The sequence below is a fragment of the Janibacter sp. DB-40 genome (assembly GCF_029510815.1).
Taxonomy (GTDB): Bacteria; Actinomycetota; Actinomycetes; order Actinomycetales; family Dermatophilaceae; genus Janibacter.
In genome coordinates this window covers 1,359,599-1,417,269 of sequence record NZ_CP120360.1, presented here as the reverse complement: position 1 = coordinate 1,417,269, position 57,671 = coordinate 1,359,599, and the positions used below count along the sequence as shown (strand labels likewise).

Below are 57,671 nucleotides of genomic sequence, written 5' to 3'. Positions count from 1 at the left end.
TGCTTGCTGGCCGACGACTTCGTGGCCGAGGCCCTCCTGGCGCCGCGCTCGGACCGCTGCTGCGCAGGGGCCTGCTCACGGGCAGGCTCCTCCTCGGCGGACTGCTCCTCGTCCTCGGCCGGGGCCTCCTCCTCGGAGGCGTCCTGGGGCTCCTCCTCCGCAGGCTCCTCCTCCGATGGCTCCTCGTCCTGGGGCTCCTCGTCCTGGGGCTCTTCAGGGGCCTCTTCCTCGGAGGTGTCCTCGGCGGACTCGTCCCCTGCCGACTCCTCGTCGGCAGCGTCCTCGGACTCGCCCCCTTCGTCCTCCTCCACGAGCTCGCCCTTGATGTCCTCGACCTCCTCGACCAGACCGCGAAGGGAGTCGGAGCGGTCCTTGAGCGTGTCGGAGAGGGTGTTCATCCGGTTGGTGAGGATCGCGGTGGCCGCGGCCTGCGCGGCCTGGAAGAGCTCTCCGGTGATCTCACCCTTCAGCTCGGCCAACTTCGGGTTGGTCTCGATCATGGTGGCCAGCTGCTTCGCCAGCTCCTTGGGGTCGGTGCTCACCTGCTTGCCGATCAGCATGCTGGCCAGGCTGAACGCCAGCTTCATCTTCTTGCCGCGCCCGAGCAGGTAGCCGGCAGTGACACCAGCGATAATTCGCGCTTCAGCACTCATGCGGTGCCTCCTGAGCTTCGTTGCGATGTTGTGACCAACCTGTCATACCCAAGACGTCGATGGGCAAAACCGCGCGTGATGGTCTGGCTGGATCCGCGGGTGGAGTCGACTGAAGGAGGCGTGGATCGTCGTGGATGTCAATGTGGTGCTGACGCTCTTTGCCGGGGCGTTGCTGGTCTTCGCCGCGTTCTCGACCGTGCTGCAACGGGTCAGCCTGCCGGGTCCGCTGCTCTGCCTGCTCTTCGGGCTGCTGGTCGGGCCGCACGCCCTGAGCCTGCTGGACCCTCATGCGCTGGGGGTCTCGACCTCCGGCCTGCTGGAGCAGGTCGCCCGGATCACCCTGGCCGTGGGACTGGCTGGTGTCGCTCTGCGCCTGCCGCACGGGTACTGGCGGGCCAGTGTGCGCTGGCTCGTGCTCATCATCGGGGTGGGGATGGCGATGATGTTGCTCGTCGCCACCGCGGCGCTGTGGTGGGGTCTGGGCGTCTCGTTCCTGCTGGCGCTGCTGCTCGGCGCCGTCGTGACACCGACCGATCCGGTGGTCACCACACCCATCGTCACCGGCTCCCTGGCGGCCGAGAAGGTGCCCGAGCGGGTCCGTCACGACCTCTCGGCCGAGAGCGGCATCAACGACGGGCTGGCCTATCTCTTCGTCATGCTTCCAGTGCTCCTGATGACCTCTCCCGGGCGGGCCTGGCACGACCTGCTCACCCGGGTCCTGCTGGTCGAGGTGCTCGGTGCCGTGGCGCTGGGCCTCGTGGCCGGGTACCTGCTGGGCCGGGTCTTCGTGCTGGTGCAGGAGCGGGGGTGGATGGAGGAGAGCTCGTACCTGGCCTTCATCGTGCCCCTGGCATTGCTGCTGCTGGGTGCCGGCAAGCTCATCGGCACCGACGGACTCCTCGTGGTCTTCGTCGGTGTGGCGGTCTTCGGGCAGGTCATCCCGCAGCGTGACGAAGCCGAGGAGGACAAGATCCATGACGCCGTCGCCCGCCTGTTCCTCCTGCCGGTCTTCCTGCTGCTCGGCACCGCACTGCCCGTGCAGGAGTGGGCCTCGTTGGGGTGGGCCGCCCCGGCGGTGATCGCGGTCGCCGTCATCGCGCGACGGATGGCCACCGTGTGGTCCCTGCGGCCACTGCTGAAGACCGTCCACGACCGTAGCGAGACGGCCTTCTTGAGCTGGTTCGCACCCGTCGGCGTCTCGGCGTTGTTCTACGCCACGCTGGCCGAGCGACACACCGGGAACCAGGAGATCTTCGTCCACGCCAGCCTGGCCATCACGGTCTCCGTACTCGTGCACGGGCTCACGGCAGCCCCCTTCAGTGGGTGGCTGCACGCTCGCCGGATGCGACTAGCCGCGCCCGGGCGAACGACTCGGTAGACAACTGTCAGGACCACCACTGGGCAGGGGCCCCGGCGGAGCCATTCCGCCGTCTCGTGCCTCAGGATCGCCCTAGAGTGCATGGCATGGCTTCCTCGACAGCACAGGACGACACCATCGGATCGTCCCGGCGGGTCCTGGTCACGGGGGCGACCGGCTACGTCGGGTCCCACCTCGTACCGGCGCTCCTCGACGCGGGACACACCGTCCTCGCCGCCAGCCGGTCGGGCACCAGCGCCTTCCCCTGGGACGGGGACGTCGAGACCCGCGAGTTCGACGTCGAGGACGAGGAGCTGATCGATCGCGCGGTCGAGGGGGTCGACGTCGTCATCTACCTGATCCACTCCATGGCCTCCTCGGACTTCGAGCGCCGGGACCGCGAGGCCGCGACGCGGGTCGCCGCGGCGTGCGAGCGGGCCGGGGTGGACCGCATCGTCTACCTCTCCGGCCTCGTCCCCGACGGCGAGCTGTCCCCGCACCTGCGCTCCCGGCACGAGGTGGAGCAGATCTTCCTGGAGTCCGCGGTCCCGACGGTCGTGCTGCGGGCCTCGATGATCATCGGTGCCGGCTCCACCTCCTACGAGCTGCTGCGCAGGCTCAGCGAGCGGTTGCCGATCTTCACCCCGGTCCCGTCGTGGATGCGCAGCCTGATCCAGCCGATCGCGATCGAGGACGTCACGCGCATAATGCAGCGCGCGGTGGCCTCCCCCGAGACGATCAACCGGGCCTTCGACGTCGGCGGCGAGGACGTCCTGACCTACTTCGAGCTGCTGCAGCTCTTCGCCCGGGTCGCCGGCCTGCTCCGCGTCCAGGTCAGCGTGCCCGGTCTGCCCCAGGAGGTCGTGGGTGAGTCCAGCGCGATCATCTCGGGGATGCCGCGCAACGAGGTCAACAACCTCATCGAGAGCCTGCGTCACGACATGGTGTGCGAGGACTACGACGTCCGCGACGCGCTGCTGGAGCCCGACTACGACTACCTGCCGATCGGCGATGGGCTGCGCCGGGCGCTGGGCCAGGAGGACGAGTCGAGAACGCCGTGAGGAAGTGGTCCCGGAAGGCGTCCATCCGCCACACCGGTGACTGCTCGCCCGGCACCAGCCCGGGCGTCCAACCCCACTGCGAGATCCGCTCCAGCACCGCCGGATCGGCAGCGACGAGCGAGGCCGGCACGTCGTGGCCCGGGTCCTCCCCCGCGACCTGGCGCCACGGCTGGTGGTCGCCCACGAGCAGCACGACGAGGTCGGGGTGCTCGGCAGCGAAGGAGACGACCGACTGCAGCGAGTACCCGACCGACGCGGCGTACCGCGAGCGCACGTCGTCGGCGCCATCGCCGGCGCACCCCGGCATGCACGCGTAGACCGACCCGTCGCCCACCTCGGCCCACGGCACGAAGGGGGTGGGTGCGGCCACGGGTTGTGGCTGGTGACGAGGTCGACCTGCGCCATCACCGGTGCCCCGCCGCCCGACAGCACCTCCCGGTGGAGCCACGACAGCGTGTACTGGTCCGGCACCTCGCCCCACCCCAGCACCGGCCCCCGGTAACCCAGGTCCTCCGCTGCGTGCAGCCGGTCGAAGCCGTAGAACGCTTTCCCCTGCGGCCATGCCTCCTCCACCGCCGGCTGCACGAAGCCGGTCCGCCACCCCGCCTGCGAGAACGCCCGGGTCAGCGTCAGCCGCTGCGCCGACAGCAGCTGCTCGTGCCGTCGGTCGTCGTCCACCCACAGCCCCGACTGCAGTGTCGCGTGCGCCAGCCACGACCCGGCGCCGAAGGTCGGCGACGTCAGCCACCCGCTCCGCGCCTCGACCCCCACCTCGGCCAAGGACTGCTCGCCGGCCGTGAGGACGGGGGCGACCCCCTTCGCCAGCTCGGGGTCGGTCAGCGCCGCCGCGCCGTAGCTCTCGACGAAGACGATCAGCACGTCCTTGCCCGCCAGCCCGTCAAGGAGCCCCGACCGCCCCGCCCACGGGTCATCCGCGATAGCCGAGCCGAAGACCGACGGGTCGCGGTGGTCGGCGTAACCACCGGCGACGTGCTCGCGCACCAGCCCGGCGGTGCTCGTCGACGCGACCGGCCCGCCGCCCACCTGCACGCCCGTGAGCGCGCAGGCACCCCAGACGAGAGCGCCCACGAGCAGCGCCGCGAGCGACGGTGTGCGGTGGCCAGCGACCACCCGCGACAGCCGCAGCACGGCCGGCACGAGGAGCGCGACGACGAGCACGGTCACCAGCACGAGCGCGACCACAGCGGCGACCGCCCAGCCGCGCCCCACCCAGTCGGTGAGCACCGCGTACCCGCGCTCGAGGTTCGCGAGGTCGTGGAGCGCGTGGAAGCGCCGGTCCAGCACCGCGGAGAAGCCGATGTCCAGCGACTTCACGACGACGACCAGCGCGAGCACTCCCCCGATCACGAGCGCCACCGCCCGCCGGGCCGCTGGCGGCACCACCAGCAGTGCCGCCAGCACCACGAGCACCCCGAGCGGCAGGCGGACGAGGGAGGCCCAGGACAGCGACGCCAGCGACGACGGCAGCACCAGAGCACCCCAGACGAGGGCAGCGGCCAGCACGCCCCAGACCGTCGCTCGGACCTGACCCGATCTGTCCCGAACCATGGTGCCTCCGTGGTCCTACGATAGGGAGGTCAGCGGCAGCGCCGTCGCTGGAGGAGGTGGCCGACCGTGAGTGCCCGGGCCCACGACGCGCGCGCCTACTGGGTCCTCGAGCCCGGTCGCGGCGAGATCCGCTCCGAGCCGCTCCCGGCCCCCGGTCCCGACGAGGTGCTCGTGCGGGCGCTCTGCTCGGGGATCAGCCGCGGCACCGAGGCGCTCGTCCTGCGCGGGGAGGTCCCGCCGGACCAGTACGAGGTGATGCGGGCACCGTTGCAGCAGGGGGACTTCCCCGGCCCGGTCAAGTACGGCTACCTCTCCGTCGGCGTCGTCGAGGACGGGCCCGCGCACCTGCTCGACCGGGTCGTCTTCAGCCTGCACCCGCACCAGACCCGCTACGTCGTCCCGGCCGACGCGGTCGTGCCCGTCCCCGACGACGTGCCCCCGCGGCGGGCGGTGCTCACCGGTGCCGTCGAGACCGCGGTCAACGGCCTGTGGGACGTCCCGCCGCTCATCGGTGACCGGGTCACGGTCGTCGGTGGCGGGATGGTCGGTTGTTGTGCCGCACGGCTGCTCGCGCGCTTCCCCGGCGTCGAGGTCACCCTCGTCGATGTGGACGCCGCCCGAGCGCCGGTGGCGGAGGCGTTGGGGGCCGGCTTCGCCCGACCCGAGGAGGCGAAGGGGGCTCAGGACCTCGTCGTGCACACCAGTGCGTCGTCGGCCGGCCTGCAGACCTCGCTGGACCTGCTGCGCGCGGAGGGCACCGTGCTCGACCTCAGCTGGTACGGCACCCACGGCGTCGCGCTGGACCTCGGCGGCACCTACCACTCGGGGAGGCTGCGGATCCGCTCCAGCCAGGTCGGCACGATCGCCGACGCCCGGCGCGGGAGCCGCTCCATGGCCGACCGCAAGGCGGTCTCGCTCCAGCTGTTGCGGGACCCGACGTTCGACGTGCTGCTGACGGGGGCGACCCCCTTCGCCGAAGTGCCGCAGGTCATGGCCGACGTGTGCGAAGGGCGGCTGCCGGCCATCTGCCACGTCGTCACCTACGAGCACGAGGAGGGAACGTGAAGCACGCGAAGTTCTCCGCGACGGTGCGCGACCACATGATGATCGCGCACAGCCTGGGCGGTGAGGTCTTCGGACCCGCGCAGCGGCTGCACGGGGCGACGTACGTCGTGGACGCGACCTTCCACAGCGGGACGCTGACGGCGGACGGGATCGTCGTGGACATCGGTCGGGCGGCGGAGGAGCTGAAGGACGTGCTCGCCGGGCTGAACTACCGCAACCTCGACGAGGAGCCGGACTTCGCCGGGCGCAACACGACGACCGAGGCGCTGGCCTTCGCCGTCGCCGAGCAGCTCGCCCGGCGGGTGGCCGCCGATCAGCTCGGTCCGGGTGACCACCTGAGCCGGATCACGGTCACCCTGCACGAGTCGCACATCGCCTCCGCCAGCTGCGAGGTGGTGCTGTGAGCACCGTGCACGTCGTCCTGCCCGGCGACATCGACGACCCGCTCCACCCGAGCGGGGGCAATGCCTACGACCGCGAGGTGTGCACCGGCCTGACCGACCTCGGCTGGACCGTGCGCGAGCACCCGGTGCCCGGCTCGTGGCCGCACCCCGACCCGGAGTCGCGTGCGCGGCTGGCGACGATGCTCGCAGGCATCGCCGATGACTCGCTGGTGCTCGTCGACGGGCTGGTCGCGGTCGGCGCGCCGACGCAGACGGCCACGGCGAGCGAGCGCGTGCGCCTCGTCGTGCTCGCGCACATGGTCGCCGCGGAGGACGACGCACCGGCCGAGCGGGTCGCGCTGCTGTCCGCGCGGGCGGTCGTGACCACGAGCGCGTGGACTCGGGACGAGCTGGTCGAGCGGCACGCCCTGCCGGCCGAGCGCGTGCACGTGGCCGAGCCGGGTGCCCACCCCGCCGAGCGCACCGTCGGCAGCGAGAGCGGCGGGCGGTTGCTGTGCGTCGGGCCGGTCTCCCGGGCCAAGGGCCACGACATCCTCCTTGACGCCCTGGCCGACATCGCCGACCTGTCGTGGGAGTGCACCTGTGTCGGTCCGCTCGACCGGGACCCGGAGCTGGCGAGCGCGCTGCGCGATCGCGTCGAGGAGCTGGGCCTGACCGACCGGATCACCTTCACCGGACCCCTCCCCGACCTCGAAGAGCAGTACGCCCACACCGACCTGCTGGTCCACCCCACCCGGGCCGACTCCTACGGGATGGTCGTCACCGAGGCCCTCGCCCACGGGGTGCCCGTCCTCGCCTGCGGCGTCGGTGGGGTGCCGCTGGCGCTCGGCCGTGACGGCGACGGCCACCGCCCCGGGGTCGTCGTCCCGCCCGGCGACGCCCACGCCCTCGCCGGTGCGCTGCGCCGCTGGCTCGGCGACCCCGGGACGCGACAACGGTTGCGGGACGTGGCCCGGGTGCGCCGGCGCGAGCTGACGCCGTGGCCGGAGACGGTCACCCGCGTGGCGCAGGTGCTGAGTGAGGTGGCGGATGGGCCGCGCACCCCCTGAGTCCCACTGGCTGCCGTGGCTCCGCCCCACCATCGGCGCCGCGATCCTCGCGGTGCTGCTGTGGCAGGTGGGCGCCGCCCCCTTCGTCACCGCGCTGACCGAGGTCACGTGGTGGTCACTGCTGGCCGCGCTGGTGATCACCGTGCTGACGACGGTGTGCGCCGCGTGGCGGTGGAGCACGGTCGCGACCGGCCTGGGCGTGCGGATCGGCCTGCCCGCCGCGGTCGCGGCGTACTACCGGTCGCAGTTCCTCAACTCCGTCCTGCCCGGCGGTGTCCTCGGGGACGTCCACCGCGCCGTGCGCCACGGCCACGACGTGCACCGGATGGGAAGGGGGGTCCGCTCCGTGGTCTGGGAGCGTGTCCTCGGTCAGGTGGTCCAGGTGGTGCTCACCGTGGTGCTGCTGCTCGTGCTGCCCTCGCCGGTGCACGCACTGGTGGCGATCGCCGTCGTCGGGCTCGTGGCCGTGGGGCTCGGCTTCGCGCTCGTGCGGGTCAGCGGGGTGCTGCTCGACGACCTGCGTCGCATCCTGCGCGTGGCGGGAGCGCCGGTGGGCATCGCGCTCACGTCGGGGCTCGCTGTGCTCGGTCACGTCACGGTGTTCCTCGTGGCTATGTCGGCCTCGGGGGTGGAGGTGTCGTTCGGTCGTCAGGTGGCGCTGGCGCTGATCGTGCTGCTCGGCGCCGCGATCCCGACGAGCCTCGCCGGTTGGGGCCCGCGCGAAGGGGTGGCGGCCTGGGCCTTCGAGGCAGCCGGCCTCGGCGCTGCCGCGGGCGTGAGCGTGGCGGTGCTCTACGGGGTGCTCGCGCTGGTGGCCACCCTCCCCGGTGCGCTGCTGCTGGTCGGTGGCGGCAGCCTCGCGGGTGACGGCGGATCTCGCAGGAGCCTAAGCAGTTGCGAGGGCCGGACCCCCTTCCTTCGCAAGAGCCTAAGCAGTTGCGAAGGGGCCGACCGGTGACCCGCCCGTACACCGTGGTCAGTTGCGCCGTCTCCCTCGACGGCTACCTCGACGACGCCTCACCGCAGCGCCTGATGCTCTCCAACGACGCCGACTTCGACCGGGTCGACCAGGTCCGCGCGGACAGCGACGCGATCCTCGTCGGCGCCTGCACCCTGCGCAAGGACAACCCCCGGCTGCTCGTCCGCAGCGACCAGCGAGTGCACGAGCGCATCGCGGCTGGGCGCACGGCATCACCGATCAAGGTGACGGTGAGCGATCACGCCGACTTCGACCCGGGCGCCAACTTCTTCACCCGCGGCGACGTCGACAAGCTCGTCTACTGCGGGCACTACGGGTTCGACGACGCACGCGACCGACTCGGCTCGGCGGCAACGGTGGTCGACGGCGGCCATCCGGTGGTCATGCCGTGGGTGTGCCACGACCTGCTCGAGCGGGGTGTCGAGCGCCTGCTCGTCGAGGGTGGGGGCACCGTGCTCACGCAGTTCCTCCAGGAGGGGCTGGCCGACGAGATGCACCTGGTGATCGCGCCCTTCCTCATCGGCGACTCGCGGGCGCGGCGGTTCGTCGACGACGGGCACTTCCCGTGGCGTCAGGACTCCCCCGCGCACCTCGTCGAGACCCGCGCCATCGGCGACGTCGTGCTGCTGCGTTACGCGTTGTCCGACCGCTGTCGGGTGTCCTGAGGGGTGAGGGCCTCAACGCCTGAACCGCGACGGACCGGCTGAGCGACCGCGACGACCGCGAACTTGCGGACCCTCCCCGTGCGCAGCCACGCGCGCCAGAGGCGATGCGACGTCACCAGAGCCTCGAGCTCCTCCCGACCGAGCTGGGCGGCGATCGTCGACTCGAGCGTCCTGAACTCGGTCAGGAGAGAGTCGACGACCTCGAGGTGGGCCTCTGTGCGGTCCCGCTGCCAGGTCACCCCGAAGCCGGTCCGCTCGAGCAGCTCGTGCAGCTGGTTCAACGGGATCGGCCAGACCGTGTCTGCGGCGGGCATGGCAGCGCGCTCGTGCTCGTCGAGGGGCTGCCCCTCCTCTACGGTGAAGGCGAAGCGGCCACCGGGTGCCAGCGCGGCGTGGACCTCGCGCAGCAGGGCGTCCTTGTTACGGAAGGCGAGCATCGTCTCGAGGAGCAGGACCACGTCGAAGGTGCCAGGTGGGACAGGCGGGATGTGCCCGATCTCGTAGCTGCACTGCGGAGCGCTAGCGTCGTCCCGAGCAACCGCGACGGCGGCGGCATCCGCGTCCACGCCGAGCAGCTCGCACCCCGACTCCTGAGCGACCAGACGTCCGGGGCCACCTCTGCCGCAGCAGAGGTCGAGCACTCGCGTGCCCGTTCCGATGTCCGCCGCGGCGGCGAGCTCGAGGATCTCGCTCGCGCGCATGAATCCCTGCTGGTCGACGAACTCCCCCAGACCATAGGCACCGCGTCGTGCCTCCTGGAGCACGTCCTCGGTGTCGTCGCGGTGGCGCCACAGCCACCAGATGTCCCGGCCGAAGGACTCCGCGATCAGGGCGAGTCCCATCAGCAGTGCGATGACCATGGCGAGCGACGGAACTACTCCAGCGGTGGCGACGACGAGGATCGTGCTCGTGACGGCGGTGACGACTTTGCGCCAGTACCGCGGGGGCAGCTGCGCGCGCATCCACGGCAGCACCCAGCCTGCGGACGCGAAGGCGTAGCGCGCCAGCCCGATCGCGAGCACCCACCACCCGAGCACCGGCGCGACCCAGACGCTCAGGACGAGCATGAGCGCGGCATCAGCCTCCCCGTCGAACCGCGCCCCGAAGGGAGTCACCCGCCCGGTCCCCCGCGCCACCCATCCATCCACGAGGTCGAGCGAGAGCGAGACCCCTGCGAGGACGGTGATGCTGGCCGTCCACGGCGAGGTCTCAAGCAGCTCGCCAAGAGTGAGCGACTCGACGACGAGCGCTGCGACCGCACAGGTCAGTGTGGCCCTGCCGATGGTCACCATGTCGGCCGGCGCGAGTGTGTGGGCTTGGTAGCGCCGCATCCAGACCATAGCGAATCCGTCCAGTACGACTGCAGCAGCGATGGCCACGAGCCACCCGGTCACGCCCCATGCGGTGGCCAGGGCGAGCCCGAACAGCAGCACCGCTTGCAGCAGCGGTACTACTCGAACAGTCATCCGACGAGTCTATGGAGACCCAACGGTGGTTGAAGTGCAAGGAGCTCTGCAACGAAGCCTCGAAACCACCACCCGTTGGCGGAAGACTGAAGACGTGCCCGACAACGTAGCCCGCGCCGACGCCGACTGGCTCGCCCTTCGCGAACCAGCCGACGCAGGGGCCCGCTCGACGGACCTCGTCGAAGCACTCCGCCCTCACCTGCCAACCGACGGTCTTATGGTCCACGACCTCGGCTGCGGCACCGGCTCCATGGCGCGCTGGCTCGCACCGCAGCTGGCCGGCCCACAGCATTGGGTCGGCTACGAACGCGACGATGAACTCCTCTCCCGCGCCGCCGCTGCTCCCCCACCGCTGTCGCGCGACGGCCAACCGGTCACGATCGAGACGCGCCTGCGCGATATCACTCGCCTGCCGACAGACGACCTCGACGGAGCGTCACTCATCACGGCTTCGGCGCTGCTCGACATGATGACGAGCGATGAGATCTCTCGCACGGTTGCGAGTATTTCTGCAGCCAGGTGTCCGGCGTTGATCACGCTCACCGTCGTCGGTCAGGTGGAGCTGGCGCCGGCGCACCCGCTCGATGGCCATCTGAATGCGGCATTCAACGCCCACCAGATGCGGGATACCAGTCATGGGCAGCCGCTGGCGGGCCCGGATGCGGTCTACGTCGCAGCGCACGCACTGAAGCAGGCGGGCTACACCCTCCAGTCAACCCCGAGCCTGTGGCGCCTGTGTTCAGACGACTCCGCCCTGCTGAAGGCATGGCTCGAGGGATGGGTCGACGCTGCTTGTGAGCAGGACCCTTCGATCCGCATCGAGGCTTCCGAGTACCGAGGTCGCCGCATCCAACAGATCGATAGGCGTCAGTTGACGGCGACGGTCCACCATCAGGACCTCCTTGCCCTGCAGTGACCCTCAGTCAGTACTTCGCCGCCACGATGTCCGTTGCAGAGAAGTCGTCTCCCTTGAAGAGCAGCTCATCGTCACTCGCGACGGCCAAGGCGTACGAATAGCAGTCACCCAGGTTGAGGCGGGCACCGCTACCGCTCCCTCTGCCGAAGTCGCGGTGGGCCTCACGGGCGATTCGAGCCTGATCCGCCGTCAGATCGGCGATGCCGATCTCCAGCGTGGTCAGGAGTTGGTCGAAGCGGCGTCGTGTGGCCGGGCTCGACCGCCGGTCGATGACGATGGCGCACTCGACGTAGGTCGCAGCAGACATGCGCGCGGACTCCGCCTCAGCGATGGCGGTCAGCAGGCGGTCGGCCTCGGGCTCGCCGGTGATGATGGCGACGAGGGCCGAGGTGTCGATGATCATGCGGGGAGGCCGTCTTCGTCGTACATCGCCTCCAGATCATGGCGGATCCCCGAACGCTGCTCATCGGTCATGTCCGAACGCATCTGGTGGACGATGTCGCGGGCTCGCGCCAACTTCACCGCCGCACCCGACGTGCCGTCCTCGGCGCGCAGCACCTCGAGATACTGCTCCAAGGCCGCCTCCAACACACTCGTCTGGGTGGTACCGGCACGTCGAGCGGCCTCGCGCGCCAATTCATGAACCCGCTCGTTCTTGATGTTCATCGCCATGACTACACCTCCATACCGTGAAGGCTACACCTCAGTACCTTCAGCCCCCCAGATGGCGTATCAGACCGCCAGGCCCACCTGATCGCCCACGGGCGAGAGCAGGGTGATCTCGGGCGGGCCTTGCACGAGGGTCTTGATCGCCTCGCCAAATGCAGCGAATTCGTCCATCGAGCTGTGCCTGCGCAGAGCCTCCTGCGAGTCGTAGCTCTCCAGGAGGACGTAGTCCCCGTCGCTCTTCGCGACGCGCTGGAGGTCGTAACGCAGGCAGCCGGCATCCGCGAGGAAGGGTGCACGAGCTGCCGCGACGGCTGCCTCGAAGTCCTCGGTGGACTCGGGCTTGACGGAGATTCGGGCGATGACATTGATCATGTCCACACCATAGGTGAATCCGGCTTCAGGTCGAGGCTCGCGGCGGCGACACTTCGAGGGTCGGCCGACTAGGCTCGCGTCGGGCCACGGCCGATCGTGGTCCTCCGGGAGGATCGATGAGGCAGGGCAGCTTCGCGCAGACGCGCCCTGTCGCCACACCGTCATCCGGCCGCCGCCGATCGATCTGGATCACGCTCGCGGCCCTGCTGGCAGCGGGGTGGTCGACGAACCACTTCGCCGCCCTCCTACCCGTGCTCGCGGAGGTCGCGCACATCTCCAAGCCTGGCCTGGATGCGGCCTTCGGCCTCTACGCCATCGGTCTGCTTCCGGGTCTGCTGCTCGGCGGAGGCCTGTCGGATCGCAGGGGTCGACGGCCGGTCGTGCTGACCGGGCTGGTCCTGTGCGCCACGGGCAACGTGGTGATGCTGCTCTGGCCGACGCTGGCCGGGGTGCTGACTGGCAGGCTCGTCGTCGGAGTGGGGGTCGGCTTGGTGGCGAGCGCGGGGACCGCGTGGGCGGCCGACCAGGACTCGGCGAAGGGGGCCATGCGGGCAGGGGTCGTGCTCACCACCGGGTTCGCGGCCGGTCCGCTGGCCTCCGGGCTGATCGCGCAGTTCACCCCCGGTCGGATCGGACTGGTCGTGGCCTTCACCGTTCCCGTGCTCCTCACCGGACTCTCGGCGCTGCTCTGCCTGGTCCCGGACCGCGCCAGTCACGTGGCGACTGCCACGAGACCCCATCAGGATCGCGACGGAAGCCCCGCCCCCTTCGTCGAGGACCGGCGCATCGGCACCGCTCTCGCCGCCGCTCTGCCCATGGCGCTGTGGGTCTTCTCCTGCGTCACCGTCGCCATGCTCGTGCTGACCGAGCGGATCGGGGGCCAGTACGGCGGGCCGCTCCTGCCGGCGGTGGCAGCCGTCCTGGGTCTGGGCACCGGGATCCTCGTCCAGCTCGGGACTCGCCGGCTCGCCGGCTGGCGACCACTCGGGGTCGTCGGAGCGGCGTTGGCGGCAACCGGCTTCGTCATCTCCGGGGTGCCCGGTGGCCAGATGAGCATCGCGACCTTCGTCCTGTGCTCGGTCACCTTCGGGGCCGCGTACGGCCTGTGTCTCGGGCAGGGCCTGCGCGACGTCGACCGGCTCGCACCCCGCTCCACCCGGGGGCTGGTCATCGGCATCTTCTACGTCGTCACCTACACGGGCTTCGCCCTTCCCTTCGTCCTCAACACCTACGAGGACAGCATCGGCGCCTCGGCTCCGATGTTCGTGCTCGCAGCACTCGCCGCGACCAGCGCACTGGCCCGACTCGTGCAGGTGCGGCGAGGCGACCACCGTCATTTCGAGTAGAGCATCGGGAACGAACCGTGCCTCCCGCCCTCACGGCGAGGGGCCGCGCCCCAACAGGGATGCGGCGCGAAAGTTCGTCGATGGCCTGCGCCCTAGCCCCGGTTCGTGGTACCGATCGTATTCGTGCGCGTTGCCACCTGGAACATCAACTATCCCGGCCCGGCGGTCTCTCAGTCGCTGGGCCAGATGGCACGTGAACGGGGTGTCGATCTCCTCCTGCTCCAAGAAGCAAATCCCAACTCACTGGACCAGTTGGTAACGGCTGCGGGTCTGGACTGGGTCATCACAGCCTTCACGGAGGGAGCGACCTACCCGAGCGCGACAGGGCGCCGTCGAGTCACGGCCATCGCCGGCCGAGGGCAGGCCCCAACTACCGAATCTGGTGTGCTGGCCGAACTGACGCTCCAAGAGCGGATGGTCTTCGCGCACCTGACTACCGATGCTGGACCTTTGAGTGTGGCCTCCTATCACGCTCCGCCCGGCGTCTCGTGGGGCATCACCAAGGTGCACCACGCGCATGCGTTGTTGAAGTGGATCGATGAAACCGATGGCTCTGTCATCGTCGGCGCCGACGCGAACACCCGGCCATTGATCATCCGGATCCCGAGTTGGTCCGCACGCACTGGCCGACCGGCGCCAGGAAACTCGCAGGGATTGAGGGCGACGACATCACTTTCGGCGGGCGACCACAGCACCGTCTCCGTGACGCCCTTCGATTGTGGCTGGACCACCACCCGGATGAATCGGAACGCCTGGCACGGGCGAACCCGTCGGGTCCCCTCGCACTCTCACATCGCACCGGTCGCAGACGAAACAGCGACGGGACGCCGCGCCGCTACGACGCACTATGGCTGAGCCCCGATCTGGTCCCGAGCTCCGTTACGTACGAGTACGAGGCATCAGTGGAGGCAGGCAGCGACCATGCGCTTGTCATGGCTGACGTCTCGGCACCTCCACCCCGCTGAGTCACCGAATAAGGGCACTTGCTGAGGTCGTGGAAGCGCACTCGCCATCCATGGCCGCCTGAGACCTTGGGGCAGCAGGTCTGGAGTTCGCAAAGACCGTTGGGATGGTCGGTCCCTCGGTGCGTTGCTCCACCGCCTCAGCCGGGACGGTCGTCATCGCAGCACTCAGGACCAAGTTCCCGCTTCTTAGAGTGGTGAGACCCGGCGACAGACGACGTCGTTGGCGCGAGCGCTACTTTCTCCGACTTCGCCCTCGTGGGATCACACCGGATCATCAGGCAACTGCATCGGCAGCAGGTCCAACGCCTCGGTGGTCAACCGCGCGGTGTGCTCCAGCAAGTCACCGACGGAGGAGGACCGCAGGAGGGCCAGCTGGTCGAGGGCGCCCAGAGGCGAGATTCCGGCCAGCTGCCAACTCCTGGTGACCGGGTCGTCGGAGAGCTCGACATCGGACGGCCAGAGGTCGGCGCGGTACTCGCTCATCACCACCAGGGCCCGTCGCACGGTGCGCTCGGTCTCCGCCAGATGCGTGAGCTGTTCGCTGCTCCACTCCAGAGCCGGCAGGGTGCGCACCTCGGCGCGTGGGTAAGGGTCCTCGGGCAGCCACGTGGCGACCTCGAATCGATCCCCTCCACGCGCCAGCAGCCGGACGCTGCCATCCGCCGTCGGCTGCAGCCGCTCGATGGTGGCGACGGTGCCGATCGAGAACCGCTCGTCTCCCCCGCCGACCTCGAAGCCCCGCTCGATCAGCACCACACCGAAGCGCCCATCACCGCCGACAATATCCCGCACCATCCCCAGGTAGCGCGGTTCGAAGATCTGCAGGGGCAGCAGGTTGCCGGGGAGCAGGGCTGACCCCAGCGGGAACATCGGCAGGGCGTCCATCCGATCAATCTCGCACAGTCTCAGGTCAGACGCGCTCGCCGCGCTAACGCATCTGCTGCTCCTCATACTCACAGCGCGGCCGCCTGGCGTGACGCCCCCTTCGTCATCACTCTGCACCGGACCCCTGCCAAGGGAGCTCAGCAGGCTCCCTTCGTCGATCTGAGCTCGGTGGGCCGCGAGGTGATCGTCGAGCTCGCCAGCAACCAGCTCCTGGGGATTCACAACTGACGCCTCCGCTCACCGGTCGTTCTTGGTTCAGTCGTCGGTCCGTGCCGTTGCCGCTGACATCTCTTCGGCGATCATGCTCACGACCACCGGCCACAAGTCAGGGGCAAGAATGCGACGTAGATCAGTGGTGACCTTTCGGGCTGCCTGCCGCGCCATCTGCTGAGCGAAATCATCCTCGGCGAGCACTTCGGTCTGAACGTGCATCAGGCCCGGCACGGGCGTGGATTGACCCTCGAGAGTGACCGGCTCCGGCAATGCCTGACCGAGCAGTTCGTCAGACGGCGAGGCTGGCTCTTGCGGAGGGGCGGTGGCGTCGATCGTGGTCACCGCGACGCTGTCTGTGGAGATGCTGGGCAGTCCCAAGGGCGACCCGCTGTGCACCACCGAGAGGTGCCGCGTCGTGCGCGTCATGGCTATGTATAGGAGTCGGTGGCCGTGAGGAGCCTGGGCGATCAGCTCCGGATGAATTACGACAACCGCGTCGAACTCGAGGCCCTTCGACTCCTGGGGAGTCATGACATTAATTGAGGACGTGAGGTCCCCCCGCGAGACATCCCCGAAAGCCACGTCGTTGTTGCGGAGCTCGTCCTCCACCTCCTCTCGCAGCTCCTCGGGGCAGACGATGCCCACGAAGCGCCCCTTGCCCGCGTGCTCTTGTGCGTGCTCGACACCGGTCTGACTGAGGTACCACGGGTCGTGTTCGATCAGGTCTGGGTCGGCCGGACCCTCGCGAACGACTGTTGGCGGCGTCAGTCGCGGCGCAGCGTATGGCAGAAGCTGAGCGGCGAACTCGTAGATCTGTCGGGGCACGCGATAGCCAAGATCCAACTCCACGACTTCGGACCCCGCATCTGTCGCCAGTTGGGCAACGACTTCATCCCAGCTCTCGCGAGCCCAAGCGCCGGTCCCTTGGGCCAAGTCACCCACCACGGTGAGAGACCCGGAGGGGGCCCGACGACTCACCGAACGCATCTGCATGGGCGAGAGATCTTGCGCCTCGTCCACGACGACGTGCCGGTAGGCCCGCGCGCTTCCTTGGATCAGGTACTCCGCCTCGTCCAACAGCGCGACGTCGGCGTCAGACCACTTCTCTTCGGACAGTCGTGTCGATGGCGCCCGCGACAGGAGGGTGACCTCAGAGGCAGTGAAGTCATCACCCGCTGCAGCCAACAACCTGTCGCGTGAAGCGAAGAACTCCCGGAGGAAGGATTGTGGTGTCAGAGGTGGCCACACACGATCAACAGCCTGCTCGATGGCCTGGGCGGAGATTTCCGCGCGCTTGGCACGCTCCCTTGCCTGAGCGGCAAGGTGATTGCGGAAGGCCGTTCTACCGACGTTGTAGGTACTACGGTCGAGGAAGCGCTCGACCATCTCGTCGATCTCGGACCGGTCGAAAACCGGTCCAGTGTTGCCACCGATCTGGAGGGACGGCGCTCGCTCTGCCAATCTCACCCGTTGTCGGAGTGCGGTCACCAGCACCTTTGCCATGCGCGCGTCACCCTTGAGCTCAGCCAACTCAGCGGACTCCACCCGTCCGTTCGATCGCACCGGTCCGAGTTCGCGCAGGCTGCTGTGCTGCACGTTCGCGTCACCAAGTGACGGCAGCACCTTGCGGATGTAGCGCGTGAAAGTGGGATTGGGCCCGATGACGAGAACGTCCGATGCGTCCAGCCCGGGCTCGTTGTAGAGCAGCCATGAGACGCGGTGAAGGGCGACTGCAGTCTTCCCCGTTCCCGGTCCACCCTGGATGACCAGGAGTCCCGACATGGGGCGACGAATGAGCGCGTACTGGGCTGCATGGATGGTCTGGACGATGTCGTCCATCTCGCCCGTGCGTCCCTTGTCCAAGTCCCGCAACAAGGTGTCGTTGACACCCCACTGCTCCTGCCCTGTGAGGTTGCCCACGCGTTCCGCGAGTTCTGCGAAGACGATGTCTTCGAAGTCCAGCACCTCGTTTCCGTCGGTGCGGAAGGCCCTCCGCACGGACACGCCCATGGGATCGGCCACGGAGGCCTCGTAATAGGCCGCTGCCAGAGGGGCCTGCCAGTTGATGACGAGAGGATCTTGCTCACCGTCCAGAATCGAGTGCGTACCGATGTAGTACTCCTCGCCCCCACGATCAATCTTTCCGAAGGCGACTGGCGACTCCGGGTCACCGAGCTTGGCGGCAGCCTCCTTACCGGCTTTCCCCACTATCGCAGCCACCTTGCTCGGACCCCCGGCAGCGTTCGCCGCACCTGTCAGTCGCTGGCGTGAGGCCTCACGCGCATCGAACGCCAGATCGAAGTGCTGCTGCTCCCCTGCCAAGATCTCATCAGTACTCCCCGTCATGGGCACATTTTGCACCACGGCAACGACATTCGGGGGCCGCCATCAATTGATGACGCCCTCTCGCGTCAGATGCCTGCTCGGTCGGAGCGAATTCGCTGAGCAGCAGGATGCGAGTCGGCGTCCCCTCGAAGGGGCACCGTACGAATCAGAACAAGCACGCCGCGACCAGCTCCAGACCTGACTGAACCACTACAACTACCATTGCCCCCACAGCGCTGCAGGCGACCAACCCCCCGCGTCACGACTCCCCACCGACGTCACCAAGACCCTTCCCAATTACAACTAGCGGTGCGGTTGAGGTCAGCCTTCCTGACCGAGCATTACCGCTCGAATGTTGGTCTGAGTGCTCATCCCAGCGACATGTAGGTCCGGCGGGCTTGTGGATGATCGGGCGTTGCTACGTATGCCACGCCGACACCCAACTTCTCAATCTCGACGCTCAGGTCTGCGCCACGTCTGCCCCGAAGGTACCCGGCCACTCCGCGAGAGGCCGGGTAGTTCGTCCGGAAGACGATCTTGGTGCCGGCATTCGCCAGGACATCCTTGTGGAAGTCATCTGCGTTCTGACTCGCCACGACGACACTCATGCCGTACTTTCGCCCTTCCTTCATCAGCTTGGGAAGGGTGACGTCCCGCGCCATCCGGTGTGCCTCGTCAAGGACCACGGCCAGCTTCATCGAACCATCCTGCGGCCACTTGAACATCTCCCGATAGACCTTGCGCAGCATGAACGAGGCTGCGAACAGTTGGACCGCCTCGAGACCGAGCTGGCTTAGGTCGACAACCACCCCGCCGCGATATGCGCTCAAGAGGTCGAAGGACTCGTCCGCATCATCTCGGAAGAGACCGAAGTCCGTCATCGGGCGGAGCCTCTGGCGAGCGTTCCGACCCCGAGACTCTGCCTCAGCTGCCTCCATAGCGGGCCCGAACTCGCTGATCACCGGGAGACCGTCTCCGGGCGTGGTGCCTTCCCAACCGTGCGTCGCATACATCGACTGGAGTGCGTCGTAGACATGGTTCCGTTGAATCTCACCCAGGTTGGTGACGTAGGCGACGATCTCCGATATCTCCCACGCAGTCGTGTTGATTGGGCGGCCGACCCTGACCTCTGCCTCAAAGGGGCTGAAGGGAAGCCCCTCCGCAGCGTTGAGGACCGTGGCACCCGCCGGCGGGTCCTTAGCCATATCGCCATGGAAGTCGAAGACGAGTGACGGCAGTCCCTGTGACGCGAAGCTTCGGATGATGTGTCGGGTGGAAACAGACTTCCCCTGCCCCGGTATACCAAGGAGGAAGGCGTGCGGACTCCCCTTGGTACTGACTGGCCACAGGACGTCCGCAGAATGCGCATCGACCCCCAATACGGTCTCGGCCTCTGTGGGATGGCTCGCTTCCGCAGGCCCGGCTGCCACTTCCGCATCGCTGGTACCAGTCGCGGTGGTCTCCCTCCGGACAACCTCTTCGCCGGTCTCCTTGATCGTTCTGGAGCCGGCCGGGACGGGCACCTTGGCACCTGCGGTCACCTCCAAGCCCTCAGCAGCGGGACCAGGTTCGTCGGACGGGTGCTCGTCCGGCCGCCCCCCACCTTGGCTCTCGGGCTCAGCAGGCTGTGGCGCTCTGCTGGGAGAGCGGGTCTCCCGGGGCGTCTCGGAGGTCTCGGGTCGAAGCGGCTCCTCCGTGTGGGTCGACTGTGGGTCTTGTGGCGATGGGGGCAGCACGGTGGTGAAGCCGACCTGCCTCAAGTCCGCAGCGGTCAGGACCGTGAGCGGGACCTCACCGTACTTCTTCTTGAAGCCCTCAGCGCCCTCCAAGCTGATCACATAGCCGCGCAACGACATCTCAGGTACGACCTGGCCCTCTGTCACCCGGTCGATGTGGCGATGGACGTCGGCCGCCCTCTCCTCGGGGATCAGACCATTCCGCACAGAGCGATCTGCGTAGTAGTGCAGAACGCTCGCCAAGCGGGCCAACTGGAGCTTGATGTCAATGCGGGGCGGGTCATTGGCGAAGAACCGCGACTCCAGAACCCGTCTGGTGTCTTGGACCTGGTTGACGATGTGGTCGGCCAGCACCTGAGGGAGGCGAGCCTCCTTGCGTGACTTCACCTCAACGCACTCGATCTTGAACGACCGCTGGCTGACCTTCACGAGGAGCAGATCACAGCGTCGCGCAGGTCCCGCATCCCGAGCCGCGACACCGAAGATCTCCGGGTGTGCGTCTACGGGCACGACGATCAGGCCGTCCAAGTCACCGCGGGCTCGCAGATGAGTTACCACTGCGGCCAGGGAGACTGCCTCCCTCGCCCGGTTGCTGCTCTCGAGCAAGCGCAACGCCAGACGCCCGGAGACAACGGCCAGAGTTGACAGGACGGCACCCACGCTGTGCTGGACGTTCGCCAGGCCGAGCTCGTGCATGGCCTCTTCGAGGAGGACTTCTACCTCGCGCCGGTTTCCCGTCGTGACCGTCAGCCGCTCACCAATCCCTTCAACGAAATCAGGGGCATAGTCGAGGATGTAGGCCTCGCCGAAGGGGCCCTCACCCCCTGACTCAAACAGGTCAACGCCGACGAAGCGGTCGACGCCGATCACCCAGTCCGCCCGCGAATGAGCAGCAGCGATACGGGCCTGGCCCTCGCGGTCCAGAGTGATCCGCACTGATGGGACGGCGGAGTCCGGCCCCGAGTAGTACCGCGCTACAGCGCGCTGATGGGCTCTGTGCACGGCGGGGAGCCCCCCTTCGCCACCTCCCGCGGCAGCCGCGCTCTCCCAGACGAGATCACCGGCTGCCCTATACGAGCGAGTCACGAGCGGCACCAACAGGTTCTCGAAAGCAGGCTGCCGCTCAGGTGCTTGAGCGAAGGCGACGGTAGGTGACCCGATGTCCTGCATCAGGGCCAGATGAGCGTCCTGCGGGTCCGACTTGAACTGCTTCATCGGGCGGACGGAGAGCGAGACGGGTGGAACCAGATGGGTCGTCTTACGGGTCAGATCCTTGCGACGCACAGACCGTTGCAGATCGGCCAAGGCTGGCACCGGTCTCGTGAAGGACGGACTGTCCGAGTATGCCAACAGCTCGAGCCGCCGCGGATCGTCCTCGTCCTCGACATCAGCCCGGCCGGGCTGACGGATTGCGCCCGCGAGCAACTCTCCCGAGCCAGGATTAGCCGCAAGCATCCGCAGCGTCCCTCCCGGGTTGTGTGCACCTTCGTACGCCCGGATCCTTTCGGCGACCATCTGCGACGACGCCCGCATCGTGGAGCCAGCGCGTTGCAGCCCGAGGACGGAGGCCACCGACTCGGCCGCTGCCTCGCTCTCGACCTGGCCGGGCACAAGGTAGAGACCTGCACCGAACGTCAGCTCTTCGGCGTAGACCGCCACTTCGCCCTCACAGGGAACGGTAAAGGGCAGGTTTGCCGGTACCACTTGGCTGACTTGACCCGGATCCACCATCCGGGACCGCGCTCCTCGAGGAGAGAGTTCCGTCAGCTCTCGGGCCCAGCCCCGCAGGACCATGTCGTGAGTTGCCGACCAGGCAGCCCGAAGGGGATGCGTGGGCAGCACGACGACTGCGCGGACCACGGTGTTGTTGCGCAAGACGTCAAGACGGAGAGTGTCCATCTGCAGCAGGCTCTCCAGGTGCTGGCCCGACTGCTGCTCCAACGCCCGCTTGTACGACGCTGCGTACGCCGCAGCCAGGTCTCGCAGCCCTCCCTCCCAGGCCGTCGCTTCCATGGTGTCGCGATGGGGTGTCGCTGCTAGCGCGGTGAGAAATTCTGAGCGAGCTTTACTGAGGGCGGGTGGGAGGGGCACCTCGATCTCCTCCACACCCGAAGGGTCCAGGGGTGTGCCGTACGCCCCTCCCATTTGGAAGCGCAGTGCGCGATCGGGGTTAGCGGTAGCCGCTCGTTGACAACTGATCAGAGGAGCACAGATGCGGATCTGGACAGCTCGCTTGTTGCCAAGCCGGACGGAGAAGACCTGCCCCTCCAAGTCCCATGACGGCAAATCCTCAGTCAGGTCATCGAGACCGCCGTGAGCTGCCAATAAGACGGCCTCCGGAATACTCTCAGCCACCGTTCGTCTCGGCGAGGAGTCCACTTCCGGTCCGCCGACGATCTGAAACTCCTGGCTGTCAGCCGCGGCGGGCTCCCCGGAGATGAGGTTGATCGACTCCCCGTGCTCCCCCAGCGCCTTGACGCTCACGACGAAGCGCGTGCCCTCGGACAAGGAATCCTCTTCCAACTCAACCTTGACAGTCGCCTGCCTCCGCCCGCCAGGCACAGTCGAGGAGGCCAGCGGAATCGTGTCGTCGGTCCGCAGATCGTCCGGCGGTACGACCGATAGCTCCCACCTCGCGACTCCCGCCACCCTCGGAGGCGAGGTCTTCCACTTGACCGTGATGGGTCCGGGACGGTCCTCCGGGACCTCCAGGACCAGCTGTCCGTCCGCTCCCTGCTTGAGCTTGCTCCACTTCTCAAGGGCACCACCGGCGCGAATGAAGGAGACGATCTCCATCTCGGCGAGGTCTTCAGCCACGTCCTCTGCGAGCACCCAGTTGTCGAACGTGAGCTCGGGCAGGCTCTCCGCGAGAGTCCGCGTCCACACGCGTGGGTTCGCCAGTTCAGCACCCCGCTGCTCACAGAACTGACGTAGTGGAGCTCGCCAGGCTCCCTCTTGCAGGCCTGCGACGGTGAACCGCTCGTCCGTGGACGCGGCCGGTCGGTTCGGACGGCTGATCGCCTGCACGGCCAGCCGGTTTCGCTCCACCCTCGCGCCAGGGTCAGGGCCTCGGTCCGGCACCAGCCCGATCATCCAGAGGTTCTCGCCGAAGGAGGTGACGACCGGGTCAATGCACAGCTGCGCCAAGAAGAGACTCCAAGCTTCCCGCCCCCCTTGGGCCCGTAGCCCGCGGCGGTTTCGCGAGACCAAGTCACGAACGTTTTCGTCCTCGATGCCGTCAGTGAGCAGGCGTTCAACCTGGGTGAACGCATCGAGGATGGGGATCCGGTTGAACGAGTTGTCGAGCGAGCTGGCGGCGTGTCCCTCGCCGGCAGGAACCACGAGTAAGCAAACCTGCTGCTTCCGGTTCCGGATCTCAATGGCGCGCTCGGCAGCAATATCCCGCTCCTCTTGCGGATGCGCCCGAAGGATGTGCACCGCTGCCGAAGGGAGTTGCCGGGCCAAGGCGGCTGCAAGGTTGGGCGCGAGGTCGGCGTTGACGTCGTCCACCCGCACGCAGTGTCCTGGCTCTGCGTCCTGAAGTTGAGACGCCAGATGCTCGGCTAGCGTCGAGGCGAGCAATTCACGGCAAGAAGAACTCATCACACAGCCTTTCTCGGCCTGGTCACGAACTGAGCACTGAAGTCATCGGACAACCCCTCAAAGCAGCCGAGGAGCTTCATGCGTTGGGTGAACGCGGATAGATTCTCTGCGGCACCAGCACGGGCGTCCGCGGAGTCGAGTCCCCGTGGCGGTGTGGCGATGAGCAGGCCGAAACGCCTCTCCAACCGAGCCAAGACCTCGCGGATAGGGAGCCGTGAGGTAGTGCGCCGGCCGCTGTCGTCGACGAAGATCATGCAGAGAAGGGCGACGAGCGTCTCGTCCGACAGGGAGTAGCGCCAGGTGGCACGGGACCGGAGCTCCCCCTTGAGCAGGCCGTAGGATTTCTTGATCCCGCCTGCCGAGTGGAACCACTTGACCTGGTTCTCCAAGCCCCGCTTGCGCAGGCCCTCCACAAGGATCGCCGTGAGCTGATCCGCAGCGTTGAGACCCTCGGACTCCCTGAGCTCGCCGATGAAGGACCGGCCCTCGTCATCGGGCGCCAGCCCTTGCTCGATCTGACTGATCTGCATCTTCAGAGCCATCTGCATCATGGGATCGTTCTTTAGGTTCGCGAGTCCGGAGAGCTCGTCCGCAGCCGTCTCTCCCAGGTTCGGTCGGCTCGGGAGCATCGGGACTGCAGCCTGGAGGGAACGCATGAGGAGACGGTCGCCGAAGAAGGTCCGCATTACCTCAAGGTCGCGCTGGACGGACATGCGGGACAGCTCGTCCGATGGGTGGCCGCGTCGACGGACAAAATCTACGTACTGAGCACACGGGTTTCCGGTCGAGGGAGGAGCAGCCTCCCCGGACAGGAGTGCCCGGACCACATGCGCAGTGACGATCGGCAGCTGGAACAGGCGCAAGCTGAGGAGAGCCGAGAACTGGGTATAAGCCTCCGCCACGGGGACGTTGGATCCGTAGAAGGTCAAGAATTCCAAGAGGTCCCGGGCGATGGGGTCCACGGCCAGAGGAACAGGAGGATCTAGTCGCTCCAGCTCCCTCTTGTGGGCCTCGTTACCGGTGAACTGCTCGATGAACCTCAGAGCCAGCAGAGTGTCGATGTCCACCTCCGACCCGTTGTACGCCGGGTTGGTGGACGGATATGGGCCAAGGTCCACACCACGACCGAACGTGTCCACGAACAACCTCTGGATCACCGCAGACACGTTCGTCTCGCCACGGCTCCCGAGGTCGCGGGCCATGGCCTTGTAAACCAGCGCGTCGGCCTTTCTGTTACGCGATTGACTCCGGGGCAGACCCGTGCGGTAAGCAGCGACCGTCAGGGGCGTCAGATAGCCCATCTGGACTGTGTCCCGACGAAGCCCCGCCGTCTCCTGCACCAGTACCGAGGACCGGATCCAGCCGTCGAGCACTTCCAACCCCCGAGCACCCCCGACCCCCGTGAGGTGTGGCGACGCCTGGAGTCTCCTCAGGTATCCCTCGTAGTCCTTCGTGTCGACTTTGGAACCCGCGACCCGGCCCCTCTTCACGCCGCGCTCGAGGATCTTGGTCATCATTCGGTCCACGTCCGTGTCGTTCAGCTCGACGTTGATGACGTTCTCCGTAACCAACGAGTTCTGCGGAAGCCCCTTGGGGATGGCGAACCTCATGCTGGCAGACCTCCCTCGATGTCGAAGGCGATGTTGACACCAGAGATCGTCGCCGTGGACACGGAGCCAGACGAGTCGACGATGTGTGCAGTCTTGGACGGATGCATGCTCAGTTGGCCGGCGAAGGCGTCGATCTCTTGGCGAATCGCGTCGGAAGCTGGGTCGTCCACGAGCTCACCGTCGGCTGCACGCAGGATCATCTCCGCCGTGTCGAGATTGAGCCTGAGGGTGCTCCGGACCGAACCATCCACATGTTGCAGCTCGACGAGATCGGGGATCGTCTCCAGATAGCGATGGGTGGGGTCGGCGACACGCACGCTGAAGGACTCCCGCTCGATGCCGTGCAGGACCGCCCACCCGGAGTCCCTGACGCCCATGCTGAACGCCAGTCCGGGCTGCCCGTAACCAGGTGCCCCAAGAAGTCGGCTCATGCCCAGGAGCAGCCGGTCCCTCGTCGTAACGGGATCCGCATCTCTGAGCATGCCGAGAAACTCGTCCAGGTACCGGTACACCCTCACTTGGTGCCGTTCGACATCCTGAAAAGAGCGATCGCCGAAGTAGATGGCACGAGCAGCGCTGTCGGCACTTCGGAAGAAGGGCTCTCTATCGGCAGTGGTCGACAGCCGGCGGACACGGTCAACGGCCGGACTCGGGACCAGCGCCGGGTCGAGGTCGCTCCACTCGTCGACGAGGTAGTCGTTGCTGTCGGTCACGAAACCGAGGTCGTGGGTGAGTGCGTGGGGCATCAGTCGCGGGTCCTTCCCCTCTTTCACCAGTTTGTGCACGTCGGAACAGTCCCTGTCACCGGTGATGAGCCAAGCTGCAGCGGACCTGACATCTCGGAAGGTAGCTCGGCGGCGCCGGCGAAGGTGGCTGATCAAGACGAGTTCGCCGAAGGCTGCGGCTCCCTCACCCACCAACTTCTCTCGGTTGCTGAGGATCGGGCACAGGGAGCGGGCCGCACACGACGAGCAGTCCTCCCACAGATCTTGGTGGACCAAGGATTTCAGGGTCCTGTCGGCCAGCCCCTCACCGTCTGCCGACGCGAAGGCGCGACGCTTCAAGTCGACAAGCACCACCCTGGACTCGCCTACATCCTTCCCCGCGAGTTGGTCCTGGACCTCGAACCACCAGTCCTCGTACACGTCACTGTTGTCCTCGAAGAACTGGTGCAAGCGTCCGTCGTTGATTGCGATCAGCGCCGTGGCGGGGCCTTGCTTCTGTGACAGGACAGGATCCAGTGCCCTTTTCACGAGCTCGTCGGACGTGAGCTCCCCATGTGATTCGCTCGCGTCGAAGACTGCGTGGAATGCCCTGTCACCGTGTTGAATGGCCCACCCAGCGTCGTCCTCGTGCAGAATCCTCGCCTCTGGCGATCCCTTGAGCTCGTGGCCGAGCTGCACCAAGAGGGAGGTCTTACCGTCTCCAGGGTTCCCGCTCAGCAGGACGACGTCCAGCTCTCCCGCGAGCACCCGCGGAAGAAGGCGTTCGTCCAGACGCGTCGGGACGTATGTCGCTAGCGCGAACTTGTCATCCAGCCCACGGTTGCCAGCATTGCCCTCCGAGCTCGCGCGGTAAAGCCGTCTGATCGCTCCGACGTTCTCATTGACCACATACTTGTCATTGGCCGTCAGCTCCTCAGGACGTGATGCAAGCTGGGTGCTGCGCAGGAGGCTGAGAAACTCCTTGGCGGACGGTCGCTCAGAAGGGTCCTCTGTGGCGCTGCTGAGGAACATCTCCAACAGGCGTTCGCCGCCTTGCCCCCAGGTTGACTTCTCATCCGGTGTCGGGGGAAGCAGCTCAAAGCTGCCCGAAGCGGTGGAGCTGATCGTCCGACCCAGCATGGCGTAGGCCATCGTCGCCGCGATTCCGAACATGTCGCTAGCGATCGTCGCCGGCGAGCCCTTGACCAGCTCCGGTGCTGCGAACTTGGGCGTCTGGCCAGCCGGTTGCTCACCCGAACGCACCATGAGACCGAAGTCGATGAGCTTCGCGGAGTTTCCGTCGGGAGCGACGATGACGTTGGACGGGGTGACGTCCCCGTGGACCAAGTCACGACCATGAATGTATTCCAACCCGCGAAGCGCGTCTGCTGCGATCGCCCTCAGCTGCTCAACGGTGAAGGCCTGCCCCTCGTCCCCGAGACTCTCTCCCTCGACGTACTCCGAGACGATGTACAACGGTGCCTCGTTGACGTGAAGATCGTAGACCCCGCCAAGGTAGTCGGAGTGCAGGCTGTGGGCTGCACGGAATTCGGACCGGACGGTCTCCGGCAGATCGGCATGAAACTGCTTCAGGACCAGGGACAGCTCGCGCTGGCGGTCATGGACCTTCCACGACGTAGCGAACCCGCCGCGCCCCAACTCCTCGAGGATCTCGTAGCGGTCGTCGATAAGACCTCCTTCTTCGAAAACGCCCAGCTCGGTCGTGACTGCGGGTGTCTCCGCGCGCACAGGCCTGAGTTCGCCGACCAACTCCTCTGCGTCTGGCCGATCCTTCGCGTCGCCCGACAGTGCCTTCAGCATTGGCTCGGCCCACGGATAGGCGCGCACCACGGCTTGCCCCAGTTGCTCGTGCGTAAGATCCAGCACGTCCATGCCCAGCAGCCAGTAGGCCGTGCACATGGCCAGACTGTAGACGTCAGATTTCGGCGTGGCGAAGGAGATGCTGGCGGCGCACTCAGGGGCTCGGAAATCCTCGCTCATGTCGCCGTCGACCGCCCACAGGGCGATCGACTCGTCCCCGACGACCCGTGCGAGGTTGAGGTCGCTGAACATGATCCGTCGCCTCTGGTGCAGCCACACTCGCTTAGGGTGCAACGCTCGGTGCACCAGCCCGGCGGCGTGCAGATCGTTCAGACCTTCGAAGGCGTCGATCACCACAGCACGAGCCAAGTCGGTGTCTAGCCTGCCATCAACGCGCTCCGGAACGGCCTTCTGCACGGACTTGTGGAGCGTCATCCCCCCGCGGGGCGGGACGACAGGGACCACGAACAGGCCGCTGGGGTCGTCCTTGAAGGGTGGGAACGCCCGCCAAGTCCGACCGAGGTCGGCGACACGGTTGACAGCGACATACTCGCGCCGGAGGAACTCTCCGGGATCCCCATGCCCGCCGAGGGCAGCCATGGGGTATGACTTGAGAATGACGCGCTCACCTGCGGAGTCGACAGCGGACCAGGACTGTTCCTGGCCCGCACTGGAGAGTCGGGACTCCAATCGGTAGGGGCCGAGCGTGGGCTTCCCCACCGGTTTGGGCAGATCGTCCAGATAGGCCATCGCTGATCGACGTGCATGCCCCAGCGACGGGCCGTCGAATTCGCGATCGAGGCGGGTGAGAGCAGGTGCCGCCTCCTTGAGGCTCCAGATGTGCTCCCGCCCGTCGTGGTTCGCTCCCCCCAGCACCTGCAGATTGGAGTGGCTCAACACCACAGCCGGCACCACCCGGTGGGCGCGCCCCAGGTTCTTGTACCCCTTGGCGTTCTGCTTCAACGTGGTCGCCACGATGCGTGCCACCTGAGCCACCCGGTTGAGGGGATTTGGTCTTGGATCGTTGCCCACGTACCAGTGGTTGTCGTCGACGACCACGGTGGGGCCCCATGCCTTTTCTTCGACGACGAAGAGGAGATTCTGCCCCACGATCACCAAGTCGGCGTCGTCCCGGTTCGGCCCGGGAAGCTTGCGACCGGCGAAGATGACCCAGTCGTCGGGCAACGCCCCGCCGAGGTGCTCCGCGGTCTTTTGCTCGCCGGGTCCGACGTACTCGCCCTTGACTCTCAGATCTGCCATCAGTCCTCCTCGGGATAGTCGTCGGGCCAGACCCACTGACGAACGAGATCAGCGGGCAACGCTCGAATCCGGTCCAGGTAGACGTTCTCCTTGCTGTAGGTGAGCACTAGCTGATCCTTGGCCCGGGTCGCGCCGACATAGCCGCTGCGTCCCTCCCTGTTGGCGCGAACACTCCCGTCAGGGTTGGCCAAGTGCTCCATGCCTACAAGGAAGACGACGTCGAACTCATAACCTTTGGCGGAGTGTACGGTCAGGACCTTGACGACGGGCTTGGACAGATCAAACTCTGCCGCCTTATTGGGGTACACGGGTTCGGCCGGGATGTCCGCGTTCTTCAGGGCATGAAGCACCCTTCCCATGTCCCATTTCCGCGTCACCAGGACACCGATATCCTGAAGCTGGCGTTCATCTTCATCCAAAAGCAATCGAACGTCTCTCGCAACGGCATCCGCGCTACTGGCGACGTTCTCCGCCCAGACAAGATCGACGGGTTGGCCGTCGAGAGCTTGGTCTCTGCCAGAGACATCCATGGTCGGATCCAGCGCAGAGGTTACGTCGAGAATTTGTCTCGTCGATCGATACGGCTTGGAGAGAGTTGCCATCTCGACCGTCCGCCCTGCCAGGGCAACATCCCAGTCACCGTCGCGGTAGAGCGCCTGCTTCGGGTCACCGGCGAGGGCCACACCGCCCCGGCCCGGCCGAACCACGCCGAGGATCAGACGTGTCCATGCATCCATGAAGTCCTGCCACTCATCGACCAGAACGGCGTCAAACGCTGGCGTGATCTCCCTCAACGCCCGGTCGACGTCGCGCTCGGCCCGCTCCTCATCATCCAGGGAGACTCGCACGCGCAGCAGACTTGCAAACCTTCCTACGGTGTACACGCTGATGTTGGCATGTCCCCAGACGAGTGCTTCCAAGTAGGGGACGAGCGCCCGGTTGTAGCAGAGAAGTGCAATCCTCCAACTGGGATGCTGGCGCGCCAACCACTTAGCCCTCGCGGCCAGGACAAGCGTCTTCCCGCTGCCCGGTGGCCCCGTGAGGAGGAGGACATCGTCTACAGGCCGGCAGGCAATCTCACTCTGCTCTGCGTCAAGAACCAAACGCTGAACAGCCCTCTCAGCCGCTCCCTCATCGGACAGGGGGTCGCGTCGCGGGACGTCGATGTTGAGACGAGGAGCGAAGTGAGCGGATACCGCGCTCCGCGCCTCGTCCTCCATGCCCTTTCGTGCAAGGTGTTTGAGAAACGCGCCCGCGACAGCATCCTCGGCAGTCGCAATCTGTTCACTGGATGCTGTCGCGCCGTGGGTGATGACAAGTCTCTGGGCGGGTACCCGTGAGATTTCTGGAATGTCCTTGCGCAGACGACCCAGCTTTTGGTTCAGGTCCACCATTCCGAGCTCTTCATCGTCCGCGAGGTCGATAACAAGCAGCCCCAAATGCAGATCAGCCGCGACCAACCACGGCAATTCTTCGGATTGTGGACGGTAGACGTCAAAGCCCACCTCGCTGAGGTGCATGGACAATGCGTCTTCCAAGTCGGCGGCACTAGCACTACCCATCCTGGTGAACCCCCCTTCTACCCAGATGTCTTGACCCGCGCCTCGCTGCATGAGGTGTTAGGGGCATCCTGTCATCCTCCCTGAATGGGGCTAGCGCGCCCCAGTTTGTGCCGTCGTAGTCTCTTCGTAGGCCTTGAAGAGCAGCCGTTGTCGCTCCTCCAGCGTGGGTGTCGCGCCTCGGGCTCCGAAGGCACCGTCCACGATTGCATCGACATCATCGTGGGCCCCACGCAAGTCAGCGGGCATACTTGTAGTCCGGTACAAGTCGGACATGGTTCTATCTGGATAGGCCTCGCGAGCGACCTCAAGTGCCTTGCCGGCTGCGATGAGTGCCTGCCTGGTCTCAGGGCTGAACGTGGGGATGGGCAGGTTGTTCCACACGATCGTGTTGGAGAAGCGCAGTCGTGACTCCAATCGACCGCCGACAGTGGACTGCCAGGCCATGAACATGGCAGAAGAGATGATTGGGAAAAGCAGCCCGTCAGGGTCAGCTGCGGTGAAGGTGGCATCGCTTGCGATCACGCCCGAGTCGACGCGGCAGACGGGGTAGTAATCGCGGAGTTCACTGGAGACACGGGGGATGACGAGGTATGGCTGGGTGTAGAGGGCAGGGCGTTGGCCGAACAAGTGCGGCGTCTCTGCCATCTTGTGCGTACTTGCGGCGGTGCTTTTCAGCCTGAACCGACGTACCGCGTTGACACGGTCTTGAAGGATACTGCTGCGGTGCAGGTCCTCAGGGTCGAGAGCGGTAAGCCACAGGCACCATCGCTTCTTCCCGTTCAGAAGTTCTTCGGCTCCGATGAACGGCCGAAGGTACTTGCGAGCGACTGGGTCGCGGTGGACTTCGTCGAAGGAGTTGGGCAGAACGACGAGGTTGCCGTCATCCCGTGGCATGTTCCCGAAGGTGGCTTCGGGCAATCCGGCGACGAGGGGTCTGGAGCGTTTGGTGATGAAGACGTTGGGGCCTTCGACGAGGTAGGCGTTGATTGTGTTCACCCGACGGTCGGCCGCATGCGCGTCGGGGGCGTGGTCGAACAGCCTTGGCTTGGTCTTGCCCAGCACCGTTGTGAAACCGACGATGACGCAGTGCACCGCGGCCTTGCCGACTGCCTCGGAGGACCACGGGAAGGTGCGGTGGGCGAACTTGATCACCCAACCAGCGTCGAAGATCGGCCCGAAAAGGTGTGGCACCGGGTCACCTTGAGTTATCGAGTTGGTGGTGACAAAAGCGAAGAGCCCGTCGCGGCCCTGGAAGTAGCGCAGTGCTTGGGCATGCCACCCAGTGACGTAGTCCAGGCGGCTGATGTCGTCTTTCCCCCAGGCCTGACGCAAGTCCTCGGCCTGTTCCCCGGTGCGGGTGGCGTGTCCCAAGAAGGGAGGGTTGCCGGCGATCACGACTTCACCCTCGGGAGGACACACTCGGGCCCAGTCTGTGCGGAGGGCGTTACCGACGACGATGGTGGCCTGCTCTTGGATTGGCAGCCGATCGGGGGCGAAACCGAGAGAGGCAGTGAGCTTGAGGTCGCATTGGCGGTCAACGAGGAACATTGCGGTTTCGGCGATGCGGGCGGGCCACTCATCGATCTCGATGCCGTAGAAGTGGTCCAGGGTGACTTTTAGGCCGACATTGGCTAAGAGCATCGGGTTGTCGCCGGTTATCTCTTGGAGACGTTCCATAATTGCCAGTTCGAGGTCCCGCAACTCGCGATAGGCGACGATGATGAAGTTGCCACAGCCGCAGGCTGGGTCCATGTATCGGATGCGGCCGAGCTTGTCGCGCAACTTGCGGAGCCTGTCGGCTTCGTATCTACCGAGAGTCTTGATGTGGTTGAACTCGGCACGAAGTTCGTCGAGGAAGAGCGGATCAAGCGTTCTGAGGATGTTCTCTTCGGAGGTGTAGTGCTCCCCGAGCTGACGACGGGTTTCAGCATCGCGCACGGATTGGAACATGGATCCGAAGATGGCCGGGCTGATGGTTGCCCAGTCGCGGTCGCAGGCTTCCAGCACGACGGTGCGGAACTCGGCGGTCATGCTGGCCGGGAGGGTGATGGCTTCTTCGAAGATGCCACCATTGACATAGGGGAATTCGACGAGAGCCTCCGGCGTGTCTGTCCGGTCGGTGTCGCTGGTGTCGAGGTAGGCAAACAGGTCAGTGATCCGTTGCCCGATGTCGGATCCATCTTGGGCGGTGTGGTTGTAGATGTAGTCGCGAAAGAGGTTGGGCCGCCACATATCAGTGTCGTCGCCGAACATCAGGAATAGGAGTCTGGCGAGGGTGACCGAGATCTGGTGATCCCGCTCAGTAGCGGTCGTCCGCAGGCCGGCGTAGGCATCTGTCATGGCCGCGTACATGCGGGCCATCAGCTTTGATGCGGCCTTGGTTTCGTTCTGCGCTTCGATGTCGAAGGCTTCGCGTACCTTGGCCACGACCTCGTTGACGTTGAGCCCGCGGTCGTGCGGTAGGCGGATGACGTCGAGTTTGGCGGCGAAGGTTGGATCGGCGCTGCCGGTGGTGTGGCGGTGGCGACTCAGGCGAGTGGCGGTGCTGTTTCCTGTGACGCGTCTGGCTGGCCAGCGCCAGACCTGCGTGTTGTCGTCGTGGAAGATGACGATCCGGTCGGTGCTGTTCTGCGCCAACAGCCGGTCGATCTCGGCCTCGAGCTTGGACTCGGGCTTCTCGTTGACCGCCCACACCCGTAGGCCCTTGAAGGAGGAGACGTTGGTCGCAGTCACCGAGCGCCCCTCGTGGTCGTAGACGACGGGTGGGTGGTCGGGTGCGGACCAATGCAGGTCTTGCAGGAAGAGGCGCTGATAGTCGCGGGCCTCGGTGCGGGCGACGAGTGGGTCGGTCATGCGTTCTGTACCCCCAGTGAGCAGACGATTTTGATGGTGTCGGAGTCTCGTGTGCCGATGACGAGGCGGTCTTCGCCGTGCAGTTGGGCGATGAGCGCTGCGAGGTCGTCGAGGCTGTACTTGTTGCGTCGCGCCTGCGTCAGACGCACCGTCGCATGGGCTGTGAGTGGCCGCTCGTGGAGGGCGTCGAGGCCGGGGCCGGCTGCATTGCCGAAGACGGTGCCACCGAGTCGTTGCCAGGTCCACTTTCGGATGCCTTTGAGGTTGCCTGCCGCCAGGGATTCGATGTGTAGGGGTCCGTGGACGAGTTCTGCTTCCCACTCGAAGTGGTCTTCGCGAATCGCCACGGTCGGGGTGGTCGGTTCGGCGCGGAAGAGGGTCATCGCTTCGAGCGGGGTGAGGAGCTTGGTGCTGCCCTGCCCGTCGGGGGTGATGCTGGCGGTGGCGAATGCGTCGACCCCCGACTCGGTCGAGACGAAGCAGCTGACCGATCCGCCGGGTTCGTTGAGGCGCTGGTCGCGGGTGGTGTGGACCATGTCCTGCATGGTCAGGACCTTCTGGGTGATGGCGGGGTGCTTGTCCTGCGCTTGAGACCAGACCAGCCAGGCTTCGCTGACGGCGTCAACGTCGGCCTCGGCTTCCTCGTCGTCGCCGACGCGGCCCTTGTAGAGGTCGTCGAGGATCCTGACTTCCTCGTCGCCGCCGAAGAAGCGCTCGTCCGAGCCGAAGGCTTGGGCTGCTGCACCCAGGCGGTGCTTGATCCGCTTGCGCAGGTTGATCTGCTCTTCGATCTTCTCGTGGGTGATCAGGTAGACGTTGACCACGTCGGACTTCTGTCCGATGCGGTCGACGCGGCCGGCGCGCTGGATGATGCGGATGATCGCCCACGGCAAGTCGTAGTTGACGACGATGTGGCTATCCTGCAGGTTCTGTCCCTCGGAGAGAACGTCGGTAGCTACGAGGACATCGATCGGGTCCTTCACCGTCACCGGGGTGGTGGAGTCTTGCCCGGGGAGAAGGTTGGACTCTGGGGAGAAGCGACGGGCAAGATCCGACGGATTCTCGCTGTCACCGGTGGCCAGCCCGACGTTGTTGATGGCCGCCGCGGTGAGGGCGGAGGCGACGTAGGACGCGGTGTCGCTGTACTCAGTGAAAACCAGGACCTTCTCACCCTTGTGGTCGTGCGCGAGTAGGTCGATGAGCGCGTTGATCTTGGAGTCGCGACTGGCATCCCAGTTGCCAAACCGGTCGAGCATGTCGTTGATGGCCTCGTTGTCCTGCTCGAGTTCGGCCCGCAGTGTTGGTTTGAAGACGCCGGAGTTGATCCAGCGGGTCTTGGCCGGTGCGGAGTCGACCATGGCCTCGTACCGGGTGGCGAGGCTTCCACCCGTGTCGGCGTTGGCCTCGACATCTTCGTCGCTGACCATCACCTGTCGGTTGCTCAATGAACCGATAGGAATCGGTTTGCCAGCCTCGATGGCGTAGATGAACAGCTCGTTGCGGGCCCGTTGACGCTGCAGGGACAGGACGAAGGAGTGCCCCGAGGAGCTGAGCCGCTTGAACAGGCCGATGCGCACAAAGCCGCTGACATTGCCACGCCCTGAGCGAATGTCTTCGAGGATCGTTCGGTCCTCGTCAGTCTTACGTGCTTTGGGGTCTTCGTAGTCCGCGAGGCGATAGCGGGGCAGCTCGAGATCACGAACAGCGTCGAGGGTCGCCTCGTCTTCCATCAGCCGGGCCGGGTCGTCCCTGCTGAAAGGGTGGCTGATCGGGGTGGCGACGCGGGTGGGGAAGTGGAACTTCGCCCCGTTGGCGAACTGCAGGTACTCCCGTTCCACGAGCGAGCCGTCCGGGCCGCGCACCGTTTCGGTGCGGGCGGTGCGCTTGATGAAGGAGCGGGTGCGGCGGATGAGGTGGTCACTCATCAGCCGTCGCCAGTCCTCGGGCTCCTCCGAGAGGCGGAAGGCAGCCAAGGTGTCGATCTTGCCATCGACCTTGGTCCGCAGGTTTGGGTCCTTGGCCAGGGCCGCGCTGGGCGTGAAGCCCAGGTCGTCGTCCTCGTCGATGTACAGGGCGAGCTGGTTGGCCACGTCGGTGAAGGCCAGGTTGTACGGGGTCGCGGTCAACAACAGCACCTTGGAGCTGTTGGCGCGGATGTAGTCGTGGATCGCTTCGTAGGCGACGGTGCTGTTGTTGCGCAGGTTGTGCGACTCGTCGCAGATGACGAGGTTGAACCTCTTCAGTTCCGGCAGCACCTTCTCGGCCATGGAGTAGGGCACCACGCGGCCGGTGATGTCGTACTTCTCGAGGTGCTCGTTCCACATCTTCTCGAGGTTCTTGGGGCATAGCACGAGGGTGGAGTAGTCCTCGGCGGCCTGCAGCATCAGAGCGGTCGCGACGGCGGTCAGCGTCTTGCCCAGACCGACGACGTCGCCGAGCATGGTCCCCCCACGGCGCACGATGCGCCGGGAGAGCGTCCGCACGGCGTTCTCCTGGTAGTCGAGCAACAGGGTGCTCATCGACTTCGGAAGGACATAGCCCATGCCGTCACGGGCGTCTTGGCTCAGGGCGTGGCAGACCTTGAGGTAGACCTCGAAGGGGGTGGGCTGGTCCTGCTCGGCCCACGAGTTGGCGATCAGCTCGATGATCTCTTCGGTGATGGGTAGCGAGAAGGGGTCCTCCCACTGCTCGTCGAACCAGGTGGCCAGCTTCGCTGTTGCGTCGGAGTCCTGGACGTCGATGTTCAGCTCGAGGTTGTTGTGCAGGCCGGCGCCGGTCAGGTTGGAGGACCCGACGTAGCCCCACTTGCTCGCGAATGGGTCATCCGGTGCGTGGAAGATGTAGGTCTTGCCGTGCAGGGGCCGCTGGGTGAACACCTTCATCTGGACACGGCCCGTTTGGAGCTGGCCCTTGAGCGTCTGGAGGGTTTGCTGGCCCTTGGCGGTTGCCAGGCCGCGCATCAACTGGTTGCGCAAGTGTTTGACGAGCTGGTCGCGCCGCTCCCGGGCCCTGTCCATATCGACGATGTCGGCTCCGTAGGCTGGCGGCTGCACCTGCTCCTTGAGGGAGTCCAGCAGCTGCTGTGAATCCGCTGGGGCAACCATCCCGACCAGCACCCGTGCCACCGGAGGATCGCCTTCCTCGAACGCCTTGGCCTCGACCACGTCCGCTAACGAGTCCCAACCCCGCAGGTCCAGGTAGCCGGTCGCCGCGTCGACCGTCTCGAAGTGCTCAAGCGAGGTGCGCAGAGCGGGACCAAGCATGGTTGTGTGGTCCAGGTTGTCGTAGATGTTTGGCACCGAGGGTCCTCTGGGCTTGGACGGTCTGGGGTCGGAGGCGGGGAGGGTGTGGTATGCGGGTCGTCGTGGTGGATCGCGCCGAGGGCATCCACGGCGATGCGACGTTCAAAGCAGTTGATTTCTTGACGTGATACGCGTGGCTGCTTGCACAGCTCATCGTTCCCTTCCAGCAATTGAGTCAATTCGGCCTTGAGGAGTCGCACTGGGGCAGGGTCGCCCCCGTGAGAGGCGATCTTGGCGCGTAACTCGCTTGCGAGTCCGTTGGCCGATGGGTGAGCTGCCACCGTTGCGTCGGGGTCGTGCGTCGCCTTGAGGTGCTGGCCGTGGTCGATCAAGTCTCGGATCGGTGGGGCGGACTCCATCGTCTCGACCTGCTCGTTCCACGTAGGGAGCCGCTGGAGGCACGCGATGCGTGACACAGCCGGGACGCCGAATTCCGACACGTGCTTCCCGTGGAGGAGGACCGACCGAGCGTCAGTAGCCTGCGCGCCTAGCGCCGCCCGCAGAAACGCCGCAACGAGCGCATCCGATCCGAGGAACCGAGCGCATCCGCCACGAGCTGAAGCCGTCGGAGCGCTCGATTCACCCCACGTGCTGACCTGCCCCACCGCACCTCCTCCATTGAAATGCCACGATGCATCGGAACCTATCCGACGCCACCGACAATGAGCAGCACGTCTGTCTAACCATTTGGCATACCGCCTACTGAAGTGCAAGACGCCGCTACGAGGTGGACTGGGAATCATCCGTGGGCGTCAACGCCTGGCCAGTGAAGGCCAGAGCCGCGACAGCGCCACCAGCCACAAGGGCCTTCTGACCCGCTTCCTTCCCGGCTGTCCGCCTTTGTTGCGGGTCACGCACAGCCTCACGCCACCGGATCGCACTTAGCGGTCTGCGAGCGGACCCGATCCCCAGAGGGGCGTGAAAATCCTCCACAATCTCCGCCGTGGCATTGAGCCAACCGATCACGGAGCGCGCCGCGCGAGCATGAAGAAGGATGTTGTCGTTGGCTATCGCACCGGCTGCATCCAACCGGGACATGAGCCGACTCGTGCTGCCGAGCACAGCTGCTCGCCGCATCTCCCGTGCCGCTGCGACGCCAAGCCGGTGACCTTCAAGGTTCTCAGGGGCCGTACTAAGGACGTAGTCGAGCTCGACCACCCGGAAACTGTCCTGGAGCTCAAAGCAGCGAGCGAGGATCGCGAGTTGAACTGCAACCTCACCGTCGATGCCCCGTGCCGCTCGCTTTAACTCGCCGGTCTTGGTCTTGCCATCCATATTGTCTGCGAGTGCGCGTAGGTCAAGGAGCGCCTGATCTTGCACGTTGAAGATCGTGGTCGAGACCCCGCTGACCTTGTCCCACACCGTCTTCGGGTCACCGCCCTGTGCATGAATAGTCATGGCCTCATCGATAGCGGCCCCAGCGCTCGTCATCCTGGCGAGCACGGCGTCCCGCTGCACGCGCCGTACATCATCAAGCTTCTCGTCGATGCGGACGAGCAGCTCCTTCAACTCGTGCGCCTCGACCTGCTGAGCGAGTTGACTCATGAGGCCACCCACGCCAGAGAGCACGGCAGGGTTCGACAGGAGCGAACTCGGACCATCCTCCACCTGGAGCCACTTGAGCGACTTCTTGCCAGTCTCACCGAGCATCGCATGGCTTACGCCCTTGGTCTTGGTCTTCATAAGACCGCCGGCATCTCGAAGCTGTTGTGCCGACTCGGGCGTCAATTTGAGGTACATCCCGGACTTCTCCACGATTTTGGCCACGGTTGTGAGAGTGTCACCCCCGGCCTGCGTAGCAGTGCGGAGCCTGCCGAGGTCGAACCGCTGAGCTTGCTCCCGAAGGCCCGCGTGATCGAGGAATCGCTCAACAGCCGAGGGGTTTCCCACGATCGCGACGCCATCGCCGTCACCGACCAGTTCAATCTCATCCGCCATAAAACACTCCCCTATTAATCCCTTCGTCACCGCGATGTGGCTCACGCCCTCCATCGTGCGCCTAACCTTCGCGACAGCAGCGACGCCCCGATGACCCAATCACCTCGGCCTAGTGAACATTACCGCTCTGATGGCCATCTCATGCTGACGCGTGCGCAGTCGCCTACCGCCCTATGCGAGGAAGGATCGAGCTCACAAGTGAGACTTTGCGCACCGCCCTGAATCGGCAAGACGGGTAGACCTCTGCCGACGAGACATGTGCGCCACTGCATGAGCCTTCGTCGGCGCTAGAGCCGGATCACCTGTCAGGCAAGACCTCCCTGAGGACGGACAGAACCTCGATTGGATGAAGCGTCGGGCATAGCCGCGCAGACCCCTTCGTCGCGGTCTCCACATCCACACCGCCGATCATGGCGTAGGCGATGCCCACCGTGGGGGTTCGCGACTCGGCGGCCACGCAGTGGATGAGGACCTGGTGGCCTTCGGCCCGCAGGTCGGCCACGGTCCGGGCAGCGTCGGTGATGACGTGCTCGACGTTGAGATTCGCCTCGCGCTCTGGTTCATCGATGAGGCGGAAGGGCACCTGAAGCACGCCAGCTGGGACCTGCTTCGAGCCAGTGAGGCAGAGGCTGACCACGGCAGTGATCTCCTGCGGCAGGTCGTCGAGCGCCTTGACGTTGCCGAGCCACACCCCTTCGTCAAAAGGGTGCTGCACGAGGACCGGCAGGTGGGCCTGCCAGTACGGGATGTACTCGCAGCCGGGCCAGCCGTACCCGTTGGGCTCTCCGCCGCGTGTCGCGAGGAAGGCGAGCTCGACGAGGTCCTCCGCCGTACGGCCCGGGTAGCCGTGGACGATCCGACGCCATGCAGCGGGCACCGCCGAGGCTCCCCACCGAGCACCGAGGAGGCCGCCGGCGATCGCCGCGACGGTGTCGGTGTCGTTGCCGATCCGGATCGCGGTGTCGAGGGTGTGCTGCAGGTGCAGGCACGCCATCTCGTCCGGGACCGGCGTGTGGTGGATCGCCGACCACGCCGCCTGCAACGCGCTGACGACGTAGCCGTTGGGGGTGAAGATCGACGGATCCTGGGACTCAGCTTCGTCGATGCGAGCGGCCCAGAAGACCTGGGCTTCGCTCGACAGGTGAGGCAGCCCAACGCGCACGTTCAACGGGACGCGGCGCTCTGTCGGTCAGCTCTGTGGCGGTCGCGCCGAAGGACATCGTCGGCTTGGTGCTCAATCAGATCGAAACTGCTGCCGCGAAGCTGGCCCGTATAAATCTGGTACCGCGCTAAGCAATCGACTGACTCTGAAGTTCGTAAATCACCACGAAAATCTCTATTTTGAGCAATTCAGTGGCTATCCCCGCGTCGCTCGTTGATACATATGCGGAGGACAATATGAACACGAATACTCACGCCCTGCACGCACGCGTAAATGCGTATCGAATAAGGGTGCAGGAATTATTCGCGCCTGCACCCTCATTCGTTCGATCAAACGTCTAGATCCGCCATATGCAAAATCCCTGTCTGATCTGGCCCGAGGTAGAGGCGCAGGTCGACCCGCGACTGGATACCCATCGCCCACCGGGCAGAGTCGACGATCTCATCTGCGTGGACACGGACGCTGGGCCGAGCGTCGGGCTTGTGCACGACCAGCGACTCCCACGTCTCGCCCTTGACTCGGACCTCAACGACGATGTCGTCGCTCGGCACCCACGTGTACGTGGTCAAGTCATCTCGTACGCTCATCATCGGCTCCGGCAGGTCGGTGTCGTGGCGAATGAGGTTCTTCGCGCGGATGGCGGCAACGCTTGGTTGGCCCTGCTCGCCTTGGATGTCGTGGCGTTGAACCTGCACGATCTCGTACGGGCCCCAGCACTCCTGCAGGTAATCGGCCAGACGCATGCCCTGCTCCCGCTCCTGCGAGATCTCCCAGTTCTCGAAGCCGGTGATGTCCCAGGCCTCGAGGTCCTCGCGCGCGCTGGCACGCGTCACGCTGTAGCCCAAGTCGTCGCAGATCTCACCCTCCTCGAGCAAGAGCCATACGCTGTCGGGGACGCTTCCACCCCGGTGGATCTCGTACTTCGTGTCCTCGATCTCGAGGATCGACGAGTAGCGGCCGCGCTGTCCTCCTGCTGACTGGGAAGCCAGCTCGTCGACACGGCTGCGAGCATCTTCTTCGGTGACGTAGAAGCCTTCATCGAGGTCGGAATTGACAAGAAAAATGGAACTCATGAGGAGCCTTTCATCGGAAGGAATTGAAGCAGCAATTCCCCTTGCACCTTCTAGGTCTATTTTAGCGTCATTCCACCAACCAACCAAGGCGGAAAACCCCCGCTCACCCTCGGCAAATCTATCTGGATTCGAAGGGCTCTCGGCCGACGTTGTCGGTGGTCAACGGTAGGTTTATCACTATGCACATCAGTTCGTCAGCGCCCAACGATTCCGTCCCTCTCGACGACCTCACGACGGTCCTCGAGTGGGCTCGATTCTCTGCGGGCGCAGGGACGTGGCGAGGCGTCGAGCAGGTGCTGACCCGGCCGGCTCCTGCTGATGTCACCGAGGCGGTGGAGCGTCTGCGCGACACCGAGATCGCGCCAGCTGACGGGCAGGACCCCATGGACCTGCTGAGCGAGTGGCAGCAGGGTCTCGACCCGCGAGAATCGGACATTCTCACCCACCGCCTGCTCAAGCTCGGGCCAGGTCGCAGGACCCTTGATGAGATCGGCCAAGCGCATGGCGTGACCCGTGAGCGGGTGCGACAACTCGAGTCGCGCCTCCTCACGCGCTTCCGGGAGAAGCTCGCACAACCTCGATTTCGTGCGGTCCGGTGGGCCCTCTTTCAGTTCGAGTCGGGTCTGGGTGCCTTCGCGCCGGAGGCAGAGGTGCCACTCGACGAGGATTCCGCCGACGCGGGAGCCTTCCGACTGATGCTCCACGTGAGCGGCTACGTCCACGACGCCGAGCTCGCCGCCATTCGCCGTAATGACTTCCGGCTCCCGCAACCTGATGCGTTGCCGCTCGTGGGCGAGGGCCCGGTCGTCGACGAGGCGGGACTCGAGGAACAACTCACTCAGGATGGTGTCGCGCTCCAGCACCTCCCCTTCGCCATTGAACATATTGCCGGTATCCGTCGCCTCGAGGGGTCACTCGTCCTGTGGCCTCGCAACATCGCCCGCAAGGGGGTCGCTGTCCTCGCCCTGCGGGGCCGACCGATGACCACGGACGAGATCGCGGACGTCATCGACGAGGACTTCAACAGGCGAGGATTCCGTGACCGGGTCTTCAACGAGCCGCGGGTCATGCGGTCCAGTCGCCACCACGTAGCCCTACGCGCGTGGGAACTGCCGGAGTACGGAGGGGTCGTTCCTGCGATGATCGAGCGCCTGGGAAGTGGTCCGGCTGTCTTGTCCGATCTCGCGCAGGATCTGTCGATGGCCTTCAAGGTCTCGCCCAACTCGGTGTTGATGTACAGCGCAGCACCGGTCTTCCGCACCCACAAGGGCATGATCGAGTTGCGGCCGGCTGACGACCCCTTCGTCCCGACCAACGCACCGGAGACTGTCGCCGGCCTCTATCGCCTCGACACGGACCGGTTGGCCTGGCACCTGCGCGTCGACCACGACGTCCTGCGCGGTAGTGGTCGCGCCGTGCCCGACGAGATCGGCATCTTCCTCGCCGGCGCTCCCCCGCTGTCGCTGCAACTGAAGAACACTGGCAGGGACATCGCCTTCACGTGGGCGGAGACCAGTCACGTGGGGCCATCGATCGGATCCATCCGCGAGCTCGCTCTCGGGGCCGGGAGCCACGAAGGGGTTCTGCTCCGGCTTGTCCTCGACCGGACTGACCACTCCGTCACAGCCCACGTCGTCGAGACCACCTCCCCGGACGGCGATCCGCCAGAGATGCTCGCCCAACTCACCGGGATCGGCGAGCAGCACCTCGCGAGCCAGACGGCATTCGCCAAGACCGTCGGCGCGGGCCACGACGATCTTGTCGAGCTTCTGCGCAGTCGCGGTGACGGTGCCGTGGCCGACCTCGTCGACACGCTTCCAACGCACTGAGACGACAGGGGGGACATGATGAAGGCCGCACCGGGGACCGCCACCCACGTATCGACGTCAGAGCAGGCGCGCCACCTTGCCCAGCGCATCACCGATCCGCAGCGCCGCCACCCCTTCGTCGTCATCACGAAGGATGACTCGGGCACGTCGAGCTTCAACGCGGACGACATCGCTGCCACTCTGCGGATCCACGCAGACGTCTGGGTCGTCAACTCAGGGTGCACCTGGGATCTGAACGAGAGGCTGGGGCCCCACAAGGTCTTCGGTGACGCTGCCGCGGTCTATCCGCCGCTGGCCGGCGACGACCTGCGGAGCACAGTCCGTACAGGGAGCAGCGGGGCAGCGAACGAAGACATCGTCGCGACCGCGCGCGAAGCCGCCCCAGGCAGGGCTGCTCGGCGATCGACCGTGACCCACGAAGCCGAGGAAACGACGGGGAGCACACGACCGAGCGGCGGTCTGCACCTCGCAGACACCGCCGCGAAAGTCGACGCGCTCGCCCACCATCTGCTCGACCCCACCCGCGACCGTCCTCTCGCCGTGGTCACCATCCCTTCGAACCGCACGAAACCGTGGATCGACCCGCAGGAAATCGTCACCACCGTGGGCTCGGGTGCGGAGGTGCACCTCCTCGAGACGGGGCCGCGAACCTTCCAGCTCACCTCCCACCTCAACCGGACGGCAGGTGTCTACGGGGGCGCTGGCCGCGTCTACGACGTGGGCCAGGAGTGGCTGGCCAATCCATACCTCTCGCCCCTGCGATTCGCCTACGACCAAGTCGAAGGGATGCGTGCGTGCGCCGACCTCATCAGTGATCTCGTGGGCGCCCTCGCCCGGACGGGCCATCTTTCGACACAGTCATCGGTGACGACGAAGCGGGTCACCGGCGAAGTGGCCGGGCTCGTGCCCCCGTCGCGCGCCTTGGTCCGGTTGGACAACGGGGACATCGCCACGATCTGGGCCGAATTGGTCAGCCCCGGTCTCGACATCGGCGCCATCGTCGAGACGGGGTTGGCCATCTCCGGCGAGTACGACCCGGAATCGCGCAGGGTCGACATCAGCGAGATGCTGCGGTCGTCCAGCGACGTACGTGCCGAGCTTTCGGCGGGTGTCGTCATCGCCGCATCTGTCAAGGACGTCACTGCGAGCGAGGTCGTCCTCGTCCCGTATCCCGGGGTGACCTCGACCCTCTCCGCGGCCGCCGTCACCGGCTACGAGCTCGACGACCTCACCGAGTTGCTCAGCCCGGACGAGGTCGTCCCCGTTCGCTATCTCGGTCCTGGACTGGAGGCGGCGTCATGGTCGCTGAGGATGGCAGATGTCGACGACGACGAACCGGTCGTGCCTGTGGCACTCGTGCCCGAGGGGCCCAGTTGGCTGACGGTCCCAGCACCGGGAGCTGACCCGACGGGGCCACAGGATGATTTGCAGCCTGCCGACGAGACCGGCGACGAGCGACTCAATCAGGCGCGACTCGAGAGCGCCTTGCGCGAGGCCGAGGAGCGGCTGGCGGAGTTGGCCGCAGACTCCGTCCGCAGCGATGACCTCGCGAGACGAAACGCCGAGCTCGAGATCAAGCTGAGGGCTCGCGACCTCGAGATCGACACCATGCACCGCGAGATCCGAGATGCCATGCGCAAGGTCTCGTCACTGGAACGTCAGCTAGAGCACGAGCGCATGGTGAGACGGCGAGCGGTGCAGAGGTCGAACAAGAGCAAAGGTGACGAGCAGCGCGAGCTCCAGGGATTCGCCGACCCAGAGCAGCAGTTGCGGTGGGACATCCAGCGGACGTGGGTCGAGAGCACCCGCCCCGAGGACAAGGACGAGTGGCGCCTCCCAAAGGCGTACGCCGTGGGACCGGACTTCTGCGAGTCCCTCCACGACGTCGAAGGGGTGAGCCGTGACCGGGTCCTGCATGTGCTGGTCCGCTTGCTGACCGGCCGGGGTGTGCCCGACGACCACCCTTTGAGAAAGAACAGGAGCGGCAACTCTCCGGCTGTCACCCGCGTGGTGGACGGGGTTGAATGGCTGTGTCGACGGGCGCCTCTACAGCAGTCGGCCCCGTCTGCGCGGCGGTTGAGCTACTGGCGCGACGACTCGGGCCGGATCGAGTTGTCGCGGGTTGCCGTCCACGATGACCTCACTCCGTGACCCGGAGTTGAGCCTTCGCGACACAGACCGATGAAGGCTCCCAGTTCCAAGAGCCCCTCAACTCTGCTCGGCATGAACGCCGTCAACGCATCTGATCTGACGATGACAGAGCGCCACTGGGCACGTGATACGGCAACATTGACCCGGTTGCGGCTCAGCAAGAAGTCCATACCCCGCGGCACGTCACCGTGGGACGAAGCGGTCATCGACACGAGTACCACCGGGGCCTCTTGGCCCTGGAACTTGTCGACCGTCCCCACCCGCACTCCGCTGAGACCCGCGCCAGCCAGCGCCTCACGGATACACATGACCTGCGCGTTGTAGGGCGCAACGACGAGGAAATCGCCTTCGCCCAGACCCCGCGGGGTACTCGCGTCATCGGGGTCGGTCCACTCCCGGCCAAGCAGCCGCTGCACCTTGGCGACGATCGCGTCGGCCTCCTCGCTCGAGTGGGTCCGGTTACCCGAGTGCGGGAGCGAGACGACGCCGATGCCGGGCTCCACCCCGTCGAGTCGGCGCTCCCCTGCCGCCGGCGCGGGCTGGAGCTCACCGTCGTAGGACAGGACCGAGACCGGCTCGCAGAGCGCGGGGTGCATCCGATAGGTCTCCGCGAGGAAGTAGCCATGGTCCCGGGGCAGGGTGTCGTGCTCCCCCATGATCCAGCCAAGTGCGGACTCGTCGACGGGCTCCGCGTGAGTGCCCTGACTGACTTGTGGCAGCTGCTGTGGGTCGCCCAGCAGGAGGAGCCTATCGGCCGCCACCGACGCGGCGAGCGTCGGAACGAGGGAAAATTGTCCGGCCTCGTCGACGACGAGCAGGTCGAGACTGCCACGTGGCACCGTCTTTTCGTTGGTGAAGTCCCACACTGTCCCCCCGACGACGCATCCCGTGTTTGCGTGCTCGTCGATGTACTTCGACACCTTGTCCACCAAGGACCACGTCGGGGTTGGGCTCTGCGTCTTCTTCTTGTCCTTGCCAACGAGAGCGGGGTCCAGGCCAGCCTTGACGACGCCGCCCAGCATGTTTTCGACGACCGCGTGCGACTGCGCGACGATCCCGATGCGCCACCCGTCCTCCTCGACGAGCCGCTTGATCACCCGCGAGCCGGAATACGTCTTACCAGTCCCAGGCGGGCCCTGCACGGCGACATATGAGTTGCTCATCGAACGCAGCGCATCGACGATGCTGTCGATCTGCGACTCGTGATGCGGCAGGGCAGCCCCCGCGCGATCTAGCCTCGGAGTACGACGAGCCAGCAGGTCAAAGGCACTCGTGCATGGAAGTGAGTGGGCCGAGGTCGCACGCTCGGCCACCTCTGCGATGGCCTCCTCGATGCTCTTGGTCTGCGGAGGAAACCCGGGTACCAGTGCGCACGGCAGATCCGCGAAAGTATCCGCTGCCGGGCGGCTCTCGGTGAGCAACAAGATGCGTGGGTCATCGGCGTCGACCTCGAGCCCTGCCACGGCTGCCGAGGCGAAGGGAGCGCCCTCCGGTCCCATACTCCTCGGCGGAGCGGGTGTCGGGTAGACGACCTGCACCTGGGCGCTCGGCGCACTTCCGGGAGCCCAATCGCCCACCAGACGGAGGGTGCGACGGGGGTTCTTGGCCTTCCCCTCGGGCACTGCCCAATCCGCGAAGACCTCGGCCGACTCGACGACGAAGACGTCACGACTCTCTGACCACTCGCTGATGGGATGGTTGAGACGCTCGAAGTGCTCCCACCAGAACTGCTTGCGCTCTCGACGGTAGTAGTCGAGAGATGTCGCCAGCATCGCGTAGGCCTGTTCCTCGGCAGTGCGATCCGGGCGCTGCTCCGGGCCGGACCGAGCCATGAGGGTGACGAAGAGGGGGTCGTGCTCCGAGAGCTCCTCCCCCTGCTCATCGATGGCGCGTGGACCGATCTGATCGCGCACGCCGGCCTCGGCAGCCCGCTCGAGGAGCCAGTCGCGCAGACGCAATGTCGAGAGGCAGTCGTACTCGTTGTAGTCGGCGAGGGAGACCAGTCGCCGGTCTGCCTCTCGGGGGTCTGTCTCCCGCAGGTCGCGGTACTCGACATAGGCCGCGATGGACCCGGCGCCGTCGGCGACGTCGCTCTCGCGAAGCTGGTCGCCCATGTAGAGAGGCTCGAGCTTCTTGATGCTGTAGGAGGGCTGAGAGACCCTGACGGATCCGCGCACCGTCGCGTACAGGTCGACGAAGACCTCGGAGCGAAGCAGGTCGTCGAGTTCCTTCTCCTTGGTCTGGTACCTCATCGCGAGGCGCTTGAGAGCCGTCGTCTCGTAGGGGGCGTAGTGGTAGACGTGCATGTCGGGATGGGCGGACCTGCGTGCGGCGAGGTCGTCCATGAAGGTCACGAAGGCCTCACGCTCCTCGGCCGCGGAGTGGGCCCAGGTCGCGGTGTAGACCTCGTCGGTATCGAGCACGCCCCACAGGTACTCCAAGCCAGCCCGGGTGGGGTCGCCCTCGTCGTACAGGGGGTCACCCTCGAAGTCGAAGAACACGTCGCCGGGCGAGGGTGCCGGCAGGCGGCTGAGTGTCTCGGCCGCCCCGTCGATCAGCTCGTAGCTCACGTCGCCGCCCGCCTGCATCTGCTGCCACTGCATGGCTGCCTGGGAGCGAAGCTTGGCGAAGGTCGCCTGCCTCATGCCTACAGGGGCAGTTGTCGCGGAGGCGAGCCCGCCGACTGTGTGGATGCCCGCCGACCGGAGCTTGCTCCGCTGCTCGGTGCGCAGCCCGGCGACCACAATCAGGTCGTCGGCGTCAGCGGCAGCCTGCTCGCACTCGGGGCATCGGGTGCACGCGACATAGCGATCGTCGCCCCATGTGACGGCCACTCCACCGGCCCGGTGTTCCGCGATGAGGCCGCGCAGTCGCTCCCTTCGCTCCGCGAAGACCGGCAGCACGTCGGCCGTGGGGAAGTCCGCCCGCGCACCGTCGCCCAGCAGCAGGGAGACCGTGGAGGACAGCGGCAAACCGGCGCGCTGGATCTGATCGGCGTAGGCACCGAGCTGGATGAGGGCCTTGGGCTTGGCGGAGCGCGCGATCTTGGCGTCACACACCCGCCACCCGTCGTCGGCACGCTCGACGAAATCGGCGTAACCGAAGAACTCACCATCGCAGAAGGTCGCTTGATAGAGCACGTCTGCTTCGGACCGGAAGGCCGCGAGCGTCGCCGATCTGGCGGCATCAATGCCATCCCGCGAGAAGGGGGCCGACACGTGGTCGAGGACCGCGACATCGCGATCTTGGAGCCAAGCGGTGAGGATGCGCTCCTCGTGCGCGATGCCAAGCCGGGCGATGTGCGCCTGAAGGGGATCCTCGGCGGCGGCAACCTTCGGCGACCACCCCATGGCGTCGTCGAGTCGACGGAGCAGCGCATACTCGCACACTGCCGCTGTGGTGAGGTCGCCCGCGCTCCAGTGGAGTTGGTCGCCGATGATGAACATGCGCTACCTCTCGTCAAATGACGTGTTAGGCCAGTCCGGCAGCCGCACGCCGCAGCCCGTCGGAGATATCGATCTTGTCGTTGTGGTCCATCGTCGGGCCGTTCATCTGGACCGTCCAGCCCTTGACGTGCTGGTGCCAGCTCCATCGCTCCTGCACAGCAGCAAGAGGAAGGAGCACCGCTGAGACGACACTGAAGTCGATGTCCGACAGCAGGACAAGAGCTGCGTAGTCGAAGCCATCGGTCCGGAACGGACTTGTCTGCAACTGACCCGACTTGGCAGGTGACGAGACCAACCGCGCCTTGACCTGCACCTTTCCATAGACCCGCGACTCGAGGTCGAACGACTTGGTCGAGTTGGCTGGAAGACGGTTACTGCCGAGTGCTTGGGACACGAGCCATTCGGCGTAGTCGCCGACCGGGGGGTTGTTGGTCCGCAGCACTCCGCGGCTCCGAAGCTCTCCGAGGAGCTGCCCCTGGAGGACGAAGAGGTCGCTGGCCGAGGCGCTGGTCAGGTCCGGTGCACTCCACAGCACGTGCGATGGCGGAGCTGACCCGCCCCTTGTCTCGGCCACGGGCCACTCCAGCGCCTCCTCCAGCACGGTCGAGCCTGCCTGCGGCTCCTTCGTGTATAGGTAGAAGCCAGGGATGGGTTCGCCTCCGTGCCCGAGGACGACACGGTTGAAGACACCCTTCTGGTTGGCCACCACGACGAAGACCGGGTCAGACGTCTCATAGGCAATGAGGTACTTCGTCACTGCCGCCCGGGTGGTGTCGCCACTGAGCCCACACTCGACGCCCCCGATCGTCACGGTGAGGAAATTCTGCTTGTAGTAGCTACCCTCAGCGAGGGTCTTGTCGTAGCTCTCACCGAGCCAGTCGGTGAGATAGGCGTTGAACTCATCGAGGCGGAGTCCGTCCTGGGGAACAGCTGCTTCGTGCATGGGAACTCCCACTTTCTGCATCGGACTGGTCAGGGAAGCGATGGTCAGTTCGCCACGGCGTGGAGGAGCGTCCGGAACGCGCTGTTGGGCGAGGCCGCCGGCAGAGCCGAGCAGACCCCCTTCGTCGCTGTCTCCACATCCACACCGCCGATCATGGCGTAGGCGATGCCCACCGTTGGGGTTCGCGACTCAGCGGCCACGCAGTGAATGAGGACCTGGTGGTCGTCGGCTCGCAGGTCTGCCACGGTCCGGGCCGCATCGGTGATGACGAGCTCGAGGTTGAGATTCGACTCCGGCGCTGGCTCGTCGATGAGGCGGAAGGGCACCTGGAGCACGCCCGCCGGGACCTGCTTCGAGCCAGTGAGGCACAGGCTGACCACGGCGGTGATCTCCTGCGGCAGCTCGTCGAGCGCCTTGACGTTGCCGAGCCACACCCCTTCGTCGAAAGGGTGCTGCACGAGGACCGGCCGGTGGGCCTGCCAGTAGGAGATGTACTCGCAGCCCGGCCAGCCGTACCCGTTGGGCTCACCGCCGCGGGTCGCGAGGAAGGCGAGCTCGACGAGGTCCTCCGCCGTACGGCCCGGGTAACCGTGGACGATCCGACGCCATGCAGCGGGGACCGCCGAGGCTCCCCACCGAGCACCGAGGAGGCCGCAGGCGATCGCCGCGACGGTGTCGGTGTCGTTGCCGATCCGGATCGCGGTGTCGAGGGTGTGCTGCAGGTGCAGGCACGCCATCTCGTCCGGGACCGGCGTGTGGTGGATCGCCGACCACGCGGCCTGCAACGCGGTGACGACGTAGCCGTTGGGGGCGAAGGTCGACGGGTCTTGGGACTCGGCTTCATCGATGCGGGCAGTCCAGAAGGCCTGGGCCTCTGCAGGGAGGTGCTGCAGGCCGGCCCGGAGATCGAGCTCGCCCTCGAGGACGGCGTGGTTGATGGCGAGCGACCACAGGGCGCAGGCTTCGCCGGCGCGGGGGTCGGTGTGGGTCAGGGCGGAGATCGCCGTCGCTGCCTCGACGATCACCGCGGGGTCGCCGAGGTGGGCGAGCGCGACCGGACTGGTTCGCATGAGTGAGCCGTTGCCGGCCGTGTGACCAGTCCGCTCGTGGAGCTTCGCGGCGGCTTGAGTCATGGCTGCTGCGAGGGCGCCTGTGTTCTCCCTTCGAGACGGTCGCGGGGCGACCTCCTCAGGGAGCGGTGGGGTGCCTGGCTTCGAGGGTCGGGTTCCCTCCCTTCGAGACGCTTGCTGCGCAAGCTCCTCAGGGAGCATTCGTGAGACATCGCCGAGGACGCTGCTGGTCTGCATGCCAATGTCCGGTGGGTGCGAGTCGTACCAACGCAGGAAGCCGCGGGCGATGTCGTCGAGCGCCTCCGGGGAGGTGAGGTCCGCTCCCTTCGCCGCGACCTCCGCGATCGCCCAAGTCATTGACGTGTCGTCGGTCCACTCCCCCGGCGCGAATCCGCCGAGGCCGCCGCCGATCATCTCGGGTCCGTCAGGGCCGAGCGGCGCGCAGCCGAACTCGTAACCGGCGCCGAGGGCGTCACCCACGGCCGAGCCGAGGATGACGCCGCAGGCGCGGTCGTTCTGTGCGGTGGTGAGATACATCAGGCCACATCTCCCCCGACGCGCAGCGCCAGGTCGTCGCGGGTTGCGCTCAGCGTGTTGAGGAAGAGCTCCAGCGTCGTCTTCAGGTGCTCCGGCGCGAAGGGCGAGGTGTCGATGATCGCCGTCTGGATGACGTCGCGGCCGATCACCTGCCACCAGATCCACGGGTTGGATCGGTTGAGAATGCCGACCTCGACTGCGGCCTGCCGGCGTGAAGTGGTCCCGTGCGCGGCTCGGGCCGTGATCTCGATGGCGGGCACGTTGGGGATGACACGGATCCAAATCCGTTGACCCTCGTGGTCGACGAAGAAGTCGTCGTCCTCGTCGCGGCCCACGGGCATCTCGGCGCCGATGGTCTGCTCGACGAGGTCGAGCAGCGTGTCGCGGTCGGCGGGGTGCGCGTAGCCGGGGCGGGCCCCCTTCGTCCACTCGAGACCCAGGACACCGGACCACTGGGCGCAGGGGCCGGATGCCCGGTGCGTCAGCAGGTGCGGGTGCGGGATCGCGGACTTGTTGCGGAGCCACATCATCGCTCGGGTCACGAGCACCGCACGGCCCCCGTGGCGCTCGTCGAGGTGGTCGCCGGCGATGGCGAGCATGAGGATGTCCCCCATGACGAACTCCATGGTCGGCAGGTCGTGCAGTCCGCCGGTTCGCCCCACCTCGAGGACGAGGCTGTCCCCTTCGACCTTCATCGTGTGGACGAAGGTCCGCAGCCGGTGCTCGAAGGCCCGCCACTCCCGGTTCGTCTCCTTGGCCCCCGCCACCAGCTCTTCGTGGTTGATGTCAGTCATCGTGACCACTTCCCCTCTTGTTTAGTTCGTCATCCTAGCTAAAGATTAGCACGTGATCCGCGCTAATGTGAGCCCATGTCCCGACGCCCCCCGCTCGACGCCTACCCCCGCCCTGGGGTGACCGTGGATCTGGCGATCCTCACGGTCACCTCAGCGGGCACCGACGACGCGGCCCTGCGGGTGCTCGTGCAGGAACGTCAGGACCCCGATGGGCGGGTGCTGCCGGGGCGGTTCCTGCGGGAGCGGCATACGGTCGTTGACACGGTGCAAGAGGTCTTCGAGCAGAAGGTCGGGGTGAGCCCGAGCGAGGTCACTCCCCCACGGCTGCTGCGGCTCTTCGACGCGCCCGATCGTGACGATCGGACGTGGGCCATCTCGGTGGCCCACTCGGTGTCGATGCCGGAGCACGAGCTCGAGGGGGCGAAGGGCGAAATGGTCGCCGTGACTCGGAACGGCACTCTCGAGGAAGGAGGCCCGCTGCTCTGGGACCACGACGAGATCGTCACGGCAGCGGTGAAGTCACTGCAGGGGCGATATGAGTTCCGGCAGCGCTACAACGACACGATGCCTGATCCGGATGGCTTCCTGACCGAGCCGTTCACACTGCACCAGCTGCGCAAGGTCCACGAGGCGGTCGTCGGCGACAAGCTGCACAAGGACAACTTTGCGCGGCGAATGAAGCCTCAGCTCACCCCGGTTATGCGAGGTGGTGAGGTGTTAAGGTCCAGCTCCGGCCGAGGCCGACCGGCCATTTCATACGTGAAATCACCCCAGACCTGAAGCAAGTGTGTTGCGGAAAGACCCTCTCGCTTCACACAGCCCGAAGAATTAACACTGCAAACAGTCGTCAGCGCGCGGCTCGGGCAAAGTGTTACATCAGTCTTCAACTTTGGAGCGAGCACCACCAGCGCCCGCACCGAGAGCCTCGGTAAGCCTTGCACGCATCCGCGCCTTCCTCTCAGTAAAGAAGTCCATGAAATCGGTTAACTCAAGAGGTAGTCCGATGAGATCGTTCTCCGCCAGGTAGGTCTGCCTCTGGGCGTCAGAAGCAAAGTGGGATTGCAACCACGCGGAAGGTTCGGCGCTCTGCTTCTCCACGTTCGCAGCGCCGACCAGTAACTGCAGATTGGGTAAAAGGTTGAACGCCTCACGGAAGTCATCCACCTGATCGGCAGGAACCCCCGAGGCAGTGAGCCGCTTGGGCGTAAATCGCGATTTAGGGAAAACGTGGTCCTGATGAAAAGACTTACCGAAGTCGAGTCCAGGGTAGAGAATCGACAGCACGGCGAATGTCCGACGACCACCGTACTTCAAGGACAACAGCTCGTCGATCTCTGTCTCTTCAAAGGCTAGCGATTTGCCAGCCCCAGACATCTCGACCTCGATCGCCTCTACAGGGAACATCGGCTCCGTACTGCTATCCATCGCGGAACGGATGCGAGTCAAAGCAGTGTCAAGCCCTGACCCCCAGACCCCTCTCTTGATGAGAGATCGGGTAACCCACTTCTGCACCTCTTGGCGGTCAGCAGCATCCTTTCCACTGTCAAGGTACGCGTCCCCAAGACCTCTACGGTGGAAATAGTAGGCGATAGGAACGATCACGCTGTCGGCCGTCAGGGTTTGATCCGTGAAGCCGAATTGGCGCAATAGGTTGGCTGCGCGGGTTAGCGCGTTCTCGATATCTGGCCAAGCCTTCTCGACTTTTGCCATGTTTTCTTGGGTGAAGTTGGACACCCTGAAGCGCAGGTCTACGCCAGCAATCATCAGAGCCGACTTGAGCACCACATCCTTGGAGAAGGAGAACTGTCGGGTACCTCCGGTGTTTAGTTCCTGAACCAGGTCGCGCACTTCCTCACGTGCGTCGAGTTCCTCCCACTGATTCGTCGCCATTGAGAGCAATAGATCCGAATAAGACAATGGGGTCCCCCCACTGTTCACGCGCACAAAGATCTCGAGAACCTTGTTCGCGTCCTGATCCTTGACCAGATAGTAGTTCATGGGTTTGTGCACCCGCACAGCTTGATGCAGATCATAGAGCCGCTGGTACGCAGCCTCGGTATTCTCCAATCCGCGATTCATCACTTCTTTGAGCATCTTTGGACCCGCATCGTCCAGAGTTAACACGTCTCCGACTTTGAACCACTTAGCTGGCTTGCCCTTAGTGGGTCTAGCTTCAGCATCATCGAGGAACTTGAGGTCGTATCTCACGCCCAACTCCTCGTCGATCGGGTCATCCGCCAAATTTAGATACAGACGCTTGGTCGGGAACGCGGCCGTGCTGTTCCACCACGCGTACTTTTTCTTCACGGCGTGACTGCCATACAGAGCGATATTTAGCGAAGTCAAACGTTGCTGACCATCAAGTATGGCGGTGGTTCCAGAACCCACCGGGACTACTGCCTTGTTGGCGTACGGCTTGTCGCGCTCATGATAGTGGGTCAGAAATTCGTAGAAGGTGTAATCTTGGGCCGTAGTGGGTTCCACGTCCCACAACAAGAAGGAACCGATCGGATACCCTCGCATCAAACTGTCCATCAACTTGATGATCTGCTCCTGACCCCACACAAATTCCCGCTGGATGGCGGGCATCAGGTACTCGTTCTTGTGGATTGCGGTCAGTAGTTCTTCGACAGTCTTGGGTGTCTGGAATGCCATGCACGGCAGGCTAGCGGCTCACGGCAGCAGGGAGGCTCGCGAGTTCATGGCAATTTCTTGGGATAAGCGAAGGTGTGCCGGTGAAGGGCCCCCTTCCCCTTCGCTCCGCGAACCGGGCTATCTGGTCGACGAAGCTGACTTTGTGTGGGTGGCCCCGGTCCCGGACAGTGGCCGAACCGCGGCACGGGTAGAAAGCGCACCACGCTCTTCAGCAACGGCGAGAGGCGTGAAACCTTTCGCAGGACGATCAGGGTGACGTCGATTGTGACCAGCGCGACCGCCAGTCCAAGCCGCTGTGGACTGGCGGGACGAGCCAGCGACGGCGAGGTAAGAGGGGCCAGACCCCAGCCACGTGGCGACCGCCTTCTGACAGAGCGAGAATTGCCGCTGATGGGTGCGGAGAGCCGCGATGGACTCACGTCTCGCCACGCTCCCGCATGCGCTCGAGTTTGTAGGCCGTCGGGGACTCGGCTTCCTCGGGGTCGCTATCAGCCAAGAGCTCCAAGGACTCCCAGTCCGTGTCCCGCATGGCGCGCTGCTCCGGCGCCACCCACGCACTGACGAGCGGGATCCCTTCCCACGCTCCCCCACGGGCGATGGCGACCACCGCGTGCGCACCGGAGAAGTCGAGCTCGACGCGCTCCACCAGGGTCTCCTCGAAGTCCGGCATCCCCGTCAGCACGACGCCGGCAGTGATCGCAGCTGCCCGGAAGCCGTCCTCGTCGAACTCGCCCCGCACGCTCTGCACACAGGCGTACTGAGGATCCTCGACGTCCGGCACGAGCGCACGGGCGACCTCCGCCAGCCCGGGGGCGTCGTCGAAGTCGATGCTCGTCTCGACAGCGGACCACCGCCGAAGGCGGCAGCGCCACCGGCGCACTGCCCCGTCCGGTCGAGTGAGCTCGTCCTCGCTCCGCACGATGCTCTCGACCCGGGTGCGGCACCGCCACGCGTGCCCGTTGGCGGGGGTATCGCTCGGCTTCTCTGAGCGCCACAGCGAGCCGTGGCCCAGCATCTCGGCCACCTCGTCGACGGCCTGCCACACGCGCGAAGGGGGCACCTCCGGGGCGGCGATGACGCTCAGGACGTCGACCGCGTCCCGGGAGAACGGCTTGGCCACAGCGACGAGTCCGGCGGCCTCGGTCCGGACGATCGTCTGCAACCCACCCTCGAGGACGAGGCGATCGTCTGAGTCCACGTGCAGGGGTTGGGTCCACCGTGGCTCGAGGACGAGTGCGGTGGCCAGGAGCAGTAAGGCGCTCTCGTCGGCCTGGATCGGGAACCGGTCGATGAGACCACGAGTCTGCTCGGAGGCCCACCGGTCCAGGTCGGCCTGGTCCGGAATGGAGCGGCTGGCGTCGGCCAGCGGCGTGGTGACACCCTCCGCCACCCACGCGCCGAAGGCAGCGGCGAGGGTCGGGTGCGGCTCCGCCAGCAACCGACGCGCAAGAGCGCTCGCCTCGTCGGTCGGCATCCCGAGGACCTCCGCGAGGCGTTTCCCGTCCTCACCGGTGACGTGCTCGGACACCGACGCCAGGAGCAGCCACAGCCCGGCATAGGAGACAACCGACGTCTCGGCCTGGTGGAGGTCACCCCGGCACCGGGCGGCGAACCTCGAGACCGCGGAAGCAGCGGAGACATCCGGCGCCGCCCACCCGTCGAAGTGCGGCCCCGGGTCCTCCACGGTCTCCCGCTGACCACAGGTGAGGCACTCCGCGGTCCACGTCCCGGGAGCGATGACACAGCCGCCCAGCCGCTGCCACGGACTGGCGATCACGTCCTCCGCCATCTCGTGCGACGGGAAGCCCATCACGATCGAGTGCGTCGCCACCGATCCGCAGCGACGGCACACGAGTCGAGGACCGCTCGGCTGATCTCCCCGGGCCATCACAGGTCCTCGAAGCGGACGCCGCCGGGCCACCCGAGGACCCCCGACCCCGGGAGCGGCAGGTTGCGGACTCCTCCCGAGTCCCAGACCCAGCCGGTGCCCCGGCCACCGGGACCCACGGGAGGCGGCTGCCACGCGGCCCACTGCTCGGCCATCTCGCGCTCTTCCGGATCGAGGTCGCCGCAGAAGCCACCGCACTCCTCGCAGAACTCGACCTCCTCGGCCGCAGCTCCGTGCGACTCCTGCCACTCGGCAAGCACCCTCTGCGCGAGGCGCGCCAGTCCCCCTTCGCCCATGGTGTGCGACGTCGTGTCCACGGTGATCCCCGATCCCTCTTACCCCCGGTGGCACGGCCTGTGCCACGTCCCCTCGTGCACTATCAATGTAGGTGGGACCACCGACAACCGAGCGAGCCTCAGTCGGCCTTCCGGGTGGTCCGGACCCCGCGCCACCTGCCCCGTGATCGGGTCGCTGCCGTCGAAGGAGAACGGGCGCTACTCGACCCCCAGATACGCCTGCACGATCTTCTCGTCAGCCAGCAGCTCGGCCGCAGGGCCGGCATGCACGATCTCACCGGTTGCCATGAGGTAGCCGTGGTCGGCGGCCTTCAACGCCCGGCGGGCGTTCTGCTCGACGAGAACCACCGTTGTACCGGTGGCACGGATCTCCCGGATGACGGTGAAGACTTCGTCGACGATCTTCGGCGCCAGGCCCATGGACGGCTCGTCGAGCAGCATCAACCGCGGCCGGGCCACCAGGGCCCGCCCGATCGCGAGCATTTGCTGCTCACCACCGGAGAGCGCGCCGGCCGGCAGCTCTCGCCGCTCGGCGAGCACCGGGAATCGCTCGTACACCTCGTCGATCGCGGCCTTGTCGTTGCTGTGCCACCCACCGAGCTGCAGGTTCTCGTGGATCGTCAGCGTGGCAAGCACCTGCCGCCCCTCGGGGACCTGGACCAGCCCGTTGGCCACGAGCGTGTGGGCCTGCGTGCGGGTGACGTCCTTGCCCTCGAAGGTGATCCGCCCCCCGGAGGGGCGCACCACCCCGGAGACGGCGTTGATGACCGAGGACTTCCCCGCACCGTTGGCACCCACCAGCGTGATGAGGTCGCCGGCGGCCACCTCGAAGGAGACCCCACGCACGGCCTCGACCCGCCCGTAGCTCACGGCGAGGTCCTCCACCGTCAGGATCGGTGCGGTCATGACGCCTCCTCCGACTCGGAGCTGCCGAGGTAGGCCTCGATGACAGCAGGATTCTCGATGATCTGCTCCGGCGTGCCGGTGGCGATGACCTCACCGAAGTTCAGCACGACGATGCGGCTGCACGTCTTCATCACCATGCCGACGTTGTGCTCGATGAGCAGGATCGTCAGGCCGTCGCTCGCCAGCGACCCGATGAGCTCCGACAGCGCATCGGCCTCGACGTGGTTCATCCCCGCGGCCGGCTCGTCGAGGATCAGCAGGGACGGGTCCGAGGCCAGGGCCCGCGCGATCTCCAGTCGCCGTTGGTCGCCGTAGGACAGCGCCGAGGCCTGGGTGCCGGCCTGCTCGGCCAGACCGACCCGCTCCAGGCACCACGCCGCATGCTGGGCCACGCGCTGCTCGTCCCGGTGGGCCGAGGGCAGCCAGAGCAGCCGCCGCAGGAAGGTCGGCTTGCTCACCAGGTGGCCACCGACCATCACGTTCTCCAGGGCGGAGAGCCGGTCGAAGAGCTTGGAGTGCTGGAAGGTCCGGCTCACCCCGGCCGCGGCGACCTTGTGCACGGCCGCTCTGGCC

General features: G+C 66.0%; 40 protein-coding genes and 1 pseudogene (2 of these 41 running past the window's edge). 16 read left to right on the top strand and 25 right to left on the bottom strand.

Going from position 1 to position 57,671, the window contains the following annotated elements:
• A protein-coding gene (locus tag PVE36_RS06640; protein ID WP_277455400.1) for a hypothetical protein crosses the window boundary here: on the bottom strand, nt 1–653 show its 5' portion. Its footprint begins 292 nt before the window's first position; 653 of the gene's 945 nt are visible here — the first part of the coding sequence; it begins with the start codon at nt 651–653; its stop codon lies beyond the left edge, outside the window.
• 130 nt (nt 654–783) lie between these two features.
• Here PVE36_RS06640 and PVE36_RS06635 point away from each other — a divergent pair, with 130 nt between their 5' ends.
• The 9 genes from PVE36_RS06635 to PVE36_RS06595 all read left to right on the top strand — a co-directional run bounded on the left by PVE36_RS06635 (nt 784) and on the right by PVE36_RS06595 (nt 8,802).
• Nucleotides 784–2,031, top strand: a complete 1,248-nt coding sequence (locus PVE36_RS06635; RefSeq protein WP_277455399.1) for a cation:proton antiporter — start codon at nt 784–786, stop codon at nt 2,029–2,031.
• Between the two features lie 86 nt (nt 2,032–2,117).
• Entirely contained in the window at nt 2,118–3,071 is a 954-nt protein-coding gene (locus tag PVE36_RS06630; protein ID WP_277455397.1) for an NAD(P)H-binding protein, read from the top strand.
• Complete coding sequence (locus PVE36_RS06625; protein ID WP_277455395.1) at nt 3,068–3,388, top strand: hypothetical protein; 321 nt, start codon at nt 3,068–3,070, stop codon at nt 3,386–3,388. Before PVE36_RS06630 ends, PVE36_RS06625 begins: the two co-directional genes overlap by 4 nt.
• A gap of 737 nt (nt 3,389–4,125) precedes the next feature.
• Nucleotides 4,126–4,620: a hypothetical protein gene (locus PVE36_RS06620; RefSeq protein WP_277455393.1), complete on the top strand. Its 495-nt coding sequence runs from the start codon at nt 4,126–4,128 to the stop codon at nt 4,618–4,620.
• An 86-nt stretch (nt 4,621–4,706) separates the two neighbouring features.
• Entirely contained in the window at nt 4,707–5,705 is a 999-nt protein-coding gene (locus PVE36_RS06615) for a dehydrogenase (protein WP_277455392.1), read from the top strand.
• Nucleotides 5,702–6,109, top strand: a complete 408-nt coding sequence (locus PVE36_RS06610; protein ID WP_277455391.1) for a 6-carboxytetrahydropterin synthase — start codon at nt 5,702–5,704, stop codon at nt 6,107–6,109. Before PVE36_RS06615 ends, PVE36_RS06610 begins: the two co-directional genes overlap by 4 nt.
• Nucleotides 6,106–7,158 (top strand): glycosyltransferase family 4 protein, encoded by a 1,053-nt coding sequence (locus tag PVE36_RS06605; protein WP_277455390.1) that lies wholly within the window; start codon nt 6,106–6,108, stop codon nt 7,156–7,158. The genes PVE36_RS06610 and PVE36_RS06605 overlap by 4 nt, the downstream gene beginning before the upstream one ends.
• Nucleotides 7,139–8,116, top strand: a complete 978-nt coding sequence (locus PVE36_RS06600; RefSeq protein WP_277455388.1) for a lysylphosphatidylglycerol synthase transmembrane domain-containing protein — start codon at nt 7,139–7,141, stop codon at nt 8,114–8,116. Before PVE36_RS06605 ends, PVE36_RS06600 begins: the two co-directional genes overlap by 20 nt.
• Nucleotides 8,113–8,802 carry a dihydrofolate reductase family protein gene (locus PVE36_RS06595; protein WP_277455387.1) on the top strand — a complete coding sequence of 230 codons (690 nt, stop codon included), beginning with the start codon at nt 8,113–8,115 and terminating at the stop codon, nt 8,800–8,802. Before PVE36_RS06600 ends, PVE36_RS06595 begins: the two co-directional genes overlap by 4 nt.
• Here PVE36_RS06595 and PVE36_RS06590 read toward each other — a convergent pair.
• Nucleotides 8,769–10,268, bottom strand: coding sequence for a methyltransferase domain-containing protein (locus tag PVE36_RS06590; protein WP_277455385.1), 1,500 nt, complete (start codon nt 10,266–10,268; stop codon nt 8,769–8,771). The genes PVE36_RS06595 and PVE36_RS06590 overlap by 34 nt on opposite strands.
• Nucleotides 10,269–10,362: 94 nt before the next feature.
• Between PVE36_RS06590 and PVE36_RS06585 the strand changes: the two genes are divergently transcribed.
• Nucleotides 10,363–11,184 carry a class I SAM-dependent methyltransferase gene (locus PVE36_RS06585; protein ID WP_277455384.1) on the top strand — a complete coding sequence of 274 codons (822 nt, stop codon included), beginning with the start codon at nt 10,363–10,365 and terminating at the stop codon, nt 11,182–11,184.
• Between the two features lie 7 nt (nt 11,185–11,191).
• Here the strand turns inward: PVE36_RS06585 and PVE36_RS06580 are convergent, their stop codons facing one another.
• Genes PVE36_RS06580 through PVE36_RS06570 form a run of 3 tightly spaced genes read right to left on the bottom strand, consistent with a single transcriptional unit; the run spans nt 11,192 to nt 12,225 of the window.
• On the bottom strand, nt 11,192–11,587 hold the full coding sequence (locus PVE36_RS06580) for a type II toxin-antitoxin system VapC family toxin (RefSeq protein WP_277455383.1): 396 nt from the start codon (nt 11,585–11,587) through the stop codon (nt 11,192–11,194).
• A complete protein-coding gene (locus tag PVE36_RS06575) occupies nt 11,584–11,856 on the bottom strand; it encodes a type II toxin-antitoxin system VapB family antitoxin (protein ID WP_277455382.1) in 273 nt (90 codons plus the stop codon). The genes PVE36_RS06580 and PVE36_RS06575 overlap by 4 nt, the downstream gene beginning before the upstream one ends.
• 60 nt (nt 11,857–11,916) lie before the next feature.
• Nucleotides 11,917–12,225: a putative quinol monooxygenase gene (locus tag PVE36_RS06570; RefSeq protein WP_277455381.1), complete on the bottom strand. Its 309-nt coding sequence runs from the start codon at nt 12,223–12,225 to the stop codon at nt 11,917–11,919.
• Nucleotides 12,226–12,341: 116 nt separating this feature from the next.
• Here PVE36_RS06570 and PVE36_RS06565 point away from each other — a divergent pair, with 116 nt between their 5' ends.
• Together PVE36_RS06565 and PVE36_RS06560 are read left to right on the top strand one after the other, a co-directional pair.
• Nucleotides 12,342–13,571, top strand: a complete 1,230-nt coding sequence (locus tag PVE36_RS06565) for an MFS transporter (RefSeq protein WP_277455380.1) — start codon at nt 12,342–12,344, stop codon at nt 13,569–13,571.
• 105 nt (nt 13,572–13,676) lie between these two features.
• The gene (locus tag PVE36_RS06560) at nt 13,677–14,426 is read left to right on the top strand and encodes an endonuclease/exonuclease/phosphatase family protein (RefSeq protein WP_277455378.1); all 750 of its coding nucleotides are present in this window, start codon (nt 13,677–13,679) and stop codon (nt 14,424–14,426) included.
• A gap of 371 nt (nt 14,427–14,797) precedes the next feature.
• On the opposite strand, the gene PVE36_RS06555 is transcribed toward PVE36_RS06560, so the two are convergent.
• Both PVE36_RS06555 and PVE36_RS06550 read right to left on the bottom strand, forming a co-directional pair.
• Nucleotides 14,798–15,421 carry an LON peptidase substrate-binding domain-containing protein gene (locus tag PVE36_RS06555; protein WP_277455376.1) on the bottom strand — a complete coding sequence of 208 codons (624 nt, stop codon included), beginning with the start codon at nt 15,419–15,421 and terminating at the stop codon, nt 14,798–14,800.
• 255 nt (nt 15,422–15,676) lie between these two features.
• The gene (locus tag PVE36_RS06550; RefSeq protein WP_277455375.1) at nt 15,677–17,980 is read right to left on the bottom strand and encodes a UvrD-helicase domain-containing protein; all 2,304 of its coding nucleotides are present in this window, start codon (nt 17,978–17,980) and stop codon (nt 15,677–15,679) included.
• A 136-nt stretch (nt 17,981–18,116) separates the two neighbouring features.
• Between PVE36_RS06550 and PVE36_RS06545 the strand changes: the two are divergent.
• A pseudogene (locus PVE36_RS06545) lies at nt 18,117–18,266 on the top strand (IS481 family transposase); the annotation flags it as partial.
• Nucleotides 18,267–18,327: 61 nt separating this feature from the next.
• Here PVE36_RS06545 and PVE36_RS06540 read toward each other — a convergent pair.
• The 9 genes from PVE36_RS06540 to PVE36_RS06500 form a co-directional block, all read right to left on the bottom strand.
• Entirely contained in the window at nt 18,328–23,205 is a 4,878-nt protein-coding gene (locus PVE36_RS06540) for a DUF87 domain-containing protein (protein WP_277455374.1), read from the bottom strand.
• Between the two features lie 92 nt (nt 23,206–23,297).
• Nucleotides 23,298–24,908, bottom strand: a complete 1,611-nt coding sequence (locus tag PVE36_RS06535) for a hypothetical protein (RefSeq protein WP_277455373.1) — start codon at nt 24,906–24,908, stop codon at nt 23,298–23,300.
• Nucleotides 24,905–28,693 (bottom strand): protein kinase, encoded by a 3,789-nt coding sequence (locus PVE36_RS06530; RefSeq protein ID WP_277455372.1) that lies wholly within the window; start codon nt 28,691–28,693, stop codon nt 24,905–24,907. Before PVE36_RS06530 ends, PVE36_RS06535 begins: the two co-directional genes overlap by 4 nt.
• A complete protein-coding gene (locus tag PVE36_RS06525) occupies nt 28,693–30,213 on the bottom strand; it encodes a 3'-5' exonuclease (RefSeq protein WP_277455370.1) in 1,521 nt (506 codons plus the stop codon). The genes PVE36_RS06530 and PVE36_RS06525 overlap by 1 nt, the downstream gene beginning before the upstream one ends.
• A 132-nt stretch (nt 30,214–30,345) precedes the next feature.
• Nucleotides 30,346–33,108 (bottom strand): DNA methyltransferase, encoded by a 2,763-nt coding sequence (locus tag PVE36_RS06520; RefSeq protein WP_277455368.1) that lies wholly within the window; start codon nt 33,106–33,108, stop codon nt 30,346–30,348.
• Nucleotides 33,105–36,407: a helicase-related protein gene (locus PVE36_RS06515; RefSeq protein WP_277455366.1), complete on the bottom strand. Its 3,303-nt coding sequence runs from the start codon at nt 36,405–36,407 to the stop codon at nt 33,105–33,107. The genes PVE36_RS06520 and PVE36_RS06515 overlap by 4 nt, the downstream gene beginning before the upstream one ends.
• 723 nt (nt 36,408–37,130) lie before the next feature.
• On the bottom strand, nt 37,131–38,393 hold the full coding sequence (locus PVE36_RS06510) for a hypothetical protein (protein WP_277455364.1): 1,263 nt from the start codon (nt 38,391–38,393) through the stop codon (nt 37,131–37,133).
• Nucleotides 38,394–38,646: 253 nt separating this feature from the next.
• Nucleotides 38,647–39,510: an ADP-ribosylglycohydrolase family protein gene (locus PVE36_RS06505; protein WP_277455777.1), complete on the bottom strand. Its 864-nt coding sequence runs from the start codon at nt 39,508–39,510 to the stop codon at nt 38,647–38,649.
• A 329-nt stretch (nt 39,511–39,839) separates the two neighbouring features.
• Nucleotides 39,840–40,583 carry a hypothetical protein gene (locus PVE36_RS06500; protein WP_277455363.1) on the bottom strand — a complete coding sequence of 248 codons (744 nt, stop codon included), beginning with the start codon at nt 40,581–40,583 and terminating at the stop codon, nt 39,840–39,842.
• Between the two features lie 179 nt (nt 40,584–40,762).
• On the opposite strand from PVE36_RS06500, the gene PVE36_RS06495 reads away from it, so the two are divergent.
• Together PVE36_RS06495 and PVE36_RS06490 are read left to right on the top strand one after the other, a co-directional pair.
• Nucleotides 40,763–42,412 carry a sigma factor-like helix-turn-helix DNA-binding protein gene (locus PVE36_RS06495; RefSeq protein WP_277455362.1) on the top strand — a complete coding sequence of 550 codons (1,650 nt, stop codon included), beginning with the start codon at nt 40,763–40,765 and terminating at the stop codon, nt 42,410–42,412.
• 18 nt (nt 42,413–42,430) lie between these two features.
• On the top strand, nt 42,431–44,563 hold the full coding sequence (locus tag PVE36_RS06490) for a hypothetical protein (protein WP_277455361.1): 2,133 nt from the start codon (nt 42,431–42,433) through the stop codon (nt 44,561–44,563).
• Here PVE36_RS06490 and PVE36_RS06485 read toward each other — a convergent pair.
• The 4 genes from PVE36_RS06485 to PVE36_RS06470 are packed head-to-tail and all read right to left on the bottom strand — an operon-like array spanning nt 44,494 to nt 51,353.
• A complete protein-coding gene (locus PVE36_RS06485; protein ID WP_277455360.1) occupies nt 44,494–48,009 on the bottom strand; it encodes a bifunctional RecB family nuclease/DEAD/DEAH box helicase in 3,516 nt (1,171 codons plus the stop codon). The two genes, PVE36_RS06490 and PVE36_RS06485, sit on opposite strands and share 70 nt — an antisense overlap.
• Before the next feature lie 25 nt (nt 48,010–48,034).
• Nucleotides 48,035–48,952, bottom strand: a complete 918-nt coding sequence (locus tag PVE36_RS06480; RefSeq protein ID WP_277455359.1) for a hypothetical protein — start codon at nt 48,950–48,952, stop codon at nt 48,035–48,037.
• A gap of 44 nt (nt 48,953–48,996) precedes the next feature.
• Nucleotides 48,997–50,559, bottom strand: coding sequence for an ADP-ribosylglycohydrolase family protein (locus PVE36_RS06475; protein WP_277455357.1), 1,563 nt, complete (start codon nt 50,557–50,559; stop codon nt 48,997–48,999).
• Entirely contained in the window at nt 50,559–51,353 is a 795-nt protein-coding gene (locus PVE36_RS06470) for a hypothetical protein (RefSeq protein ID WP_277455355.1), read from the bottom strand. Before PVE36_RS06470 ends, PVE36_RS06475 begins: the two co-directional genes overlap by 1 nt.
• A 75-nt stretch (nt 51,354–51,428) precedes the next feature.
• Between PVE36_RS06470 and PVE36_RS06465 the strand changes: the two genes are divergently transcribed.
• Entirely contained in the window at nt 51,429–52,133 is a 705-nt protein-coding gene (locus PVE36_RS06465) for an NUDIX hydrolase (RefSeq protein WP_277455352.1), read from the top strand.
• A 96-nt stretch (nt 52,134–52,229) separates the two neighbouring features.
• On the opposite strand, the gene PVE36_RS06460 is transcribed toward PVE36_RS06465, so the two are convergent.
• From PVE36_RS06460 to PVE36_RS06440, 5 genes are all read right to left on the bottom strand, one after another.
• Nucleotides 52,230–54,008: a DUF262 domain-containing protein gene (locus PVE36_RS06460; RefSeq protein ID WP_277455350.1), complete on the bottom strand. Its 1,779-nt coding sequence runs from the start codon at nt 54,006–54,008 to the stop codon at nt 52,230–52,232.
• 415 nt (nt 54,009–54,423) lie between these two features.
• Nucleotides 54,424–55,821 (bottom strand): hypothetical protein, encoded by a 1,398-nt coding sequence (locus PVE36_RS06455; RefSeq protein WP_277455349.1) that lies wholly within the window; start codon nt 55,819–55,821, stop codon nt 54,424–54,426.
• 74 nt (nt 55,822–55,895) lie between these two features.
• The gene (locus tag PVE36_RS06450) at nt 55,896–56,213 is read right to left on the bottom strand and encodes a hypothetical protein (protein WP_277455348.1); all 318 of its coding nucleotides are present in this window, start codon (nt 56,211–56,213) and stop codon (nt 55,896–55,898) included.
• 177 nt (nt 56,214–56,390) lie between these two features.
• Nucleotides 56,391–57,098, bottom strand: coding sequence for an ABC transporter ATP-binding protein (locus tag PVE36_RS06445; RefSeq protein WP_185989909.1), 708 nt, complete (start codon nt 57,096–57,098; stop codon nt 56,391–56,393).
• Nucleotides 57,095–57,671 carry the 3' portion of a branched-chain amino acid ABC transporter ATP-binding protein/permease gene (locus PVE36_RS06440; RefSeq protein WP_277455344.1) on the bottom strand. Its footprint extends 1,118 nt past the window's final position, so only the last 577 of its 1,695 coding nucleotides appear in the window; its start codon lies off the right edge, out of view; it ends in the stop codon at nt 57,095–57,097. Before PVE36_RS06440 ends, PVE36_RS06445 begins: the two co-directional genes overlap by 4 nt.

What these genes read in the sequence shown, in the direction of transcription:
- PVE36_RS06630 (WP_277455397.1), top strand. Translation starts at nt 2,118, where the DNA reads ATGGCTTCCTCGACAGCACAGGACGACACCATCGGATCGTCCCGGCGG.
- PVE36_RS06600 (WP_277455388.1), top strand. Translation starts at nt 7,139, where the DNA reads ATGGGCCGCGCACCCCCTGAGTCCCACTGGCTGCCGTGGCTCCGCCCC.
- PVE36_RS06590 (WP_277455385.1), bottom strand. Translation starts at nt 10,268, where the DNA reads ATGACTGTTCGAGTAGTACCGCTGCTGCAAGCGGTGCTGCTGTTCGGG.
- PVE36_RS06580 (WP_277455383.1), bottom strand. Translation starts at nt 11,587, where the DNA reads ATGATCATCGACACCTCGGCCCTCGTCGCCATCATCACCGGCGAGCCC.
- PVE36_RS06575 (WP_277455382.1), bottom strand. Translation starts at nt 11,856, where the DNA reads ATGGCGATGAACATCAAGAACGAGCGGGTTCATGAATTGGCGCGCGAG.
- PVE36_RS06570 (WP_277455381.1), bottom strand. Translation starts at nt 12,225, where the DNA reads ATGATCAATGTCATCGCCCGAATCTCCGTCAAGCCCGAGTCCACCGAG.
- PVE36_RS06565 (WP_277455380.1), top strand. Translation starts at nt 12,342, where the DNA reads ATGAGGCAGGGCAGCTTCGCGCAGACGCGCCCTGTCGCCACACCGTCA.
- PVE36_RS06555 (WP_277455376.1), bottom strand. Translation starts at nt 15,421, where the DNA reads ATGGACGCCCTGCCGATGTTCCCGCTGGGGTCAGCCCTGCTCCCCGGC.
- PVE36_RS06550 (WP_277455375.1), bottom strand. Translation starts at nt 17,980, where the DNA reads ATGACGGGGAGTACTGATGAGATCTTGGCAGGGGAGCAGCAGCACTTC.
- PVE36_RS06535 (WP_277455373.1), bottom strand. Translation starts at nt 24,908, where the DNA reads ATGAGGTTCGCCATCCCCAAGGGGCTTCCGCAGAACTCGTTGGTTACG.
- PVE36_RS06530 (WP_277455372.1), bottom strand. Translation starts at nt 28,693, where the DNA reads ATGGCAGATCTGAGAGTCAAGGGCGAGTACGTCGGACCCGGCGAGCAA.
- PVE36_RS06525 (WP_277455370.1), bottom strand. Translation starts at nt 30,213, where the DNA reads ATGCACCTCAGCGAGGTGGGCTTTGACGTCTACCGTCCACAATCCGAA.
- PVE36_RS06520 (WP_277455368.1), bottom strand. Translation starts at nt 33,108, where the DNA reads ATGACCGACCCACTCGTCGCCCGCACCGAGGCCCGCGACTATCAGCGC.
- PVE36_RS06500 (WP_277455363.1), bottom strand. Translation starts at nt 40,583, where the DNA reads ATGAGTTCCATTTTTCTTGTCAATTCCGACCTCGATGAAGGCTTCTAC.
- PVE36_RS06495 (WP_277455362.1), top strand. Translation starts at nt 40,763, where the DNA reads ATGCACATCAGTTCGTCAGCGCCCAACGATTCCGTCCCTCTCGACGAC.
- PVE36_RS06490 (WP_277455361.1), top strand. Translation starts at nt 42,431, where the DNA reads ATGAAGGCCGCACCGGGGACCGCCACCCACGTATCGACGTCAGAGCAG.
- PVE36_RS06485 (WP_277455360.1), bottom strand. Translation starts at nt 48,009, where the DNA reads ATGTTCATCATCGGCGACCAACTCCACTGGAGCGCGGGCGACCTCACC.
- PVE36_RS06480 (WP_277455359.1), bottom strand. Translation starts at nt 48,952, where the DNA reads ATGCACGAAGCAGCTGTTCCCCAGGACGGACTCCGCCTCGATGAGTTC.
- PVE36_RS06475 (WP_277455357.1), bottom strand. Translation starts at nt 50,559, where the DNA reads ATGTATCTCACCACCGCACAGAACGACCGCGCCTGCGGCGTCATCCTC.
- PVE36_RS06470 (WP_277455355.1), bottom strand. Translation starts at nt 51,353, where the DNA reads ATGACTGACATCAACCACGAAGAGCTGGTGGCGGGGGCCAAGGAGACG.
- PVE36_RS06465 (WP_277455352.1), top strand. Translation starts at nt 51,429, where the DNA reads ATGTCCCGACGCCCCCCGCTCGACGCCTACCCCCGCCCTGGGGTGACC.
- PVE36_RS06460 (WP_277455350.1), bottom strand. Translation starts at nt 54,008, where the DNA reads ATGGCATTCCAGACACCCAAGACTGTCGAAGAACTACTGACCGCAATC.
- PVE36_RS06445 (WP_185989909.1), bottom strand. Translation starts at nt 57,098, where the DNA reads ATGACCGCACCGATCCTGACGGTGGAGGACCTCGCCGTGAGCTACGGG.